A 57671-nucleotide genomic window follows, 5' to 3' on the forward strand; every position below is an offset into this window, starting at 1 on the left:
CGGCCCTCTTGGCCGGGGCCTTGGCCGCCGACGTCGTCGCCGACGCCGTCGCGGGCTTGGCCGCGGTCGGTGCGGCGGCGTTGGCGGAGGAGGTGCCCGAGGAGGTGCCCGAGGGCGCGGGGGAGGTCGTGGTGGAGGCTCGGGCGGCGGTGGGGGTCTCCTCCGGTGACGGGGGCACCGCGGGCAGCACGGCGGTCGTCAGTTTCGTCGTCGCCGTGGGCGAGGACGCGGGGGCCGTCACGGGCACGGGCGCGGTCAGTTCGGCGGTCGCGGCCACCGCGGTGTCGACCACCACGGTCTCGCTGGTCGCGCTGTCGCCGTCGACCGCGGCCGACATCGAGGTTTCGGCGGTGGTCTGCGTGCCGTCCGACCCGTCCTGGGATCGTGTGCCGGAGTCGGCGCTGCTGCTGGTCTGGTCGTCCGTCGTCGTCCCGTCGGATGTGGCGCCGTCCTGCTGGGCGGCGAGCGGGGGCTCGCCACCCTCATTGGCCACTCCGACGGCGGCCGTGCTCCGATCCGCCACCGTCGTTCCTGCCTCCCCATCCATTGCGCGATCCCACATCGAGCCGATGACAATTGTGCCCACAGTCCGGCTCTATGCACGACACACAGCGAACCGTGATGGTTGCCCGCCGCTTCGCGACGGGTTCGTTCAGCGCCCGAGCCGTCCTCGCACCATGCCGATCATGGCGGTCATCTCCTCGATCCTCATCCGCTTGGCCGCGAAGAGGAAGATTCCGAGCAGCAGGCCGCCGCCCACCACGAGTGCGGCGAGCGAGCCCACGGCGCCGCTGCCCAGCGCCCCGAGCACGGCGTAGACGGCCAGCCCCGCGATCAGCGCGGCGGGTACGCAGGCGCCGGTCAGACGGGCGTAGGTGCGTACCACCCGCTTGCCGTCCAGGTCGCCGTCGAGCCGAGAGCGCAGCCGCTTGGCGGCCACCCCGACGCCCACGGCGTACGCGAGGCCGTACGCGGCGGCCATGCCGACCACGGCCCAGCGGGCGGGCAGCACCACGAAGCAGATGGCCGCCGCCGCCGCGTTGACCGCGGCCACGATGACCGTGTTGTAGAAGGGCGTGCGCGTGTCCTCGAAGGCGTAGAACCCGCGGAGGATCACGTACTGCACGGAGAAGGGGATCAGTCCGGCGCCGAAGGCCATCAGGATGAATCCGATGTTGCGCGCGGAACCGGTGCCGGTGCTCGCGTAGAGCAGGCTGCACATCGGGACGCCCAGGGCCAGGAAGGCGAAGGCGGCGGGCACGATGGCCACCGCCGAGGTGCGCAGACCGTAGGAGATGTCGTCGCGCACCGCGGAGACGTCGTTGTCCGCCGCGGCCCGCGAGATCCGCGGCAGCACCGCGGCCATCACCGAGACGGTGATGATCGCCTGGGGCATCTGCCAGATCAGCAGCGCGTTGTTGTACGCCGTGATGCCGGTGCCCTGGTTGCCGCTCTTGTCGGCGTTGGCGCCCGCCCAGGTGGCGAGCTGGGTGACGACGATCAGGCCCGCCTGGTTCGCCAGCACGAAGAAGAACGTCCACTTGGCGAGCTTGGCGGCCTTGCCGAGGCCGTGGCCGCGCCAGTCGAAGCGCGGCCGGAACTTGAAGCCCGCGTCCCGCAGGTACGGCAGCATCGCCAGCGACTGCACGGTCAGACCGAGCAGCGTGCCGATGCCGAGCAGCCGCGCGCCCTCGGGAGTGATGGTCGTCGCGTCCATCCGGGTGGTGCTGTAGGCGCCGTACACCCAGATGAACATGCCGAAGCTGAAGATCACCACGATGTTGTTGAGGACCGGCGTCCACATCATCGCGCCGAATTTGCCGCGCGCGTTGAGCACCTGGCCCATCACCACGTGCACGCCCATGAAGAAGATGGTCGGCAGGCAGTAGCGGGCGAAGGTGATGGCGATGTCGTACGTGTCGGGGTTGTCGGCGATCTTCGCGGACATCAGCCGGATCAGCAGCGGGGCCGCGATCACGGTGACGGCCACGATGCCGCCGAGCACCACCATCACGACCGTCAGCAGCCGGTTCGCGTACGCCGTACCGCCGTCGTCGTCGTCCTTCATCGCGCGGACGAGCTGCGGGACGAAGACGGAGTTCAGACCGCCGCCGATGGTGAGGATGTAGATCATCGTCGGCAGCGTGTTGGCGACGGCGTACGAGTCGCCGAGGGTCGCCACGCCGATCGCGGCGGCGATCACCAGGGTGCGGACGAAGCCGGTGAGGCGGGACACCAGGGTGCCCGCCGCCATCAGCGCGCTGGACTTGAGGATGTTGCCCGCGCGCGTGTTGGAGGTGGCCTCCGCCGCGCGCGGCGGCCTGGCGGCCATCGGCGGCGCGGCCGGGATGATCGGGATCTGCCCGGTGGCGTCCAGCGCGGACACCGGCTCGCCGATGTACGAGGGCGTGTACGCGTACTGCACGGGCTGTTGTTGCTGGTTCGGGTACGGCAGATTCGCGTAGCCGTACCGCGGGTCGGCGTACCGCTGGTCCTGGTAGGCGGCCTGCCCGTACGCCGGATTCTCGTACGCGGGCTCGGCGTACCCCGTCTCGGCGTTGTCCGCGGGCGCGGGCGCCTGCCCGTACGCCGCCGGGTAGCCGGGCGGCTGCTGCTGGTGCTGCGGCGGATAGCCGTAGCCCTGCTGCGGCTGCTGCTGCGGGTACGCGTACCCCTGCTGGGGGTGCTGCGGCTGCTGGTACGGCTGCTGCTGTTGCCTGGGGTCCTGCGGCGGCGCGTACCCCTGCTGCGGCTGCGGGGCCTGCTGCTGGGGGTGCTGGGCCTGGGGTGCCTGCGGGGCCTGTGGCTGTTGCGGAGGCGCGCCGCCGCCGCGCTGGTCGCGGAAGAGGTGATCGAACGCGTCGTACCCCGGGTCCTGCTGGCCCTGATCGCCCTGCTGCCCCTGGGGCGACCCGCCGACCAGGTCGTCCACGCCGACGTACTGGGTCGCGGAGTTGTCGCCGTACGGCATCTGGGGGTACGCCGAAGGCTGCTGCTGCGGATACTCCTGCCCGTACGGCGGCGGCGGGTGCGCGGCGCGGTCGTACAGCGCCTCGCCCACCGGGTCCTGCGCGGTGGGGTCCTGCTGCTGGTACGGGTCGTAGGCGTAGGTGTTCTGCAGATACGGGTCAGGGGGTGAGGGACGCTGCTCGGGCGATGGAGGCATCTGGCCCGCAGAGTCGCGATCACCGTCATACGGCGCGTTCATCAGTGCCCCACCTTATTGTCCGCCGGCTATCCCTCCACCTTCTCACCCGTCGGGGACAGCTCAACGCTTTCCCGACCGGTGTCCTCGGTGTCAGTGCCAGGGTCACCCGGCTGCCCCGGATCACCGTCCTCCTGCCCGCCGCCGTTGTCCCCGTCCTCACCGTCCCCGCCGTCTCCGCCGCTGTCCGCGGCTGCCTGCCGCTTCCGCTGACGGTAGATGCGAACGCCCGCGAGCACCAGAAGGAGCAGACCGGCGGCGATGATCAGCATCACCAGATCGGTGACCTTGGTGATCTTGACGTCGAACTCGACGGCGTTGCTGTTGCGGTAGAGCACGCCCTGCGCGGTGAAGAGCGCCGCGGTGACCCTGACCTTGCCATTCGCGCTCGCCGACGTCTGGAACTTCAGGGTACGGGTGTGGCCGCCGTCGATCGCGATCGGCTGCTGCGGGTCCTTGATCTCCAGCCGGATGTCGGTGTTCGACGTGAGACGCAGCACAAGGTTGGTGATCGGCTGGTTCAGCTCGTTCTTCACCGTCACCGGAATGGTCCCGCTGCGGCCGGAGAGGGTGAGGGTGGTCTTGGGCAGGATGCGGACCGCGTTGATCAGGTCCTGGAGGTAGCCGCCGATCGAACTGCGGAACTCGGTCGCGTCGGCGGGGTCGCCGCGCCAGCCGGCCGACATGGCGCGCAGCACCGAGTTGCCGAAGGGCACCGTCACCTTGTCCTTGCGGGTGAGGATGGTGACGAAGTCGTTGAGATGGGTCTGCGTCTCGCTGAGCTGCTGGAAGGCGCCCACGGACAGCTCGTGCCCGCGCAGCGCCTTGGGGTACTTCTTCGCCGACGGCACCTTGCGGTTCGCGTCCGGGTCGGCCTTGGCCTTGGCGGCGGTGTCGAAGCCGACCGTGGCGGCCCACGGGCTCGTGCCGACCGTGCCGATCGCCTCGGCCATCGCCTGTGCCTGCGAGACCGTGGGCATGCGCTGCGGGGCGACCAGGATGGTGCGCTGCCTCTCCGGCGCCTGCATGGTGATCATCAGGGTCTGCGCGACGAAGTCCTGCACGGCGAGATCGGCGGGCTCCGCGCGCAGCATGTCGCCCGCGAACGCGGTGGACAGCGAGGCGTCGGCGACCACCGCGGTCACCCCGTGGCCGATCGGTCGGGCCGCGTTGGGCGTGTAGCTGAGCGCATCGCTCTCGCCGACGCTGTCGCTGCGGGCCACGATCCGCTTCGCGCCGCCGGTACGGGCCACCGAGACGATGGCGGGGTCGACGGCCCCGTCCACCGGCCAGGCCACGTCGGAGGTGGCCTGGACGCCGAGGACGGTGTCGAGGGTGCTCACGCCCAGTTCGGACGCGGTCTTGAGGTGGTTGAGGGTGCCGGGCACGCGCAGGCCGTTGTGCGCGACGGAGGCCAGGTCGGTGTCGGCGAACGGCAGCGCGATCACCTGGTCGCCCGCGACAGCGCTCTTGAGCGAGTTCAGCCACGCCTTGGCGACCGCGCCGCCGGTGCCCTCGGTGGTGTGGGTGACGTCGCCGCCGGGGCCGGCGACCCGGTACGGCTTGGTCATGAAGTCGATCGAGGCGAGCAGGTCGGGGTCGATGATCCAGGTCACCGGCAGCGACTTGGCCAGGTCGACCATCACCTGGAGCCGCCCGCCGGGGGACAGCTCCTTGGCGAGGTCGTCGTCGAGGAAGATCGGGCTCTGCTGGGAGTCGGTGTCGCCGCGGGCGGCCACGTGCGGCCGGTCGGTGAGCGGCCACAGGTAGGTGATCTGCGTGGCCTTCGCGGTGGTGGTGTTGGTGTCGTACCAGGGCAGGAAGGTGCGCTTGATGCCCAGGACGTGCTCGCCGGGCTCCGCGGACGTCTCGCCGTCCAGCGCCACGCCGAGCTGGTAGACGCCCGAGGCGTCGAAGCCCAGGGACTTCACCGGGACCTTGAGGGAGAAGGGCTGGCTCTGCCCGGCCGGGATCTTCGGGAGGTCGACCGTGTGGCCGTCGATCTCCGAGCCGTCCAGGTAGCTGGTGTAACCGGTACGGTCCTGGGCGCTCTTCATCGCGCTGAGGGACGTCAGGGGGCCGTCCGGGGCGACCCTGACGCCCATCCGGGCGCCGGTGATCGTCGTCTTGCCGTTGTTGGTCACCGTGCCGGACACGGTGACGGAGCCGTCCTTGGCGGGGACGCGGGGGTCCACCTTGTTCAGCGCCACCGCGGCGGTGCGCGAGCCGCTGCCGACGGCGGCCTGCGCGCCCGGCGCCTGGAGCGTCTGGACGACCTGGAGCAGCCCGGTGAGCAGCGTGCCCGCGGCGATCAGGGCGACCGCCCGCAGCAGACGCGGCGAGCGCGCCGACGGGGGTCTTCCGGGTGCCTGTGCCGCCTCGCCCACGCGTTCGCCCGTCCCTCGTGTCGGATGTCGACGGGCGGGCGACGGTGGTCGTCGGTCCGCGCCCATCTGATGTGCGTGCTGGCATGTTAACGATCGGCGCTGTGCCAAAGTGCTGCGGAGTCCGGGGAAGAGGCCCGATGCGGCCCAGTCGAGATCTGGCCGGGGTCCGGCCGATGCCCCGCCGGGGTCCGCCGAGGTCCGGAACCGGACGGTATGCCCTCGGGACGCGCGCCATATGCGCCCGCGACGCGGTCCCGCGGGGAAACCCGGCAGCCGTGGGCTCCGCGGACCCGTACCCTTTTACGTTGTGCCGAATGCCAACAATGCCGCTCAGACCCCGCGGGCCCGCCACCAGGTCGCGCCCGTCGCCGAGGAACTCGGCCACCGATTCCGCGACGCCGGATTCCGGCTCGCCCTCGTCGGCGGCTCCGTCCGGGACACCCTGCTGGGCAGGCTCGGCAACGACCTCGACTTCACCACCGACGCCCGCCCCGAGCAGGTGCTGAAGATCCTGCGGTCGTGGGCGGACTCGGTGTGGGAGGTCGGCATCGCCTTCGGCACGGTCGGCGCGATGAAGGACAGCTTCCAGATCGAGGTGACGACGTACCGCTCCGAGGCGTACGACCGGACCTCGCGCAAGCCGGAGGTGTCCTACGGCGACACCATCGAGGACGACCTGGTCCGCCGGGACTTCACGGTGAACGCGATGGCGGTCGCGCTCCCCGAGGGCGACTTCGTCGATCCGTACGGCGGCCTGGACGATCTGGCGGCGCGGCGGCTGCGTACGCCCGGCACCCCGGAGTCGTCGTTCTCCGACGACCCGCTGCGGATGCTGCGGGCCGCCCGCTTCGCCGCGCAGCTCGACTTCGAGGTCGCGCCCGAGGTGGTCGCCGCGATGTCGGCGATGGCCGACCGGATCGGCATCGTCTCCGCCGAGCGGATCAGGGACGAGCTGAACAAGCTGATCCTGTCCGACCACCCGCGCAAGGGGCTGCGGCTGCTGGTCGACACCGGGCTGGCCGATCTGGTGCTGCCCGAGCTGTCCGCGCTGCGCCTGGAGCGCGACGAGCACTTCCGGCACAAGGATGTCTACGAGCACTCGCTGACGGTGCTGGAGCAGGCGATCGACCTGGAGACCGACGGGCCGGACCTCGTCCTGCGGCTGGCCGCGCTGCTCCACGACATCGGCAAGCCGAAGACGCGCCGCTTCGAGACCGACGGCCGGGTCTCCTTCCACCACCACGAGATGGTGGGCGCGAAGCTGACCAAGGCCCGGCTGACCCAGCTCAAGTACCCCAACGATCTGGTGAAGGACGTCTCCCGGCTGGTCGAGCTGCACCTGCGCTTCCACGGATATGGCAGCGGCGAGTGGACCGACTCGGCCGTACGCCGCTACGTCCGCGACGCGGGCCCGCAGCTCTCCCGGCTGCACAAGCTGACCCGTTCGGACTGCACGACCCGCAACAAGCGCAAGGCAGCCGCCCTGTCCCGCACCTACGACGCCCTGGAAGCGCGCATCGCCGAACTCCAGGAGCGCGAGGAGCTGGACGCGATCCGGCCCGACCTCGACGGCAACCAGATCATGTCGATCCTGGGCGTCCCCCCCGGCCCCCTGGTCGGCAAGGCGTACCAGCACATGCTGGAACTCCGGCTGGAGAACGGCCCGATGACCGAGGACGAGGCGATCGCCGCGCTCAAGACGTGGTGGTCCGAGCAGCAGTGAGAACGGCGGCGTGAAACGACGGAGGGGCGATGTTCCACGTGGAACATCGCCCCTCCGTCGTCTCGCCGAACACGATGTTCCACGTGGAACATCGGCGTCAGCTCAAAGGCATCGGCATGGCGCCATCAGCTCAAGGACGTCAGCTCAAGGACGTCAGCCCACGCGCGTCAGGCAGAGCGCGTAGTCGCCGCCGCGCCCCGAGTGGTCGTACTCGGCGTCGCCGTTGGAGCAGGCGTCTCTGTAGTGCTTGCCGCCGTGCCGCTCCACGACGCGGTACGCGGCCGAGCCCGACGTGCAGTCGACGACCTTCAGGGTCGGGTCGGAGTCGGAGCCGCTCTTGCTGACGCAGTCACCGGCGGACGCCGAATTCGCGTCGTTGCCGCCCATCGCGACTCCCGCGACGATGAGGGCGAGCACCAGCAGCGGCGCCAGCATGACGTACGCGCCGCCGCGCAGGAAGATCGGCTTGCCCGGGTTCATGGGCGGTCCGAAGCCGCCGCTGGGCGCGGGCAGCTTGTTGAACTTGCCGCGCGGCCCGAGGTTGATCAGCACCGTGATCGGCGTGATGACGAACGAGGCGATGCTCCACCAGCCCTGCCACAGCGTCTTGGTGGTCATCTCCCGGTGCGTGGCTATCCCGCAGGTGCGGCAGTAGTTCGCCCGTCGCTTCAGGAAGCGCATGATGATCAGGAAGCCCTGGTGGCCGCGGACGGTGGCCTGCACGGCCGGGAAGCCCCCGCAGAAGGTGCACGCCGGGCCGCCGTCCGGCGCCGTCTGCGGCCCGGTCTGCGGGTAGCCGAACGGCTGCTGCCCCTGGCCCTGCGGCGGCCCGTACGGGTTCTGGCCCGGCTGGCCCTGCCCGTACGGATTCTGCCCGTACGGATTCTGCCCGTACGGATTCTGCCCGTACGGATTCTGGCCGTAGGGGTTCTGGCCGTACGGGTTCTGTCCCTGCTGCGGAGGCGCGGGCGGAGGCGGTGCTGTCTGCTGTGCGTACGGCTGGCCGTAGGGATTGCGGCCAGGAGGTGGCGGAGTAGCCACGGTTTCCCCCATGTGTGGTGTGCGTCCCGGCGCGACGCCGGGGTCAGGAGCGGAGTCGGGTCATCGTGGCGGCCACCCCGGCGTAGAGCAGGGCGAGGACGGTGATCAGCGCTGGGGAACGGCCGTCGGGCGGCAGCATCAGGGCGGAGACCGCCGCGGCGCCTACGAAGGCGACGTTGAAGGCGACATCGTAGAGGGAGAAGACGCGCCCGCGGTAGGAGTCCTGGACGTCGGTCTGCACCACGGTGTCGGTGGCGATCTTCGCGCCCTGCATGGTGAAGCCCAGCACGAAGGCCGCGACCATCATCGGCCCGACGGCGAACGGGAGCGCCAGCGGGAGCAGCAGCACGGCGGACGCGGCGGCGCACACGGTGATCCAGCCGCCGGTGCCGAAGCGGCCGGTGGCCCACGGGGTGAAGACCGCCGCGGTGAAGAATCCGGCCGCGGACAGGCCGACCGCCAGGCCGAGCAGGGCGAGACCGGCGTCGGTGTCCGAGGGGTCGGACCAGGTGTAGCGGCTGAGCATCAGCAAGGTGACGGTCAGGGCGCCGTAACAGAAGCGCATCGCCGTCACCGCGCCCATCGCCCGCCGCGCCGCGGGCCGTTGGCGCAGATGCCGCCACCCGTCGGCCAGGCCCTGCGCGGTGCCCGCGAGCGCCGTGCGCAGCCGCTGCCGCACCTCGGAGGGATCGGGCCCGAGCCGGTCGCGGCCCAGCGTCAGCGCGGACAGCCCCGCCACCAGATAGACGCCCGCGCCGAGCAGCACGGTCGCCGCGTTGGCCTCGGCGCCCTCGGGCAGGAAAAGGTGCACGACGAAGGCGACGCCGCCGCCCGCGGTCGCCGCGAGCGTCCCGGCCGTCGGGGACAGGGAGTTGGCGATCACCAGGCGTTCGGCGTCCACGACCCGCGGCAGCGCGGCGGACAGCCCCGCGAGCACGAAGCGGTTGACGGCGGTGACCGACAGGGCGGAGAGATAGAACAGCCAGTCCGGCACGTGCAGCAGGATCAGCGCGGCCGTCCCGCAGGACAGCACCGCCCGCAGCAGATTGCAGGAGAGCAGCACCTGCCTGCGCCGCCAGCGGTCGAGCAGCACGCCGGTGAACGGGCCGAGCAGCGAGTACGGCAGCAGCAGTACGGCCATGGCGGAGGCGATGGCGCCGGGCGAGGTCTGTTTCTCGGGCGAGAAGACGACATAGGCGGCCAGCGCGACCTGGAAGACGCCGTCGGAGAATTGGGACAGCAGGCGCACCGCGAGCAGCCGCCGGAAGCCCGACAGCCGCAGCAGCACGCGAAGATCGCGCACAACAGCCATGGTCACAGCCTCACATGACGCGGAAGGCCCCGGGCACGCGACCCGGGGCCTTTCCTTGGTACTGCGGTGGTGCCGTCCTGCGGCGGTGCGGTCCCGCGGTGACGCTGTGGCGCCGTGCCGCCGGACGCGGCGTTGTCCGGCTCAGCCGGTCAGCGCTCGACCTCGCCGCGGATGAACTTCTCCACGTTGTCGCGGGCCTCGTCGTCGAAGTACTGCACCGGCGGGGACTTCATGAAGTACGAGGACGCCGACAGGATCGGGCCGCCGATACCGCGGTCCTTGGCGATCTTCGCCGCGCGCAGCGCGTCGATGATGACACCGGCGGAGTTCGGGGAGTCCCAGACCTCCAGCTTGTACTCCAGGTTCAGCGGGACGTCGCCGAAGGCGCGGCCCTCGAGGCGGACGTACGCCCACTTGCGGTCGTCCAGCCACTGCACGTAGTCCGACGGGCCGATGTGGACGTTCTTGGCGCCCAGCTCACGGTCCACGATCTGCGAGGTGACGGCCTGCGTCTTGGAGATCTTCTTGGACTCCAGGCGCTCGCGCTCGAGCATGTTCTTGAAGTCCATGTTGCCGCCCACGTTGAGCTGCATGGTGCGCTCCAGCAGGACACCGCGGTCCTCGAAGAGCTTCGCCATCACGCGGTGCGTGATGGTGGCGCCCACCTGGGACTTGATGTCGTCACCGACGATCGGCACACCGGCCTCGGTGAACTTGTCCGCCCACTCCTTGGTGCCGGCGATGAAGACCGGGAGGGCGTTGACGAAGGCGACCTTCGCGTCGATGGCGCACTGCGCGTAGTACTTGGCGGCGACCTCGGAGCCGACGGGCAGGTAGCAGACGAGGACGTCGACCTGGCGGTCCTTGAGGATCTGGACGATGTCGACCGGGGTCTCGGTGGACTCCTCGATCGTCTCCCGGTAGTACTTGCCGAGACCGTCGTTGGTGTGGCCGCGCTGGACGGTCACACCGCTCTGCGGGACGTCGCAGATCTTGATCGTGTTGTTCTCGCTGGCCCCGATGGCGTCCGCGAGGTCGAGGCCGACCTTCTTCGCGTCGACATCGAAGGCGGCCACGAACTCGACGTCACGTACGTGGTAGTCGCCGAACTGCACGTGCATGAGACCAGGCACCTTGCTGTCCGGGTCGGCGTCCTTGTAGTACTCGACACCCTGCACCAGCGACGCGGCGCAGTTGCCTACGCCAACGATGGCTACGCGAACCGAACCCATACCGGTTGCTCCCTGTGTAATCGTCACGCGGTTCCCCGGTTTTCGGGTCGGCCGCCGTTCTCTTGGTTGTTGTCGTGTGTGTCCTGCTCGGAGTCCGGGCGCGTGGTGCTGCGTCCGGCCCGCTCGGTCTCGATCAGCTCATTGAGCCAGCGGACCTCGCGCTCCACCGATTCCATGCCGTGCCGCTGAAGCTCGAGCGTGTAGTCGTCGAGCCGTTCGCGGGTGCGCACGAGTGAGGCGCGCATCTTCTCCAGCCGTTCCTCGAGGCGGCTGCGCCGCCCCTCGAGGACCCGCATCCTGACGTCCTTCGACGTCTGCCCGAAGAAGGCGAAGCGAGCGGCGAAGTGCTCGTCCTCCCAGGCGTCCGGGCCGGAGTGGGCGAGCAGCTCCTCGAAGTGCTCCTTGCCCGCGGCCGTCAGCCGGTAGACGATCTTCGCCCGGCGGCCGGCGAGGGGTGTCGCGGGCGGATCGCTGTCCACCACCGACTCCTCGATCAGCCACCCCTGAGTGACCAGCGTCTTCAGGCAGGGATAAAGACTGCCGTAGCTGAAGGCGCGGAACACCCCGAGCGAGGTGTTGAGCCGCTTGCGCAGCTCGTAGCCGTGCATAGGGGACTCGCGCAGCAGACCGAGAACCGCGAATTCGAGGATTCCGGAGCGCTTGCTCAATCCCTCGTCCCCTCGTTCCGGCCGGTCGCCGCTGTCCCGTACTGTGTGCCGACCCGATGCCTCCGCACGATGCATCGGAGCGATGTGTCGGTGCGATGTATCGAGTCGATACATCGGGACGATAGAACGGTTCGACACATCATGCAAGGCGGTCCGCGGTGACCGCCGTCACAGCGGGTGTCACAACATGAAACCTGTGAGGCGTCAACCGTCCGTTATGTGATGAACGCTCGCATCGTGCGTCTTTTGACCGTGCGTACTCTGTTCGCCATGCAGAGCACCGGGAACCCTGGGACGTCGGCGTGCGTCTTGGTCCTGGGTGCAGTGCGGCCTGACACAGCCGCACTCAGGGGGACAGACCGGAATGTCATCGATGCCTGCAGGCGATCCCGCCTGTCGAGGAGTAGCTGTTCATGAGCGAGCACCGTCGCAAGCCGCCGCAGTCGCCCTCCGGCGGCCGTGCTGCCGCCAGGCGCGGGGGACAGCAGCCGACGCCCCCTGCGTCAGGCGGCCGACGCGCGGCCGGCGGCCCCCCCGCCGGTTCCCCTAGCGGTATGCCCAGTGGCGGTACGCCGCCCGGCGGTACCCCGGGCGCCGTACCCGGCCGTCCCCCCGGCCCTCCCGGCGGCGTGCCCAGCGGTTCCCCTTCCGGCACCGGCGGCCCCGGTGTCCCCTATGAAGGACGCGCCGCGGCCCGCCGCGCCGCCCAGGGACGCGGCGGTGGCGGCAACGGCAACGGCAGCGGTCGCCGCAGAGGCACCGGCGGCCCCGGTGAACCCGGCGGCCCCGCGGGCCGGGGAGGCCGCAGGCCCGCCAAGAAGCGCTTCATCGACTACCCGCGCTTCGGCAAGCAGGGCTGGCGGCACTGGGTGCCCTCCTGGCGCCAGGTCACCGCGCTGTGCATCGGCTTCGTCGGCACCCTGGTCGGCATCGCGGGCATCGCGTACGCCATGGTCGACATCCCCGACGAGAACAAGGCGGCCGTCGCCCAGAACAACGTCTACTACTGGGCCGACGGCACCCGCATGGTCGCCACCGGCGGTGACTTCAACCGGCAGAACATCACGTACGACCAGATCCCCAAGGCCATGCGCTACGCGGTGATCTCGGCCGAGAACAAGACCTTCGAGACCGACTCCGGTGTCGACCCGATGGGCATCACCCGCGCGCTGTTCAACATGGCCAAGGGCGGCGAGACGCAGGGCGGCTCGACCATCACCCAGCAGTACGTGAAGAACTCGATGCTCGACCAGTCGCAGACGGTCAGCCGGAAGTTCAAAGAGCTGTTCATCTCCATAAAGGTCGGCGCGAAGGTCGGCAAGAACGACATCATCACCGGCTACCTGAACACCTCGTACTTCGGCCGCGGCGCCTACGGTCTCCAGGCCGCCGCGCAGACGTACTACGGCGTGGACGCGGTCAAGCTCGACCCCAGCCAGTGCGCCTTCCTGGCGGCGTTGCTCAAGGGCCCGACGTACTACGACCCGATAGGCGCCACCAACATCGACACGTCGGCCACCGCCGAGGCCAACACCAAGCGCTCCACGCAGCGCTGGGCCTGGATCCTCGACCAGGAGGTCAAGTACGGCCACATGACGGCGACCGAGCGCGCCAAGTACACCAAGTACCCGATGCCCCAGGGGCTGAAGGTGCAGGCGGGCATGAGCGGTCAGATCAGCTACCTGGTCGACACGGTGAACAACTACGTCACCACGCACTCCTCGCCGAAGATCACCCAGAAGGACCTTGACCTGGGCGGATACCAGATCTACACGACCTTCGACAAGGCCAAGGTCAACGCCCTGAAGAAGTCCGTCGAGGCGGTCCGCAAGGCGAACATCAAGCCCGGCGGCTCGCACAAGTACCTGGGCGACGACCCCGACTACAAGGGCACGGACGCGGACAGCAACGTGCAGTTCGGCGCCGCCTCCGTGGTGCCGGGCGACGGCAAGATCGTGGCCATCTACGGCGGCGAGGGCTACGAGCACAACGAGTTCAACAACAACGCCAACACCGCCGGTGTGCCGGTCGGCTCGACCTTCAAGCCGTTCGTGCTCTCCGCGGCCATGATGTACGGCACCAACCACAGCGACGGCAAGCCCATCACGCCGGACAGCAAGTACAACGCCAACGACCTGCTGGTGATCAAGGACCACGACGGCAATGTGGTCCTCGACAAGGAGAACAAGCCGTTCCGGCAGAAGAACGAGGACTCGATCAAGCACGGCTACGTCACGCTGACCAAGGCCATGCAGAACTCGATCAACACCCCGTTCGTCCAGCTCGGCGAGGACGTCGGCCTGCCCAAGGTCAAGGCGACGGCGGAGAGCGTGGGCCTGCTCGACGAGAGCATGGCCACCATGGTGCCGTCGTTCTCGATCGGTACGTCCACGCCCAGCGCGATCCGGATGGCCGACGCGTACGCCACCTTCGCCAAATCCGGCGTGCAGGTGGACCCGTACTCGGTCACCAAGGTGATCCACAACGGTGACCAGATCGACGGCTTCTCGCGGCCCAAGCCCAAGCAGGCGCTGCCGGACAACATCGCCAACAACGTCACCAAGGTTCTCCAGAACGTGGTCGAGAACGGCACCGGCACCAAGGCCAAGGCCCTGGGCCGTACCGCGGCGGGCAAGACCGGTACCACCGACAGCCCCGGCGGCACCCGGTCCGCGTGGTTCGTCGGCTACACCCAGCAGCTCTCCACGTCCGTGGTGATGTTCCGCCAGGACACCAAGGCCAAGAAGCTGCTGCCGATGTCCGGCACCGGCGGCAACTCCTCCATCCACGGTGGTGACCTGCCGGCCACCATCTGGACCGACTACATGAAGGCCGCCCTCGGCAACTCCGAGGACCCCGGCTTCCCGGACGCCAGCAAGATCGGCGAACCGCAGAACGAGCCCGGCGCCCCGTCGCCGACGCCGTCCATGACGACGCCGCCGCCGAGCCCGACCGACACCGCGACCACCCCGCCGCCCACCACGACGACGCCGCCGACCACCCCGCCGACGACGCCGCCCACCACGCCGCCCACCACGCCGAGCGGCCCGTGCCTGCCGTGGGACCAGACCTGCAACACGCCGACGCCGAGCGACACCCCGACCACGTCGGGCAGCACCGGAGGACCGGGCGGCGGCGGAGGCAACAGCGGCGGAACATCCACCCGCAAACCCGGCGACGGAGGATGACGGACGGCGGCTGACGGGGGACGGCGACCGTCGCTGACAGCAGACAGCGACGGTTGGTGTCCCCGGGGACTCTCGCTCACACAGACCGGTACGGCAGGATGTTCGCCATGACGAGCGTGCGCGACCGCGAAGAGGCCGACCGGCGAGAGCTCCCCGTGCGACCCTCCGACGAGGACCCGGTCGCCGCGGCCGGCAGTGAGTTCCTGGGCGGGCCCACCGGGCGGTGGGCCCGCTCCGGCGGTTACCGCTGGTGGAACCCGGTCCGCGTGATGGTGCTCGTCGTCATCGGGATGTTCGCCCTCGGCATGGCGCAGAAAGCGTCCTGCTACTCCGGCGGCTGGTTCCAGGGCGGGTCCCCGCAGTACATCCACGCCTGCTACTCCGACATCCCGCACCTGTACTCGCAGCGCGGCTTCGCCACCGACCTGGTCCCGTACTTCGACCGCATCCCGGACTCGGTCTCCGGCAGCGGCTTCCACTACCTCGAGTACCCGGTGCTCACCGGCCTGTTCATGGAGGTCGCCTCCTGGCTGACCCCGCACGGCGGCGACCTCCAGCACCGCGCGCAGATCTACTGGATCGTGAACTCCGCGATGCTGATGATCTGCGCGGTCGTCCTCGTCACGTGCGTGGCGCGCACCCAGCGGCGGCGCCCCTGGGACGGCCTGCTCATCGCCCTGTCCCCCGCGCTCGCGCTCACCGCGACCATCAACTGGGACCTGTTCGCCGTCGCCCTGACCGCCGTCGGCATGCTGCTGTGGGCCCGCAGCCGACCGCTGGCCGCGGGCATCCTGATCGGCCTGGCCACCGCGGCCAAGCTCTACCCCGTCCTGCTGCTGCTCGCGCTGTTCCTGCTGTGCCTGCGCGCCGGGCGGCTACGGGCCTTCGGCACGGCGCTCGGCGGCGCCGTCCTGTCCTGGCTGGTGGTCAACGGCCCGGTGATCCTGCTCGCCCGGCACGGCTGGTCGGAGTTCTACAGCTTCAGCCGCACCCGCGGCGTCGACTACGGCTCGCTGTGGCTGATCGTCATGCAGCGCACCGGCAACCCGCTGACCGGCGTGAGCGCGTACGTGGCCGCCCTGATGCTGCTGCTGTGCGCCGGGATCGCCGCCCTCGCGCTGTACGCCCCGCGCCGCCCGCGCTTCGCACAGCTCGCCTTCCTGCTGGTGGCCGCGCTGGTGATCAGCAACAAGGTCTACTCGCCGCAGTACGTGCTGTGGCTGCTCCCGCTCGCCGTGCTCGCCCGCCCGCGCTGGCGCGACCTGCTGATCTGGCAGGGCGCCGAGGTGCTGTACTTCATCGGCATCTGGATGCAGCTCGCGTACGTCACCGGCGGCACCAAGCACCACGGTCTGTCCGCCGACGGCTACCACCTCGCCATCGCCGTGCACCTGCTCGGCACGCTCTACCTGTGCGGCATGGTCATCCGCGACATCCTCCTGCCGCAGCACGACGTACTGCGGCAGGACGGCGACGACGACCCCTCGGGCGGAATCCTGGACGGCGCGGAGGACGTGTTCGTGCTCGGCGCCGTCCACCACGAGCCGCGGCACGCGGCGCCCTTCGCCGGACAGCGGGTCGAGTGGGGCACCACGATGCCGACGGACTCCGCGCCCACGACGCCTTCGCCCGCGACGACTTCGCCCGCGGTGGACGAGAAGGACTAGACGGCTGGAGAAGAAGCCGAGGAGGGAGCGACAGGCGTCCTACGACGGGTGGCGGTCCACGACCCGGTCGAACTGGGTCGTGGTGTGCCGCAGGTGCGCCACCAGCTCGTCGCCCACCGCGGGCGGCGCCACGTCACCCGGCAGGAACAGGATCGACACCTGCATGTGCGGCGGCTCCGCGAACCAGCGCTGCTTGCCCGCCCACACGAACGGCGACAGATTGCGGTTGACGGTCGCCAGGCCCGCCCGCGCGACCCCCTTGGCCCGCGGCATCAGACCGTGCAGCGCCTTCGGCGCCTCCAGGCCCACACCGTGCGAGGTGCCGCCCGCCACGACCACCAGATGGCCGTCGGCGGCCGACTTCTCCTGCCGGTAGCCGTACCGGTCGCCCTTGACGATCCGCGTGACGTCGAGCACCGCGCCGCGGTACTCCGTCGCGTCGTGGTCGCCGAGCCACATCAGCGTGCCGATCCGCGCCCGGAACCTGGTCTGCGGGAACTGCTGCCTGAGCTGCGCCAGTTCGGTCGCCTTGAGGTGGCTGACGAACATCGTGTGCAGCGGCAGCCGGGCCGCCCGCAGCCGCTCCATCCAGGCGAAGACCTCCTCGACCGCGTCCGTACCGTCGGTGCGGTCCAGCGGCAGGTGGATCGCGAAACCCTCCAGGCGTACGTCGTCTATCGCCGTGTGCAGCTTGACCAGGTCGTCCTCGGCCACGCCGTGCCGGCGCATGCTGCTCATCACCTCGATGACCACCCGCGCGCCGACCAGACCGCGCACACCCTCCACCGAGGACACCGAGCGGATCGCCCGGTCCGGCAGCGGCACCGGCTCCTCGCCCAGCCGGTACGGGGTCAGCACCAGCAGGTCGCCGCTGAAGTAGTCCTTGATCCGGGCGGCCTCGTACGTCGTGCCGACGGCGAGCATGTCGGCGCGCAGCCGGGTCGCCTCGTCGGCGAGGCGCTCATGGCCGAAGCCGTACCCGTTCCCCTTGCATACCGGCACGATGCCGGGGAACTGGTCCACCACGGACTGGTGGTGTGCACGCCAGCGTGCGGTGTCGACGTACAGGGTGAGGGCCATGGCCTGGTCGGGACCTTTCCTTGAGCGAGCCTTCGGCGGGCCGCGCGCGGGCCTTGTCGTGGCCCATGCGCGGGCCCGGGGTCAGCGACGCGACATGTAGATGTCGAGCGCCTTGTGGAGCAGCTTGTTGAGCGGGAAATCCCACTCGCCCAAGTATTCGGCAGCCTGCCCGCCCGTGCCCACCTTGAACTGAATCAGACCGAACAAATGGTCGTTCTCGTCCAGGGAATCGCTGATTCCGCGCAGATCGTAGACGCTGGCGCCCATCGCGTACGCGTCCCGCAGCATCCGCCACTGCATCGCGTTGGACGGCCGCACCTCACGCTTGTGGTTCGCCGAGGCGCCGTAGGAGTACCAGACGTGCCGGCCGACGGTCAGCATCGTCGCCGCGGCGACCGCCTCGCCCTCGTGCACCGCCAGGTAGAGCCGCATCCGGTTGGGGTCCTCGGCGTTCAGCGAGGTCCACATCCGCTGGAAGTACGACAGCGGGCGCGGCCTGAAGTGGTCGCGCTCGGCCGTCACCTCGTAGAGCTTCTGCCAGGTCGGCAGGTCGTCGTAGCCGGCCTGGACCACCTCGACACCGGCCTTCTCGGCCTTCTTGATGTTGCGCCGCCAGAGCTGGTTGAAGCCCTTGAGGATGTCGTCCAGCGAACGGTTCTCCAGCGGGACCTGGTACACGTACCGCGGCTGTACGTCGCCGAAGCCCGCGCCGCCGTCCTCGCCCTGCTGCCAGCCCATCCGGCGCAGCTTGTCCGCGACCTCGAAGGCGCGCGGTTCGATGAAGTCGGCCTCCACGTCGCGCAGCCGCTTGACGTCCTGGTCGGCGATGCCGGTCTTGATGGTGTTCGCCTCCCACCGGCGGATGATCACCGGCGGGCCCATCTTCACGGTGAAGGCGCCCTGCTGCTTGAGGTGGGCGAGCATCGGCTTCAGCCACTCGTCCAGGTTGGGCGCGTACCAGTTGATGACCGGGCCCTCGGGCAGATACGCCAGGTACCGCTTGACCTTCGGGATCTGCCGGTAGAGCACCAGACCGGCGCCGACGATCTGGCCGGTCCTGTCGTCGATCCAGCCGAGATTCTCCGACCGCCACTCCGACTTCACATCAGCCCATGCCGGGACCTGGCAGTGGCTTGCCGAGGGCAGGCTCTGGATGTACGCCAGATGCTGCTCGCGGCTGATGGTCCTCAGGGTCAGGCTCATGCGGGGCGCTCCCCAAACTCACGACGAACTCACGACTGCGGGCTGGAATGCTCACTACTTGCTTGTGGTGGGTTTCCGGTGCTGTTTTCTGGCCCGAAGCCTACTGCGCGGGGGAAGCGCCCTCGCTACTGCTCGCCGGTGCTGTCGGCGACTGCCGGCCGCCGCTACCAGAGCCCGCCGAACAGCCCGCCGTGCGCGACACCGATGTAGAAGCCGACCGCCGCCATGCCGAGGCCGATGACGAGAGCGAACCGCTCCGCCGTGGTCGCCGAGATGAACTGGCCGTAGCCGCCGGTGAGGATGCCGACCAGACCGGTCCAGGAACTGAGCAGATGCAGGCTGTTGAAGGCCGAGGAGATGATCGCGATCGCGCCGAGGACGACGGTCACCGCGACCAGCGTGTTCTCCAGCGGGTGCGGCCGGCCGTCGGTGTTGAAGGTGAGGTGGTGGGTCCGTTCCGCGTGCTGTGCCATGGGGCACCTCCGTGACGGAGTAGATGTGTCCAGATTGGGGGCAAAAGGGGGCGGATTTCAACCCGGGGGACCTGTGCGGGTAGTCTGTACGGTCTGCACCGGTGTCTGTGCGTGGGCCGGGCCTCGCCCGACTCGGCGGAACGCTCCTCGGACCGATCCGCCGCTCGACTGTCTGTCACTCGACTGTCAGTGCCCCGCGCTACCGTTGCGACGCAGATACAAACCCTCCTGCCACGGAAACGCCGTGGCCGCCTGAGTCCAAAGGAGGTGGGTTCCCCTATGCGTCACTACGAGCTCATGCTCATTCTCGACCCCGATCTTGAGGAGCGCGCTGTCTCCCCGCTGATCGAGTCCTTCCTCGCCGTCGTCCGCAATGGTGGCGGCAGCGTGGAGAAGGTCGACACCTGGGGCCGTCGTCGCCTCTCCTACGAGATCAACAAGAAGCCCGAGGGCATCTACTCGGTCGTCGACCTCAAGGCCACGCCTGAGGTCGTCAAGGAGCTCGACCGTCAGCTCAACCTGAACGAGTCGGTTCTGCGGACCAAGGTCCTCCGCCCCGAACTGCACTGAGCTCTCCGCTCAGCGCACCGGGCAGTAACCGAGTAGTAGCCAGCAGTAGTCAGTAGCAGCAGCCAGAAGCAGTCAGCACACCGCCGAGAGGTCATCCCATGGCAGGCGAGACCGTCATCACGGTTGTCGGCAATCTTGTCGACGACCCCGAGCTGCGCTTCACCCCGTCGGGTGCGGCGGTCGCGAAGTTCCGAGTCGCGTCCACTCCGCGCACCTTCGACCGGCAGACCAACGAGTGGAAGGACGGCGAGAGCCTGTTCCTCACCTGCTCGGTCTGGCGGCAGGCGGCCGAGAACGTCGCCGAGTCGCTCCAGCGAGGCATGCGCGTCATCGTGCAGGGCCGGCTGAAGCAGCGGTCGTACGAGGACCGTGAGGGCGTCAAGCGGACGGTCTACGAACTGGACGTCGAAGAAGTCGGCGCCAGCCTGAAGAGCGCGACGGCCAAGGTCACCAAGACCAGCGGTGGCGGTCGTGGCGGTCAGCAGGGCGGCGGGTTCGGCGGAGGCGGCGGCCAGGGCGGCGGCGGCAACTGGGGCGGAAGCTCCGGTGGCGGCCAGCCCCAGGGCGGCGGCGGTGCTCCCGCCGACGACCCGTGGGCGACCAGCGCGCCGGCCGGCGGCGGCCAGGGCGGCGGCGGCGGTAACTGGGGCGGCGGCTCCGGTGCCGCTTCTTCCGGCGGCGGCTACTCGGACGAGCCGCCCTTCTAGGGCGGGCATCCTCACTTCTTGATCGCAAGATCGCATTAGGAGAATCACCATGGCGAAGCCGCCCCCGCGCAAGCCGAAGAAGAAGGTCTGCGCGTTCTGCAAGGACAAGACCGTGTACGTGGACTACAAGGACACGAACATGCTGCGGAAGTTCATTTCCGACCGCGGCAAGATCCGTGCCCGCCGCGTCACCGGCAACTGCACGCAGCACCAGCGTGACGTCGCCACGGCCGTGAAGAACAGCCGTGAGATGGCGCTGCTGCCCTACACGTCGACCGCTCGATAAGGAAAGGGTGACCTGAAGCATGTCGAAGATCATCCTTACCAACGAGGTCAGCGGCCTGGGTGCCGCGGGCGACATCGTCGACGTCAAGCCGGGCTACGCCCGCAACTACCTGATCCCGCGTGGCTTCGCCATCGCGTGGACCAAGGGTGGCGAGAAGGACGTCGAGCAGATCCGCCGCGCCCGCCGCATCCGCGAGATCCACTCGCTGGACGACGCGAACGCGGTCAAGGCGCAGCTCCAGGGCGTCAAGGTCCAGCTCAGCACCCGCGCCGGTGACACCGGCCGGCTGTTCGGCTCGATCACCCCGGCCGACATCGCCGCGGCGATCAAGACCGCCGGTGGTCCGGCCGTCGACAAGCGTCGTCTCGAGGTCGGTTCGCCGATCAAGACGCTGGGCGCGCACAAGGTGACGGTGCGGCTGCACCCCGAGGTCGAGGCCGTCCTCGACCTGGAGGTCGTGGCCGCGTAATCGCGACCGCTGTGTTCCACGTGGAACAGGGAGGGCCGGGCACCCCGATTACGGGGGTGCCCGGCCCTTCGTCGTTCCGGGGTTCCGGGGGCGGCGGGCGCTGTGAGGTCTGGCCGCTCGCGGTGAGGTGTGTCGGCGGGCGGCTCGGGCTCTCGGCGAGTGGCTTGGGCTCCTCGGCGGGCGGCTCGGGCTCCTCAGCGGGCGGCGCCCGTGACGATCCAGCGGCCGGAGCGGGCCCGGAGCCACAGGGCGGCGAGCCGGGTCAGCATCATCAGGGTCATCGCCCACCAGAGCGCGGTCAGCCCCCAGCCCAGGGCGGGCACGGCCAGCGCGGCGGGCGCGAAGACGGCCAGCGTCCCCAGCATCGACCAGGCGAGATACGGCCCGTCGCCCGCGCCCATCAGCACGCCGTCCAGGACGAAGACGATGCCGCAGACCGGCTGCGCCAGCGCGACCACCAGCAGCGCGGACGCCAGCGCGTCCCGTACGGCCGGGTCCGAGGTGAACATCGGCCCGATCAGCGGCCGGGCCAGCGTCACCAGCAGCCCCAGGACGACCCCGCAGGCCACTCCCCACTCGATCATGCGGCGGCAGGCGGCGCGGGCGCCCTCGGGGTCGTCCGCGCCCAGGTAGCGGCCGATGATCGCCTGTCCCGCGATGGCGATGGCGTCCAGGGCGAAGGCGAGCAGGGACCAGACGGTGAGGGTGATCTGGTGGGCGGCGATCTCGGCGTCGCCGAGCCCCGCGGCGACGGCGGTGGCGATGAGCAGGACGGCCCGCAGGCTGAGGGTGCGGACGAGGAGGGGGACGCCGGCTCGGGCGCAGGCGCGTATGCCGGCGGGGTCGGGGCGCAACAGGGTCCACAGGGCGGAGCGTGCACCCGTACGGGCGTCCGTCGCGGGGGCGTGTGGCGCGGGGTCGTCTCGCGGCGCGAGGTGCCGCGTCGTGTCGTCCCGCGTCGGGAGGTGCCGCGCTGTGGCGTCCCGCGCCGTGTCGTGCCGCGTCGGGAGGTGCGGCTTGGCGAGGTGCCGCTTGGCGCCGCGGATCACCACCCACACGTAGACGGCCGCCATGCCGTTCTGGGCGATGACCGTGCCCCACGCGGAGCCCGCGATGCCGAGTCCGGCGCCGTAGACCAGGCCCGCGTTGAGCCCCGCGTTGGCGGCGAATCCGCCGACCGCCACGTACAGCGGGGTGCGGGTGTCCTGGAGGCCGCGCAGCACGCCGGTCGCCGCCAGCACCATCAGCATCGCGGGGATGCCGAGCGAGCTGATCCGCAGATACGTGGTCGCGTACGGGGCGGCGGTCGGCGACGCGCCGAACAGGTCGACCACGGCCGGGGCGGACGGGAGGACGACGGCGATCACCAGCGCGCCCAGCAGCAGCGCGAGCCAGATGCCGTCCACGCCCTGGCGGATCGCGGCGGGCAGGTCGCCCGCGCCGACCCGGCGGGCGACGGCGGCGGTGGTCGCGTACGCCAGGAAGACGAAGATGTTGACGGCGGTGGTGAGGAGCGCGGCGGCGACGCCGAGGCCCGCGAGCTGGGCGGTGCCGAGATGGCCGACAACCGCGCTGTCGGCCATGACGAAGAGGGGTTCGGCGACCAGCGCGCCGAAGGCGGGGACCGCGAGGGCGAGGATCTCCCGGTCGTGGCGGCCCCGGGCGGGCGTGCGGGGGGACGAGGCCGGATCCTTCTCCACTGCGGGCTTGGCGACCGGATTCACATGCACAGGGTAATCGTCCACAAGTAAGAGGTAAAGGCCCCCCTCGACTATTACGGGTGACTGCGTAGAGTGATCTCCTCCGCGTTGTTTGTGGCGATCTTGGGCCGACCGTGAATTTTTTTCTCCTGCACAGGCTATGGATGGAGAAAGGCCAGGTCAGAGCCGTTCCCTTGAGTAGATTGTCAGCTTGTCCACAGCGTCGTCCCAAGGGCTGTACACAGGTTGGGGCCACTTCTCCACAGGTATGCCGCCGCCGTCCACACCCCCTGTGGATAACCGGGTTGGTCAGGGCCGCCGAGAGCCCTACCGTGGACCGTCCCCCGACGCGCCGCGAGCGGCCCCGGGTGACTCAAATGTCGGCGCCGTGCCGTAAGAAAGAGCCGTGCCCCACGAACGCGTGGCACGTAACGGGGTGCGGTCGAACGCGGTCGAACGGTCCGCAGGGACGGGAGGAGGTGGCGCGGATGAGCCAGCCCGAACCCGCGGACGAGCACTGGGGGGAGGCACCCCCGGAAGCCGGTCCGAGCGACCGGCCCCCCGTCACCCGCTTCCGCAAGAAGAACGGCAACGACGACAGCGACAGCAACCGCTGGTCCGAGGGCGGCGGCGGCTTCGAGCGCGTCCCCCCGCAGGACCTCGACGCCGAACAGTCCGTCCTCGGCGGCATGCTGCTCTCCAAGGACGCCATCGCCGACGTCGTCGAAGTCCTCAAGGGCGCCGACTTCTACCGCCCCGCCCACGAGACGATCTACGCGGCGATCCTCGACCTCTACGCCCGCGGCGAGCCCGCCGACCCCATCACCACCGCCGCCGAACTCACCAAGCGCGGCGAGATCGCCCGCGTCGGCGGCGCCCCCTACCTCCACACCCTCGTCAACGCCGTCCCCACCGCGGCCAACGCCGAGTACTACGCCGAGATCGTCCACGAACGCGCCGTCCTGCGCCGCCTCGTCGAAGCCGGCACCCGCATCACCCAGATGGGATACGCCGCCGACGGCGACGTCGACGAGATCGTCAACAACGCCCAGGCCGAGATCTACGCCGTCACCGAGCAGCGCACCTCCGAGGACTACCTCCCCCTCGGCGACATCATGGAGGGCGCCCTCGACGAGATCGAGGCCATCGGTTCCCGCAGCGGCCAGATGTCCGGCGTCCCCACCGGCTTCACCGACCTCGACTCCCTCACCAACGGCCTCCACCCCGGCCAGATGATCGTCATCGCCGCCCGCCCGGCGATGGGCAAGGCCCTGGCGCTCGACACCCCCCTGCCCACCCCGACCGGCTGGACGACGATGGGCGCGGTCCAGGTCGGCGACCACCTCCTCGCCGCCGACGGCACACCGACCCGAGTGGTCGCCGCCACCGACGTCATGGTCGGGCGTCCTTGCTACGAGGTCACGTTCTCCGACGGTACGAAGGTCCTGGCTGACGCGGACCATCAGTGGCTCACCTGGGACCGGAACACTCGCGAGGCATTCGACCACGCGAGGCCAGAGGCCACCTCCTACCCGGACAACTGGCCGTCCTGGTCTCCCTCACGGTCATCCGCCGGCACCAAACCCGGCAGGAGCGCGGGAGCCGTCCAGGAGCAGTGGAATCGTCCCGAATCCGAGAGCAAGGCAGTCAGGCCGCGCAGCACCAGGGAGATCGCCGCCACGGTCCGTGCGCGGCACGAGAACAATCACGCGATCCCGGCCACGAGGGCTCTCGTCGGCCCTGAAGTCGATCTGCCCGTCGATCCGTACGTGCTCGGCTACCTCCTCGGAGACGGTGATACCGCCGGAAGCGGGCGTGTCGCCTGCGATCCACAGGACCGCGACTGGCTGATCAAGGAGTTCGACGCGGCCGGGTATGACGCTCGTCGGCACAGCAGCACCGGCCACTTCGGTGTGCGTGGGCTGAGGGACGCGTGGAGCCAGCTCGGTGTGTCCGCTGGCAAGCACATCCCGGCCGGGTACCTGCGCGCGTCCTTCGACCAGCGTCTGGCGCTGGCGCAGGGCATGGTGGATTCGGACGGGACCGTCGATGGCGACGGGGCCTATCGGTTCACGAACACCCATCGCGACCTGGTCGACGGATTCTGTGAGCTTGTCGTCTCCCTCGGTTGCGTCCCGCGGGTTCACCACCGCACCGGGCGTACCAGGGCCGGCGTGATCAGCGCGGACTCCTGGGACGTCATCGTTCCGACGAATCTTCCTCTTGCCCGGATTCCGCGTAAGGCGAGTTCCGCTCGAGGGCAGTGGAAACGCGAGCAGGTCACGCGGTACATCACTTCCGTCACCCCGGTCACGAGCGTCCCGGTCCGCTGCGTGCAGGTGGACAACCCGGACCACCTGTACCTGGCCACCCGCTCCATGGTGCCCACCCACAACAGCACGCTCGCGCTGGACTTCGCCCGGACGTGTTCCATCGCCAACAAGATGCCCAGCGTCATCTTCTCGCTCGAAATGGGGCGCAACGAGATCGCGATGCGGCTGCTGTCCGCCGAGGCGCGGGTGGCGCTGCATCACATGCGGTCGGGGACCATGACGGACGACGACTGGACGAAGGTGGCCCGGCGGATGTCGGACGTCACCGAGGCGCCGCTCTACATCGACGACTCGCCGAACCTGTCGATGATGGAGATCCGCGCCAAGTGCCGTCGCCTCAAGCAGCGCAACGACCTGCGCCTGGTCGTCATCGACTACCTCCAGCTCATGCAGTCGGGCGGCTCGCGCCGCCCCGAGAGCCGTCAGCAGGAGGTCTCGGACATGTCCCGTAACCTCAAGCTCCTCGCCAAGGAGCTCGAAGTCCCGGTCATCGCGCTCTCCCAGCTCAACCGTGGCCCCGAACAGCGCACCGACAAGAAGCCCATGGTCTCCGACCTGCGCGAATCCGGCTCCATCGAGCAGGACGCCGACATGGTGATCCTCCTCCACCGCGAAGACGCCTACGAAAAGGAGTCCCCCCGCGCGGGCGAGGCCGACCTGATCGTCGCCAAGCACCGCAACGGCCCCACCGCCACCATCACGGTCGCCTTCCAGGGCCACTACTCCCGCTTCGTGGACATGGCCCAGACCTGACCGGGGACGGTCGGCTCCGACAGGAACACCTTCGGATCGACCGGCCCGTAGGCGATGTTGAACGTGTCGAGCCAGTACGACCAGTCCCGTGTTCCGGCGGCGCTACTGAACCGATGGTTCACCTGCTGACGGATCCACTGCCCCGGGGCAGACGCACCGCCGGCGGGTGCCGGGGGTGGGGTTGATTATGGGGTGGGCGGGGTGTGGTGGTAGAGGGCTACCAGGACGCCGTGGACGGGCTGGGATTCGGTGTTTTCGGGGGTCTCGTCGACGAGTTGGGTGAGGGTGTCGCCGAGGTGTTTCGCCTGGGCGGGGCTGAGGCGGAGGTGGCGGAGGGTCAGGTGGGGGGCGACGGGTGAGCGGTCCAGTTCGTGGGCGACGGCGGCGAACATCGCGGCGGTGCCTGCCGCTTGGGGTTCGGCGACGAGCATGCGGCGGGCCGTGCGCTGGTAGGAGTGCTCGGTGCCGCCGCGGACCTGGCGGGTCTCGGCGATGTGGACTAGCCCGGCCTCGCGGAGCACTTTGAGGTGGTGGGCCACGTTGCCCTTCTTCGCGTCGAGTTGGGCCGCGAGCCCGCTGACGGTGGCGGGCCGCTGGCCCAGGGCGAAGAGCAGCCGCTGGCGCAAGGGGTGGGAGAGCGCCGCGAACTGCTCGGGCGCGCTGATCTCCAGGACGTCCTCGGGAGGCGGCGGGTAGGTCGGCTGATCGGACATACCGAAAGTGTCTAAAGTCTTTGACGCTTTCGCAAGGACGGTGCTCTACTCCCTGCCATGACGATTCCGACGAACCTTCACCCGGCCCCTGTCATCGACGAGACGGCCCGGCTGCTCACCGAGCATTACGTCTTCCCCGAGACGGCCGAGCAGCTCGCCGCCCTGCTGCGACGGCGTCTCGCCGAGGGCGCGTACGGCGTCGACGACGCCGAGGAGCTGGCCCGGCTGGTCACCGCGGACCTCCAGTCCGTCAACGGCGACCGGCACTTGAGGCTGAAGCACCACGCCGACCCGGTCTCCCCGGAGCAGGGGGCGGCCGGCCTGGCCGCCATGCGCCGGGACTTCGACACCTCGCTGGGCGGTGTGCCCCGGCTGGAGCTGCTCGACGGCGGCGTCGCCGTACTGACGCTTGGGCCGATGCTGTTCCCGCTGGAGTGGGCCGCGGAGCCGCTGGGCGCCGCGCTCACCCTGGCCTCCCGCGCCCAGGCGCTGATCGTGGACCTTCGCGCCAACCGGGGCGGCGACCCGGACACGGTCGCCTTCGTGTGCAGCTACCTGCTGGACGAGCGCACCCACCTCAACACCATGTACTGGCGCGGCGATGAGCGCGGCGAGCAGTCCTGGAGCCTGCCCCACGTCCCCGGCGCCCGCTTCGGCGGCAGCGGCCCGGTGTACGTGCTGTCCAGCGAGAGCACCTTCTCCGCCGCCGAGGAGCTGGCCTACGACCTGCAACAGCTCGGCCGCGCCGTCGTCGTCGGCGAGCGCACCCGCGGCGGCGCGCACCCGTGCAACGGCTGGACCGTACACCCGCACCTGGAGGCCACCATCCCCGTGGGCCGCGCGGTCAACCCCGTCTCCGGCACGAATTGGGAGGGCACCGGTGTGCGGCCGGACGTCCCCTGCGCCGCCGCCGACGCCCTGGACCGCGCGCACGCGCTGGCCCTCGCGCGACTGGCGGGCTGAGCCCTGCCGGGCGGTCAGGCCGGTTGGAAGAACGCGAGCATTCTCCGGCCGGCGTCGGGCGACGTCAGGATGTCGTGGACGCGGGCCGACTCGCGGGCGGCGGCGCCGGTACGGGCGAACTAGCAAGGACGAACTGCTCGACCTGATGGTCGACGCGATCCACGCCGAGATCCGGCCGGTCGGGGACACCTGGCGGGAGGTTCTGCGCTCGCTCGCCGAGACCACCCGGCAGGCCGCCCACGACCACGAATGGCTCGCCGACCTGCTCGGCGGCCGGCCGCAGCTCGGCCCGCACGCGCTGGCCAGGGGCGAGGCCGTCGTCGCCGCACTGGACGGGGTCCACGTGGACGCCGTCATGCCCGTGGTCACCGCGGTCGACGCCTACGTGACCGGCGCCGTCCGCCGCGAGATCGCCGCCCGCCGCGCGGAGCGGACCACCGGCCTGGACGAGAAGCGCTGGCAGGCCGCACTGGGCCCCTACCTGGAACGCACCTTCGCCACCGGCCGCTTCCCCGCCCTGTCCACCGTGATCCACGACGCCGCCCACCTCGACGCCGACCACACCTTCCGCCTCGGCCTCGACTTCCTCCTCGACGGCATCGAGGCCCACATCTCGCGCTAGGGCTGGCGCGGGCGCCGCGTCTTGAGCGCGGTCTCGAAGCTGCGGACGCAGGCGTGGTCGCCCCCGACCGCGATGCTCACCGGGGAGGCCCCGGCCCCGGCGCCCCCGCGGGAGGGCACCGGAGCCGGAACCGAACCGGCTAGGTGGTCGTCCAGACGAACGTCACCGGTGCGGACGCCGCAGCCGAGGACGTACGGGCGGTGACCGTCACCGTGTACGTACCCCGCTCAGTGGCCGCGCCCGTGAACCGCCCCGCCGAGCTGAGCGAGATCCCCGGCGGGAGACCGGTCGCCGAGAAGGCCGTGCCGCTCGGGGCCTTCCGGTCCAGCGCCCAGTCCACCGCCGTGTGCAGCGGGCTGCTCATGCCGTGCGGATTGGGCACGGCGTACGAGGCGTCGCCGCCCCCCACCCGCGCCGCGGCGGCGTTCACCTGCGTCGGCACGCTGAGCGTGCCGCTCAGCGGGAGATTCCGCGACGAGTCCCCCACCAGAATCTGGTAGCTGCCCGCCGCCGTCGTCCACCCGTTGGTGCCGGTGTTCCAGTACGCCAGGTCGTGCGTGGACACCGTGAAGGTCAGCGTCTGCGACTGGCCCGGATTGAGCGTGACCCGCTGATAGCCGCGGAGCTGGTGGACCGGCTCGCCGGTGGAGGCCGGGTCGCCCACGTAGAGCTGCGCGACCTCGGTACCCGCCCGCGTCCCGGTGTTGGTCACCGTCGCGCGCACGGTGGCGTTCCCGCCGGACAGCGCGCCGACCTGGAGCCCGGAGAAGGAGAAGGTGGTGTACGACAGGCCGAAGCCGAACGGATACAGCGGCTCGATGTTCTGCGCGTCGTACCACTTGTAGCCGACCTTCAGCCCCTCGCTGTACTGCACCGTGCCGTTGGTCCCCGGCCACTGCGCCGGGGTGTGCGCGGGCACGTCCGCGAGCGACTTCGGGAAGGTGACGGGCAGCTTGCCCGACGGGTTGACGTCACCGAAGATCAGCGCCGCCATCGCCGTGCCGATCTGCTGGCCCGGATAGAAGCCCTCGAAGACGCCCGCGACCTGGTTCAGCCACGGCATGTTGATCGCCGAGCTGTTGTTGAGCACCACGATGGTGTGCGGATTGGCCGCCGCCACCTGGGCGATCATGTCGTTCTGGTTGGTCTGGGCGTTGCCGACCGGCGGCAGGTCGAGCGTGGTGGTGTCGTGCTCCTCGTTGCCGTAGTTGTCGCTGGCGAAGACGATCGCGACATCGGAGGACCGGGCCAGCGTGACCGCCGACGCGAGATTCGACGCGTCGTTGTACTGCACGGTGGTGCCGGTGCCCGCGACCCGGTTCTGGATGCCGGTGATCGGCCAGACCGTGCCGGAACTGGTCACCGTCGCGCTGCCGCCGCCGATGGACTGCACGCCCGCGCCGCCGTCCCAGCCGATCACCGCGATCGAGTGGGTGGTGGCGGTGGACAGCGGCAGGATGCCGTTGTTCTTGAGCAGTACGGTGCCCTCCTCCGCGCCCTGGAGCGCGGTCGCCACATGCGCCGGGGTGGTGACGACGGCGTCCCGCGAACCGCTGGGCGCCTTGTCGAAGAGACCGAAAGCGAAGAACTGCGTCAGCAGCCTGCTCACCATCGTGTCCAGCGTGGCCTGGCTGACGGTCCCGTTGGCGACCGCCTGCGCGAGGAAGTCCGCGTAGAAGTAGCCGTTCGGCATCTCCACCGTCAGACCGGCGTTGGCGGACTCGACCGTGGAGTGCGCGCCGCCCCAGTCGCTGGTGATGAAGCCGCCGAAGCCCGCCTGCTGGTAGAGCCCGACGTTCATCAGCGCCGGATTCTGGCAGGCCGGTACGGAGTTGACGACGCTGTACGCGCACATCGCCGCCGCCGGCGAGCCCTGCTGCACCGCCGCCTGGAACGCGGGCAGATACAGCTCCTGCATGGTCCGGTTGTCGACGACGACCGTCCCCGCCGGATTCTCGATGTTGTAGACGGCCACGTGCTTCATCTCGGCCATCACACCCTGGCTCTGGATGCCCCGGATGTCGGCCGCCGCCAGCCGCCCGTTGAGGTACGGGTCCTCGCTGAACGTCTCGAAGGCCCGGCCCCAGCGCGGGTCGCGCACGATGTTCAGCGTCGGGCCGAGCGCCACCTGCACACCCTTGCCCGCGAACTCCGCGCCGATCGCCGCGCCGTACTGCTGCTCCAGCGCGTCGTCCCATGTCGCCGCGGACGCGTTCGCCGACGGCATCTGCGTGACGCCGCCGAGGCCGTCACCGACACCGTGCGGCCCGTCCTGGAGGCCGATGTTCGGGATGCACAGCGACGGTACGCCGGTGATGTTGCCGATGTACGGCGTCGCGTTGTTGTTGCCGTGCAGGATCGAGACCTTCTGCGCGGTGGTCATCTGCGCCATGACCTGCTGGACGCGGGTGGCCACCGGAGCCGTGGAACCGACCCACGGGCAGTTGCCGTTGCCCCCGCTCGGCGGCGGGGAGGTCGTACTGCCACCGGGCGTCAGGATCGTGAACTCCCACAGCGAGTAGCCGTACTGCGTCGCCCGCTGCGTGCCGTACATCCGCACATAGCGGCCGGTCGCGTTGAACGACAGATTCTCGGTGCCACCAGCCCCGGTCGTCGTGGAATACGCGTTGTTCCACGTGGAACCATCGGTCGAGACCTGGATCTGATACGCCTTCGCGTACGCCGTCTCCCACGTCAACTGCGCGCCGCACAGCGTCTGCGACGAGCCGAGGTCGACCTGGACCCACTGCGGGTCGGAGGCCGCGCTGGACCAGCGGGTGCCCGCGTTGCCGTCGAAGGCGGCGGAGGCGGGGGTCCCGGCGTTCTCGGTCGAGGACGCGGTGGCGGGCCTGCCGAGCGCGGCGGTCGTGGTGCCGCAGGTCGCCGGGGGCGTACCGCCGCCGGAACCGCCGTAGACCTGGAACTCCCAGAGCGAGTAACCCCATTGGGTGGCGCGCTGGGTGCCGTACATCCGCACGTAACGGCCGGTGCCGGTGACGCTGAGCGTCTGGATGCCGCCGGTGCCGGTGGTGGTGGAGTAGACGTCGGTCCAGGCGGTCGCGTTGTCCGAGACCTGGATCTTGAAGGCTTTGCCGTACGCCGTCTCCCAGTTGAGGACGACCTGTGTGATCGGCTGCGACGAGCCCAGGTCGACCTGGAGCCACTGCGGATCGGACGCGGCGCTGGACCAGCGGGTACCGGTGTCACCGTCCACGGCGGCGCTCGCGGCGAACGCGTCCTGGACGGATGACGCGGTCGCCGGCTTGCCCTGCGAGAGCAGGGTCGGCGTCGCCGCGTGCGAGGAGGTGGGCGCCAGGGACAGATACGCCGAGGCGATCAGCACCAGCGCCATCAGCAGGACGCCCTGCGGTGACCGTGCGAGAGGGAACCGGAAACGTTTACGGTGCGCGGAGAGCCCTCGTGGGGTGACCCTCATGTGTGCTCCTACGTGTCTACGTGTCGGATGACGGCTCGCGGAAGCCCGCGAGCACGGGCGCGAGAGGGTGAGAAACCGACAACGAGGGCACGTACCGCCGTCCTTGCGGAGATCCGCGCGCGGCGAGCGCGCGGCCACGCACGTGACAGGCACGTGACAAGCACGCGGCTGGCGTGCGGCGAGGTGCGCCGCGTACGCGCGAGCCTCCGGTTGGGGGGTGGACGTCGGTGGTGCCCTGCTGCGGTGTGCGGCACCGACCCCGGTCTCGCGGCCACGATCGGCGTTCGTGCGCGGTGCGGCTGTGCGGAGGTGCGGTCGTGCGCGTGCGGTTGGTACGGCGGTGCGGTCGTGCGCGTGCGGTTGGTACGGCGGTGCGGTCGTACGCGTGCGGCTGTGCGGCGGCCCGAGGGCGCTGTCCCGCCGCCTCGCCGGACGGCTGTGAGAGCGCTCTCTGGCCGACGTGATGTCTACGCCTGGCGAAAACCGCTGTCAAGGTTCCGCGCAGCCGTGACCGGACGGCGCCGCTTTCTTCAAGCGGGCCCAACGCGGGCCGGGGGCAAGGGGGTTGTGAAGTACCGCCGTGGCGGGCACGGCCGGGCGCGGCGGCGAGTGGGATCGTAAGGGGATGGACGACAACGACGACGTCGGTGGTGGCGTGAGCGGAGACGGCCGGGACGGCGACGGGAGCGGGGCGGCCGGCGGCGACGAGGGCGGGACCGGCGGCGTCGGCCGGTTCAAGGTCGAGCTGGAGGGCGTACCGGAAACGCTGCTGTGGAATCTGTACAACCGGGCCGCCGAGGCCCGGCGGCCGGGGGCGCGGCTGCTGGACGACCCGCTCGCGGTGGAGCTGGTCGACCGTATCGACTACCCCTTCGAGCGGTTCGGCGGCTCGGGCATGGCGCAGTGGCACGCGCTGCGGGTGCGGTGCCTGGACGACGAGGTACGGCGGTTCGTCGCCGAACACCCCGACGGCACGGTGGTGGCGCTCGGCGAGGGCCTCGAAACGCAGTTCTGGCGGGTGGACAACGGCCGGGTGCGCTGGCTGACGGTGGATCTGCCGGAGACGGTCGAGGTCCGAGACGTTCTGCTTCCGGACGATCCGCCACGGCGCCGTTCGCTGGCCCGGTCGGCGCTGGACCTGGGCTGGATGGACGAGGTCGACGACTCCGAGGGCGTACTGGTCACCGCCCAGGGCCTGTTGATGTATCTGCCGCCGTCCGACGTGAAACGCCTGATCGCCGCCTGCGCGGAACGTTTCCCCGGCGGCTGGATGCTCTTCGACGCCCTCCCCCGGGGGATGGTCGCCCGCAGCCAGGCCCAGGCCGACGACCGGGCCCGGGCGGACGCCCAGGCGCGGGCCGAGGCGCGCAGGGACGCGGACGCGGGCGGGACGGGGCCGGAGGCGGGGACGGACGTGGGTACGGAGGCGGGGACGGACGTGGGTACGGAGGCGGGCGGGAGCGCGGCGCGCCCCGGCTATCGCGCGCCGCGCTGGCTGTGGGGCATGGACGGCAAGGAGTACCGCAAGGTCGCGACCGCCTCGCCGCGCATCGCCGAGGTCCGCAGCCTGCGCCTGCCGCGCGGTCGCGGCCCGTACGCCATCGCGCCCGTCTCGCATCTGATCCCGCTGCTGCGCGGGATGCGGATGTCAATTGTGTCGCTCCGCTTCGGCACCGCCGATTACCGTAACGGCGACCGTCCGTAGGGGAGTCCAGGTCGGCCGGGCGCACGGATCCGGCCACCAGGGCCGCCCCGGACCCCCGTACCGAGACAAGAGGCGCGCGCCGAGTGACGACCGATTCCCAGCACCCACCGCAGTCCCCCGACCGGCCCCGGCCCGCGGCCCCCGCCCCGTACGCGCTGCCGACGCCCGGCCCCGCGCCCGCCGCGCCGGACGGCGAACTGTTGCCCGCCACCCGCCGCGCCCTGCTGCGCCGGATCGCGGTCGGCCAGGCCGAGGGCCGTACGCCGTCGATCGTCGGCGCGGTCGTACGGGACGGGCGGATGGTCTGGTTCGGCTCGCGCAGCATGATCGACGGGCACGCGCCGGACGCCGACACGCAGTACCGGATCGGCTCGATCACGAAGACGTTCACGGCGGTGCTGGTGATGCGGCTGCGCGACGAGGGGCTGCTGGAGCTGACCGATCCGCTGGCGCGGCACCTGCCGGACCTGCCGGACGACGCGGAGGACGTGGCCGGTCTGACGATCGGCCAACTCGTCACCCACACCTCCGGCCTGGCCTCCGAGACGCCGGGCCCCTGGTGGGAGCGCACCCCCGGCGACCTGCGGCCGGAACTGGCCGACGTCCTCGGCCCGGCCCCCGTCAAACACCCGGCCGGACGGCGCTACCACTACTCCAACCCCGGATTCGCGCTGCTCGGCGCCCTGGTGGAGGCCAAACGCGGCGTGCCGTGGGCCGAGGCCCTGAAGGCCGAAGTGCTCGACCCGCTGGGCATGCCGCGTACGACGGCGCTGCCGCAGGCCCCGGCCGCGGGGGGCTTCGCCGTCCACCCGTGGGCGGACGTGATGCGGCCCGAGGTCGTACAGGACACCGGACTGATGGCGCCCGCGGGCCAACTGTGGTCGACGGCCCAGGACCTGGCGCGCTGGGCGGGCTTCCTCGCGGCCGGGCACCCGGACGTGCTGGCCGCGGCGACACTGGCCGAGATGCGCGCGCCCGCCGCGCCGCCGCCGGACGCGGCCGACCCCGACTCGGGGTACGGCCTCGGGCTCCAGCTCACCCGGCACGGGGACCGCCCGCTCGCCGGCCATACGGGCTCGATGCCGGGCTTCCTGGCCACCGTGTGGGTGAGCGTCGCGGACGGCGTGGGCGCGCTCGCGATGGCCAACTCCACCTCGGGGCCCGCGATCGGCACCATCGCCGCCGACCTGCTGGCGATCACCGCCGACGCCGAGCCCGGCCTGCCCGCGCCCTGGCGGCCCGCCGACGCGCTCGACCCGGCGCTGCTCGACCTGGCGGGCCCCTGGTACTGGGGCACGTCCGGCTACAGCCTGCGCGTCCACGCCTCCGGCGACCTCGCGCTCGCGCCGCTGACCGGCCAGGGCCGCGGCGCGCGCTTCCGCGCGGAATCCGACGGCACCTGGACCGGCCTGGAGGGGTACTACGCGGGCGAGACGCTGCGGCCGGTGCGGCGCGCCGACGGCTCGGTCGGCCATCTCGACCTGGGGTCCTTCGTGTTCACACGCGTGCCGTACGACCCTTCGGCGCCGCTGCCGGGCGGCCCTGGCCCTGGCCCTGGTCCCGGTCCTGGCTCCGGTTCCGGGCAGGGGAACTGGCCGGTGCGCTGAGGCCGTTGGCCTCGGGAGTGCGGTCGGCGCCGTCCTGAGCGCTGTCCTGAGCGCCGTTCCGCGTGCTGTCCTGCGTGCTGTCCTTCGAGCCGTCCGAGGACGGGGGCCTGAGCAGGACGGCGGCGACCGCGGAGCCGAGGGCCAGCAGTCCGGCGGCGACCACGAAGGCCAGGTGGTAGCCACTGGTCAGGGCGGCCGGTACGGAGTGGCCCGCGGCGAGCTTCCGGTCGGTGCGGGCGGCGGCCAGGGCGGCGAGTACGGAGAGGCCGAGCGCGCCGCCGATCTGCTGGGCGGTGTTGAAGACGCCGGACAGCAGCCCGGAGTCTGCGGGGGTCGCCTCCGACATGCCCAGCGTCATCAGGGAGGGCATGGCCAGGCCGAAGCCGACGCCGAAGACCAGGATCGCCGGGAGGATGTCGGCGGGGTACGAGGCGTGCGCGGAGGGGGCCCTCGCCAGGATGAGGAAGCCGCCCGCGAAGAGCAGCAGGCTGGGCAGCAGGACGGCGCGCTGGCCGAAGCGGGCGCCGAGCCGGGCGGACAGCAGCAGGGACATCACGCCGATCATCGCGCCGGTCGGCGCCAGCGCGAGCCCGATCCGCACCGGGCCGTAGCCGAGCACCTGCTGGAGGTAGAGGCTGGTCATGAACTGGAAGCCGAAGCCGCCCGCGACCATCAGCGCCAGCACCACGTTCGCGCCCGAGACGATCCGGGAGCGGAAGATCCGCAACGGCATCAACGGCTCGGCCGCCTTGGTCTGACGGATCAGGAACCCGGCCAGCAACAGGGCGGACAGCGCCGCGAGTCCTGCGGTGGCGGGGGACGTCCAGCCCCGGCCGGTGGTCCCGACGATGGTGTAGACGCCCAGCATCAGCGCGGCGGTGACCAGGACGGCACCCGGCGCGTCGACCCCGGGACGCGCGCTCCCGGCGCGGGGCTCAAGGGGTTCACCATTGGGCTCGTGGGGCTCACCATTGGGCTCTCGGGACTCGCGGGGCTCGCGTACGGCGGCCGGGCGGTCGTCGGGCAGCAGGCGCAGGCTGAGCAGGGCGGCGGCCGAGCCGATGGGGAGGTTGACGAAGAAGATCCAGTGCCAGTTGATGGCCTGGGTGAGGATGCCGCCCACGAGCAGGCCGAGGACGCCGCCCGCGGACTGCACGAAGCTGTAGACGCCCATGGCGCGGGCCCGGCCGCGGGCGTCGGGGTAGAGCGCGATGACCATGCCGAGGCTGACGGCCGAGACCATCGCACCGGCCGCGCCCTGGACGAAGCGGGCCGCGATCAGCAGCCCCGCGGAGTCCGCGAACCCGCACAGCAGCGAGGCGACGGTGAACGCCGCCAGGCCGGTGACCAGGATTCTGCGGCGGCCGAACAGGTCGCCGAGGCGCCCGGCGAGCAGCAGCAGCCCGGCGAAGGCGATGAGGTACGCGTTGACCACCCAGGCGAGGCTCGACTGCGAAAAGCCCAGGTCACGGCGGATGGACGGCAGCGCCACATTCACGATCGTGCCGTCGAGGATGATCATCAGGGTGCCCGCGCTGAGCACCGCGAGAGCCGCGCCGCGCGACGATCCGGCGGCATGGGGACGGAGTGGCATGAGGTCGCCTCCTGGCGAAAGGGATACCAGGAGCGACCGTAGCAGATGGTTTTGTTGAAGACTATCTCTTACGGGCTTACCTTGCGGGTGCGTGCCCGGCGGTGGAGCGGACCGGCGCGGTGCGGTGCGGTGCGCTGCGGTGCGGTGCGCTGCGGTGCGGGGTCGGGGGCGGACCGCGGCGGAGCGGGCTACTTGCGGGACTGGCGCGGGCGGCGCACTCCCTGGCCGCCGTCCGGTGCGCCCGCGGGGGTCGCGAGATGGCCGTTGACCAGCCGGTTCAGCGCGGAGACAAAGGCGGTGCGCTCGCTCTCCGGCAGCGCGCCGAGCACGTCCTCGTGCACGTGGTCGACGATCTCCTGGCCCTCGGCCACGACCTTCTCGCCCGCCGGGGTCACCTTGATGATCCGCGCGCGCCGGTCGGTCGCCGACGGCACCCGCTCGGCCAGCCCCGCCCGCTCCAACTGGTCGACGGTGACGACCATCGTGGTCTTGTCCAGGTCGGACAGCTCGGCGAGCTGCGCCTGGGTCCGCTCGGCCTCCAGCGCGTGCGCCAGCACGCAGTGGGCGCGCGGCGACATGCCGATCTCCGCGAGCGCCGCCGACATCTGGGTGGCCAGTACGTGGGCGGTGTGCTGGAGCAGGTACGACATGTCGGCGGTCCGCGCCGACAGGGGGACGTGCGCTGCGGTGGTCACGGCCTCTGCTGTCTCTGCGGTCATGCGTCGAGACTAGCAAAATAGGTCCGCTACGGGACGATCCCGTAGTGGACCTATCGGGGGCGGCGGGACGGGACCCCGTGGAGACCTGGAGACCTGGAGACCTGGAGACCTGGAGACACGGACTCCGGGGACGGCGCGGCGGATAGTACGCGAAACCGTTTCTCCAGTGGTGACGCTTCGCGCTATTCGTCCGGTGCCCTCACGCAGCGTGGCACGCTCACACGGCACCGCAGGCGAGCTGAGCGAAGGATCGACCACCGGGAGTTCGGGGCCACGTGATCATGGATGCCAAGACCACCGACCCGGCCTCACCGGCGTCTCCGCAGCCCAGGGGGCGGCGCCGCAAGATCGCCCAGCCCCGGCAGGAGCCCGCCGCACCCATGACGCGGCCCGCCGCCGCGCAGCGGCAGGAGCCGGGACCAGCGCCGGAACCCGAGCCGGAGCCGCGCGCTTCGGCGCCGACCGAGCCGTCCGCGTACACGCCGGCGTCGATACCGGCGTCGGCGTTCACGGCCGCACCCGCACCGGCACCGGCACCGGCACCGGCACCAACACCCGCGTTCGTACCGCCTCCCGTACCGCGGATGCCCGGACCCGAGACGCCCGCCTCCCCGATGGCCTCCCCGGCCGGGTCCCCGTCGCCCGACGCGCTCCTCATCCGCCGCACCATGGAGGAGATCGGGCCGGTCGCGGACCGGACGGTCTCGTACTTCTACGCGCTGCTCTTCATCCACCACCCCGAGCTGCGCGACCTGTTCCCCGCCGCGATGGACGCGCAGCGCGACCGGCTGGTCAAGGCGCTGCTGACGGCGGCCGAGCACATCGACGACCCGGCGGCGCTCGGCGACTACCTGTCGCACCTGGGCCGGGGGCACCGCAAGTACGGCACCCGCGCCGAGCACTACCCGGCGGTCGGCGAGGCGCTGCTCGGCGCGCTCGCCCGGTACGCGTCGGCGGTGTGGGGCCCGGAGACCGAGGCCGCGTGGGTCCGCGCGTACGCCGCGATCTCGCAGACGATGATCGACGCGGCGGCCGAGGACGAACGGCACGCGCCGCCTTGGTGGCAGGCCGAGATCGTCAGCCACGAGCTGCGGACCCCCGACGTCGCGGTGGTCACCGTACGGCCCGACCAGCCGTACGCCTTCCTCGCCGGGCAGTACACGATGGTGGAGACCCCGTGGTGGCCGCGGATCTGGCGGAACTACTCCTTCGCCGCCGCGCCCCGCGACGACGGCCTGCTGACCTTCCACATCCGCGCGGTCCCGGCGGGCTGGGTCAGCAACGCGCTGGTCGGCAGGGCCCGCCCCGGTGACGTCGTACGGCTCGGGCCGCCCTCCGGTTCGATGGTGGCCGACCACGCCTCGGACGACGGCATGCTCTGCCTCGGCGGCGGCACCGGCATAGCGCCGATCAAGGCGCTGGTGGAGGACGTCGCCCGGCACGGGCGGCGGCGCCCGGTCGAGGTCTTCTACGGCGCCCGCCGCACCAGCGACCTCTACGACCTCGACACGATGCTGCGCATGCAGCGCGAGCACTCCTGGCTGTCGGTCCGCACCGTCGTCGCCGACACCCCCAGTGACGCGCTGTCCGGGCCGCTGCCGGACGCCGTACGCGCGCACGGGCCGTGGGAGGCGTACGACGCGTATCTGTCGGGGCCGCCCGGGATGATCCGCAGCAGTGTGGACACGCTGGTGCGGATCGGGATGCCGTCGCACCGGATACGGCACGACCTCGTGCAGGAACTGGTCGCGGCGGGGGACTGACGCGACCGGCCGCCGGTCCCCTCACGGGTGTCAGCCGAGGTCGGGGCCGAGCAGGCCCAGCACCCCTTCGATGTTCGCGTCCAGGTAGTGCCGCAGGGTCAGCGGCACGATGTCGACCGAGGCCAGGCCCATGCGGCTGAAGGGCACGCGCACGATCTCGTACTCCCCGCAGGGCTCGTCGATCTCCGGGCCGTGCCGCTGGTCGAGGTCCATCGACTCCAGGCGGCAGGCGAAGAAGTACTGCACCTTCACCCCGTGCGAGCCGTCGTCCGCGATGTGCTCGACGGTGTCGACGAAGGCGGGCACCACATCGGTGACCTTGGCGCCCAGCTCCTCGTCGACCTCGCGGTGCATGGCCGCGACCACGCTCGCGTCGTCGTCCTCGACCCCGCCGCCCGGCGTGAGCCAGTACGGGGCGAGGCCGGGCTTGGTGCGCTTGATCAGTACGAGCCGGTCGCCGTCGAGAACGATGGCGCGGGCCGTGCGCTTCACCACCGGCCGGGTGGTGGGGCCGTCATGCGTGTCCGGGGGCATGGTGGACATCTGCCGCAGTGCGCGCGGCGGCAAACTTGCCGCACCGCACAATTCCCGGCGCCGCCCCGGCGAATCGGAGCGCACCCCTCCGCCGCCGTGCCACCGCCGTGCCGCCGTGCGCCCGCGCGCCCTCACCCGTACGAAGACGCGCCTGAGCGCGCGGACGACCACGCGCTCACCCGTACGAAGACGCGCTTCGGCCCCCGGCACCCACGCCGTCACCCGTACGAAGACGCGCCTCGCCCCCCGGCGACCACGCGCTCACCCTGACGAAGACGCCGCTTCGTCCAGCGCGCGCAGCACATCGGCCACGATGTCCTCGGGGTCCTCGACGCCCACCGAGAAGCGCACGAAGCCGGGCGGCACGGCGTCGCCGCCCCACCGTCCGCGGCGCTCCGCGGTGCTCTGGACGCTGCCGAAGCTGGTGGCCTCTGAGGTGAGGCGCAGTGCGGCCAGGAAGCGTTCGGCGTGGGCGCGGTCGGGGAGGGTGAAGGAGACGACGCCGCCGAAGCGCCGCATCTGGGTGGCGGCCACGGCGTGCGCGGGGTCGGACGGCAGGCCCGGGTGACGTACGTCCGTCACCTCGGCGCGGTTCAGCAGCTCACTCGCGAGGGTGAGCGCGTTCGCGGACTGCCGGTCCACGCGCAGGGCGAGCGTCGCCAGCGAACGGTGGGCGAGCCACGCCTCCATCGGTCCCGGAATGGCGCCGACCGTCTTGCGCCACTGCCTCACGCTCGCGTTCAGCCCGGCGTCGCGCGTGGTGACGTAGCCCATCAGCAGGTCACCGTGCCCGTTGAGCGCCTTCGTGCCGCTGGCCACGGAGAAGTCCGCGCCCAGGGCGAGCGGGCGCTGCCCGAGCGGCCCCGCGAGGGTGTTGTCGACGGCGACCAGCGCGCCCGCCGCGTGCGCGGCGTCCGACAGCCGGCGGATGTCGCACACGTCCAGGCCCGGATTCGACGGCGTCTCCAGCCACAGCAGCCGCGCGCCCTCCAGCGCCGCGAGCTGCCCGTCGCCGACGGTCGGCGCGAGCCGTACCGTCACGCCGTACGACTCCAGGCGCTCCCGCAGCGAGCGCGTCGCCTGGTAGCTGTCGGACGGCAGCACCACGGTGTCGCCCGCCCGCACCTGGGAGAACAGCACGGCGGCGACCGCGCCCATGCCGGAGGCGAAGGCGAGCGTCGCGGCGGCCGGGTCGCCGGGGCACTCCAGCTCCGAGACGGCCGCCTCCAGCCGCTCCCAGGTCGGATTCTCGTCCCGGCCGTACGTGTACGGGCCGCTGGCCTCGCCCGGCAGGTGGTAGTGCGAGACGAAGACCGGGCCGGGGAGCGAGGGTTCGTACGCGGTCGCCGGGGGCCGTCCCGCGTGCACGCTGCGGGTGCTGTCGCCAGCGGCCTCCGGCCGGGCGGCCTGATGCCGTTCGGCCGCCCGCTGTGCCGCTTCGTGTCCCGCGGCCCCCTGGTCGGTCCCCCGCCCGGTCTCCTGGTTGGTCCCCAGCTCGATCTCCCGCCCGGTCTCCTGGTCGGTCCCCAGCTCGGTCTCCCGCCCGGCCCCTTGTGCCGCCCCCTGCTCGGTCCCCTTCTCAGGGTGGTGACTGGTCACTCGTCGTCCGGAAGGACGACGGCCAGCGCCCAGGAGACGATGCTGATGATCAGACCGCCGAGCACCGCGGTCCAGAAGCCGTGGACGTGGAAGTCGAGGCTGAGTTTGTCGGCCAGCCAGGAGGTCAGGAGCAGCATCAGGGCGTTCACCACCAGGGTGATCAGCCCGAGGGTGAGGATGAACAGCGGGAAGGACAGAACCTTCACGACCGGCTTCACGAGCCAGTTGACGACGCCGAAGACCAGGGCGACGAGGATGAGGGTGAGGACCTTGTGCCAGGTGCTGTCCCCGGTGAGCGTGATGTCCTTGAGCAGCCAGACGGCGACCGCGAGGGCACCGGCGTTCGCCAAGGTCTTGACGATGAAATTCTTCATGGTGTGATCGTCGCAGACCTGATCACGCAAGCAAGAGACCGGACAAGTACCGGACGGAGTCCGGACAAGGGGAGTACGCGATGAAGGTGTTCCGGCTGGACGACCTGGACGCGGAGCGGGCCGCCAACGAGGGGGCGTATCTCCGTTTCCTGCGCGAACGCACCATGTCGGCCGGGCTCTACGCGCTCAAGGCCGGGGAGAACGACCCCCAGCAGCCGCACGCCCAGGACGAGATCTACCTGGTGGTCAGCGGCCGGGCGGCGATCACCGTGGGGGAGGAGACGACCACCGTGGGTCGCGGCAGCGTCGTCTACGTACCGGCCGGGACCCCGCACCGCTTCCACCACATCACCGAGGACCTCAGGGTCATGGTGGTCTTCTCACCCCCGGAGCCCTAAGGGTGCGTTCAGGGTCGTATCCGGCCTCCTGGCCCTCCGCCGCAGGCATCGGTGGCCCTACAGTCGAAGTATCGGCGGAACACCGCCAGGACCCGAGAAGGAGAAGGAGACCGAGGACATCATGGAGAAGCTGCTGAAGGGCCTGCCGTGGTGGGTGAAGTGGGTGGCCATCCCGGTCATCGCGCTGATCGTCTTCGGCTCGCTGATCGCCAGCCTGGTGAGCATCGTCTTCGGACTGCTCTTCAAGGTGATCGTGTTCGTGGTCCTGGTCGGGGCGCTGGTGCTGGTCGTCAAGCGGGTCACCGGCGGCGGTGGCTCCTCCGGGTCGGGGCGGGACTGGTAGGTCCGGCGGGGCCGGTCGCGCCCTTGCCGCCGTTGTCGTCACCGTTCTTGCCGCCGCTCCTCTCGTGCCGGTCGGCGCTGACCACCAGTGCCGCCAGGGCCGTGGTCAGCGGCACCGAGGCGACCAGGCCGATGCTGCCCACCAGGGTGCGGACGATCTCCTCCGCCACCAGTTCGCTGCTGGCCACCCGCAGGACGCCGCTGCGCGCGATCGAGAAGAGCAGCAGCAGCGGCAGCGCGGCGCCCGCGTACGCCATCACCAAGGTGTTGACCACCGAGGCGATGTGGTCGCGGCCGATCCGCATACCGGCGCCGTAGAGTTTGCGCCAATTCGCGCCGGGATCGGCGTCCTTCAGCTCCCACACCGCCGAGGTCTGGGTGACGGTGACGTCGTCGAGCACGCCGAGCGAGCCGATGATGACGCCCGCGAGCAGGACGCCCTTGATCTCGATGCCGGGAAAGAGGCTGTGGATCACGCCCGTCTCGTCCGAGGTGTTGCCGGTCAGCCGCGCCCAGTCGATGAAGACCGAGCCCAGGACGCCGATCAGCAGCAGTGAGCAGAGCGTGCCGAGGACGGCCACCGAGGTGCGGGCGTTGACGCCGTGGCACATGTACAGCGCGATGAGCATGATGGCGCTGCCGCCGACCACCGCCACCAGCAGCGGATTGTCGCCGCGGAGGATGGCCGGAAGGATGAAGAGGGTCAAGATCCCGAACGAGACGATCAGTGCGATCAGGGCCATCAGACCGCGCAGCCGTCCGACGACGATCACCGCGACCGCGAAGATCCCGGCGAGCAGCGCGAGCGGGAAGCCGCGGTCCACGTCGGTGACCGAATAGCGCAGCCCGGCGGGGGCGTTGGGCGCGTACGCGAGGACCACGCCCTCGCCCTTGGTGTAGCGGCGGGACTGGTCGGGGTGCACGATCTCGGTGAAGGTCGTCCCCTTGTCGGGCCCCGACTCGACCTCGATGGTGGCCTTCTGGCAGGTGTCGCTCGCGGCCGACGACGACTGGCCCGGGTTCTCCGCCTTGCAGGACACGTCGACCAGTTGCACCACCTTGCCCTGCCGGGTCTGCTGGTCGAAGCCGACGCCGCTGCGGGCGTGTTGGGGCGCGCCGCCGGGCCACAGCACGATCAGGCCGACGACGACGGCGGCGGCGAAGGGGACCAGGATCGCGGCGATGACCTTGCGCAGGTGCTGGGAGACCGGCGGCACGGGGCCGTGGCCGTGGCCATGACTGTGGCTGTGTCCGTGACTGTGCCCGTGGCTCGCGCCGGGGCCGGGGCCAGGGCCGTGGCCGGGTCCGGGGCCGGGACTTGGGCTCTGCGGGGGCTCTTCCACGGGCTGATCATCGCAAGATCCCTGGTGCCTGTCCTCGCCGAACCGCTACCGTGGGGGCACCTTTGCAAACGCGGGAGCTCGGAGCACCGGGCTGAGAGGGCGCTGAACCTGTTGCCGGCACGGCATGACCGCCGGGACGAACGCTGCGCCGACCGCTGAACCTGTTACCGGGTAATGCCGGCGTAGGGAGTGGGTCTCATGACCATGCAGGACGCGCACACGCCTGGATCCGACGGGGACGAATCCGCCCGTACGGAGTCGGCCGCCTCGAACCGTACGGAAGCGGTCGGCTCGAACCATACGGAGTCGGTCGGCTCGAACCGGACCGAAGTGGACGGTCCCGTACGGGACATCGGCTGGCACAAGTCGTACGTCGTCGGATCGCGGCCGGACCTGCGGGTGCCGGTCCGGCAGGTGCACCTCACCAATGGGGCCGACGTGACGCTGTACGACACGTCGGGCCCGTACACCGATCCGTCCGTGGAGACGGACGTCCGGCGCGGGCTCGCCCCGCTCCGGGAGCACTGGATCATCGCGCGCGGCGACACCGAGGAGTACCCGGGACGGCCGGTCCGCCCCGAGGACGACGGCCTCAAGCACACCTCGCCGCGCGGCGGGCTCCGCAATCTCGACGCGGTCTTCCCCGGCCGCCCCCGGCTCCCCCGCCGGGGCCGTACCGGGACGCCGGTCACCCAACTCGCCTACGCCAGGCGGGGCGAGATCACGCCGGAGATGGAGTACGTCGCGCTGCGCGAGAACGTCCCGTCCGAGATCGTTCGGGACGAGATCGCCGCGGGGAGGGCCGTACTGCCCGCCAACATCAACCACCCGGAGATCGAGCCGATGATCATCGGCAAGCGGTTCCTGGTGAAGGTCAACGCCAACATCGGCAATTCGGCGGTCACTTCCTCCATCGAGGAGGAGGTCGACAAGATGACCTGGGCCACCCGCTGGGGCGCCGACACGGTCATGGACCTGTCCACCGGCCGCAATATCCACACCACCCGCGAGTGGGTGCTGCGCAACTCCCCCGTCCCCATCGGCACCGTCCCGCTCTACCAGGCGCTGGAGAAGGTCGACGGCCGAGCGGAGGAGCTGAGTTGGGACGTCTACCGCGACACCGTCATCGAACAGGCCGAGCAGGGCGTCGACTACATGACGGTGCACGCGGGCGTGCTGCTCCGCTACGTCCCGCTGACCGCCCGCCGCAAGACCGGCATCGTCTCGCGCGGCGGCTCGATCATGGCCGCGTGGTGCCTGGCGCACCACCAGGAGAGCTTCCTCTACACGCACTTCGAGGAGCTGTGCGAGATCCTGGCCGCGTACGACGTCACGTACTCGCTCGGCGACGGCCTGCGCCCCGGCTCCATCGCGGACGCCAACGACGAGGCGCAGTTCGCCGAACTGCGCACCCTCGGCGAGCTGAACACCATCGCCAAGCGGCACCAGGTGCAGACGATGATCGAGGGCCCCGGGCACGTGCCCATGCACAAGATCAAGGAGAACATCGACCTCCAGCAGGAGATCTGCGAAGAGGCCCCGTTCTACACGCTCGGCCCGCTCACCACCGACATCGCCCCCGCCTACGACCACATCACCTCCGGCATCGGCGCCGCGATGATCGCCTGGTGGGGCACCGCGATGCTCTGCTACGTCACCCCCAAGGAACACCTCGGGCTGCCTGACCGCGACGACGTCAAGACCGGTGTGATCACCTACAAGATCGCCGCCCACGCCGCCGACCTCGCCAAGGGGCACGAGGGCGCCCAGGCGTGGGACGACGCCCTCTCCGACGCGCGCTTCGAATTCCGCTGGGAAGACCAGTTCAACCTCGCCCTCGACCCCGCCACCGCCCGCGCCTTCCACGACGAGACGCTCCCCGCCGAGCCCGCCAAGACCGCCCACTTCTGCTCCATGTGCGGCCCGAAATTCTGCTCGATGAAGATCTCCCACGACATCCGCCGCGACCACGGCGGCCCCGTCGCCCCCGCCTCCGCCTCCGAGGCCGAGTTGGGCATGGCCCAGAAGTCCCGCGAATTCGCCGCCGCCGGCAACCGCGTCTACCTGCCGCTGGCGGACTGACACCCGAGGGCCCCGGCACCCCGGTGCCGGGGCCCTCACCGGGTGGATGTGGTGTTGATCAGTCGTTGTCTTTGAGAACGGTCGCCAGCTGACGGCCCTCCTTCGCTCCTCGCCGCATGAGGACGGCGGCGGTGGTGTGGAGTTCGTTCCATGAGTGCGGGCGGCCGATGTCGGAGGCGTCCGGGACGCTCGCCAGGGCCACAGTGGCGGCGCGCGCTGATTCGCCCGATGCGGCGAGGGCGTGGGCGAGGCACGTGCGATACCAGGTCTTGTCGCGCCGATACTCGTCCGGTAGGGCGTCGAGTCCGGCTGTCAGGTGGTCAACGGCCGATTGCCAGTCGTGCAGGTGCATGGCCGCCATGCCGCGTTGCAGGGTGAACCAGGTCTCGCCGTAGAAGTACATCCAGACCGGCTCGTCCTCCGGGTGGGCGGAGGCTCGGGTGATGATGTCCTGGGCTTCGTCCAGCAGGCGGTGGGCGTCGTCGGCTTCGCCGTTGAGGGCGTGCCCGCGCGCCGCCATCTGCGTGGCCATCCCCTGTACGCCGAGCGAGGTGCCAGGAGCCGACCAGCGCGAGGCTTCGGCGAGTTTGACGCATCGCGTGCCACGGCCCCTCGACCAGGCCATGTGGGCCTTCATGTTGAGGGTCGTGGCCGCCATGTTGGCGTCCCCGGCCTCCAACGCCCATTCGTGGGAGCGGTCGTACCAGGCCAGCGCCGTGGCCGCGTCGTCCTGGTCCTGCGCCATCCACGCGAGGAACTGGGCGTGTTCGGCAGCGAGCCGTACGACACGGTCGGCCAGCGGGCCACGGGCGCCTGCGTACAAGTCGACGACTGTGCGCAGTTGGTGACGCATAACATCGACGAGCGGGCGTGATCCGATCTCGTCCTCGGCCCTGCGGTGTTCGGCCAGCAGTCGGTCGAGCCAGTCGAGGGTGGGCGCGTCCACCCGGCGCGAGGTCTCGACAACACTGGTGACCCGTACCAACAGGTCCTCGTCCGGTGCGATCCCGGGCAGGGCCAGGCCCGATACGGGCGCGTCGGGCGAATGCCGGTGTGTCGTAGGGGAGTTGAGGGAAGCGGGGATACCCAAGCCGTCCACGATGCGCTGGCGTACTTCGGCCGAGGTCACGCGGCGATTTCCGCGCTCGATGTCGGAGACATCGGGTTGGACGAGTCCGACGCGTTCGCCGAGCTTGGTCTGGCTCAGGCCGGTGAGCTTTCGGTACGTACGGAAGACGGCGCCCCAGTCCTCACCGGTGACCGCCGCCGCTAATTGCGGGTGGGACCACAAGATCCCGGGAGTATCCCCCATACCTCAAATATAGGACGACCCCATAGGGACGTGGGATGGGTTCAGCAGGCTCTCGCCGCAAGGGTTTTGAGGGTGAGATCCGCGCGACCGGGTGAACGATCCGGTGGTGTGGCCGACCTGACGAGAGCGGGCTGACATGCGCGAGTTCATCCACCGCCATTGCGGACGTACGGGGGCTGTGCGGTGAGGACGGGAGTGCTGGAGGGGCGCCCTTCGGTCGCGGTGCATCGGTGGCGCCGCGACCCCCGCAACGTGGCCAAGGCGCGGCATGCGCTGCTGGGTCACATGGGCGAGTGGGGCATGACCGGACTGGCGGACACCGCCGTACTTGTCCTGTCGGAGTTGTTCACCAATGCCGTGCGGCACGCGCGGGGGCCGCAGGACCGGCTGGTCGAGACCCGGTACGAGCGGCTGACGGACGGCGCGCTGCGGATCGAGGTGCACGACGCCAACAGCGTCCGGCCCGAAGCCCGGGAGCCGTCCGTGGACGCCGAATCCGGGCGCGGCCTGGCCCTGGTCGACGTACTGACCGCCGGACGCTGGGGAGTGAGTGAACGCTTAGGCGTCGGGAAACTCGTCTGGGCCGTGTGCGCCGACGACACCGCTGACGAGGTGCCCCGGTGAGCCTGCGGGAAGCACTGCGGCTACGGGCACGGGAACCGTCGTACGAGGCGGGCCACCCGTGCGAGGACTGCGGCAACGCCCTCGTGCTGTGCGTTCAGTGCGGTGAGGACGTGCGCTGTCCGAACTGCGTTCCGTACGAACGGCCCTCGGCACGGGACGAGGCCCTGCGCGCCACGGTTCGGCTGGTGCGGGACCGTCCCGAGGCGGGACTGCTGGCCGGGGCGCTGGCCTGTTCGCCGCCCGCCATGCTCGGCTGGGTCGGTATGACGTTCGTCGCACCCGGCCTGCTGCGCACCGGGGGCGCTCTGGCAGGGGCCGTCGCGTGCGGTGCCTTTCTCGCCATGGGCGCGACGGCGGGCAGGTTGCCGCTTGCCGGGGAGGCTCCCACCTGCCGGATCAACCGCACGACAGCGCCGTACGACCGCTGGTCGTGGACCGGAGCCGGGGCGGTGGCGGTCCAGATCGTCCTGGTGTCCCTCGGCGTCGCGGCCGCCTGAGCCCGCCCCCGATGCCTGACCGCCGCTTCGGGCACCGGCCACGCACTAGCCTGAAGCCGAAGGCCCCGGCGCGATATGTCGGGGCCCTCGGCTTGTGTACGGCCGCTTCCGCGTGCGTACGGGAGGCCGGCGGAGGCGGCTCCGGCCTTGCGGCGCAGCTTGCGGCGGGCTGGCTGGCGCTGCTCGGCGAACAGCACGAGGGGCACCTCGGTGAAGACCTGGTGGACGGGCTGTTGGGGGAAAAGGGGGGTGGGGGAGAATCGGGCGGGTCGGGTGGTGGGTGGGGAAGAGGGCAGGGGATGGGGCAGGCGAGGGGTGAGGGGCGGGATATCGAGTCCGCCGTCGTGATCTATACGGCGGTGGCGAACGGCGGTGGGGCTCCGTACGCGGGGCTGGCGGGGCTGGTGGGGCTGGACGAGGGGCGGCTGGAGTCGGGGCTGCGGACCTTGAAGGGCATGGGGCTGGTCCGGCTGGTGGAGGGGCGGGTCGAGACCGTCGACCCGGACGCCGCGCTGGCGGTGGCGATGGACACGTATCTGGGCACGGCCGCGGCGCAGTTGCGGAACGCGGCGGAGCTCAGCGAGACGACGCAGGCGCTGCTGACGGTGTTCCGGCCTGCGGCGGCGCGGCTCCAGGAGCAGGTGGTCGTCCAGAACTTCGAGGACCTGGAGACCCGGCTGAGCGCGCTGGCCGACATCGACGCCACCGCGCGGGAGTCCGTGGACTCGCTGCACCCGGGCCCGATGCCGCAGGACATGGCGGTGCTGGAGCACTCCCTGGCCGGGGACGCGGCGATGGTACGGCGCGGGGTGCGGGTCCGCGCCCTGTACCCGCGCTCGCTGCTCCAGATCCCGAAGTACAGCAAGTATCTGAACGACCTGACCGACGTGGGCGTCGGCGTCCGGCTGATCGACCACGGCCCGCACGACCTGCTGGTGGTGGACCGGCACACCGTCGTCCTGCCGGGCGTCCCGCACGTACGGTCGTCGATGACGCTGGTGCGCGGCGCGGTGCTGGCCCGCTCGTACGTCTCGGTCTACGAGGACTACTGGCTACGGGCGAAGCCGATGCCGCACATCGCGCGCGGCGGTCAAGCCACCCCCGCCCCCGACAGCGACGACGACCCCGGCGCCGCCACGGACTTCACCGACCAGGAGCGGACCATCATCCGGCTGATGGCCAACGGCTACAGTGACGACCGCATCGCCAGGACGCTGGGCGTCGCCCGGCGCACCGTGCAGCGCGTGATGACCAAGCTGATGGAACGGCTCCAGGTCTCCAGCCGCTTCGAGGTCGGCCTGAAGCTGGCCCGGCTGCTCGACCCGGACGACCTCTGACCGGCCGCACCGTCCTCCCGCGGGCCGCACCGTACGGCCGTGCGCCGCCACCGTCCATCCACCGCATCCGGGACGCCCACCGCACCCGGGACACCCACCGCACCCGGGACACCCACCGCACCCGCGTGACCACCGCATCCGCGTGACCACCCCGCGTGACCACCCCACCGTACTGGTGAACCACCCCACCACCCCACCACCGAAGTGTGTCGCACTTGGGACAGTGCCCGATGTGGACAAGGCGATTCCGGCGGCTCGCGAGCATCCCCGCTTAGCATGAGCGGGGGCGCGAAATCGCAGGCCGCGGACGCCGGGTGACCCCTCACCCCCAAGGACGCGGCAGCCGAGAAGATCCGGGGGACAAGCCATGGACCGTCGTTCCGACGAGGACCCACCGCTGATCCAGGAGTTCCTGCGCGAGGCCCGCAGAAATTTCGTGGGCGAACCCGAGCCCATCACGGGCCACAACGGTTACCGCCCGCCGGGCCTGAGCCAGCACGCGGTGGCCCAGCGCCTGGGCATATCACCGCGCCTCTACCAGGACTGGGAGGGCTGCGGACGCCCCATCCCCGCCCACCGCCTCGACAGCCTCGCCAACGCGCTGCGGCTGGACTCGCGCAAGCGCGACGAGCTGTGGTTCATCGTCACCGGCGGCTACCCGCCGCGCGGCCCGGCGGAACCCGACCCCGAGGCCGTCACCGGCTGGACGTCGTACCTCCACGCGCTCCAGGTCCCCGCCCTCACTGTGGACGGCGCCTGGCGGATTCTGGAGACCAACCAGGCGTGGCGCCAGCTCTTCGAGCCCGCGGGCCAGCCGCCGCCCGCGAATCTGCTGCGCTTCGTGCTCTTCGCGCCGTACGCGCGGCAGTTGTGCGCCGAGTGGCGGACCGGCTGGGCGACGGCGTTCCTGCGCCAGCTCCGGCTCCAGGCGCAGACCGCGCACCACCAGCCGCAGACCGGGCCCGACCAGGAACTGCTCCGCGTCATCGCCGAACTGCGCGAGGACCCCGAACTGGCCCGGCTGTGGCAGGCGGAGAGCGAGTCCACCCGGGTCGCGCTGCACCATGACGGCCAGGTACGGCTGCTGCGGCCACCGGCAGGCGGTTACGTCCAGCGGGTGCGCATGCTCGTGTCGTCCCCGGCGCACGATCCCCGGCGCCGAGTGCTGATGTTCATGCCCGCCGTGACGGCGCCCGGCCTGGCGGGGCCCGCCGGGACAGCACCCGGTACGGCGGCGTCCGTGACGACGGCGCCCGGCACGGCGGGCCCCGCCGTCCCGACGCTGCGCAGGACCGGCCCCTACTCGGGCGTGTTGTCGGGGCCGCCGAAGTCCGGGCTGGTGAAGTCGGGACTGCTGTAGCGCGGACCGGAGAAGCGCGGCGCGGCGGGCGGCAGCGGCGCGGCCGGGTCGGGCGCCGGACTGCTGAAGTCCGGGCGGGAGTAGCCCAGTCGCGGCATGCGGCTGAGGTCCTGCCCGGTGGCCGGGCCGGGCACCGGGCTCACCGCCGGGCCGTGCGGCGGCTCGTGGGCGCTGGTCGGGGCGAGCGCCGCGCCGGCCGCCGCGTCCTCCAGGAAGGGCAGCATCCCGCGCTCCAGCAGCGCCCGGTACCAGGCGTCGCGCGCGTCGGCGACCTCGGGCGGCAGCGCGTCGGGCGAGTCGTGTATGGCGGAGGAGCCGTCGCGCAGCGCCGTGAGCAGCAGTCCGACCGCGCCGAGCAGTATCGACGCGGCGGTGACGGCGGCGAACAGCCAGCCCGCGGTGCGCAGCGGCGACGCGATGGCGGGCTCGGGGGCCATCGCGCGCAGCGCGTAACCGATCAGCAGGAAGATCACGGCGGCGGCGCCCGCGAGCAGCGGCGTCAGGACGGCGAGGACGGCGATCAGGCCCGCGCCGGAGCCCGCGCCCTCCGCGACGCCCATCGCCGCGTAGCCGAAGGACCGGTTGTCGCGGGCGCGCGCCGACTCGCGGGCGGCCTCCCGCGACGCCTCCCGGACGCCGCGGTACGTCTCGTACTCGGCGGCCGCCGCGTCGGCGATGAGTTCGGCCGCGCCGAGCGCCAGGGTGCGCAACTGCTCGCTGTTCAGGGCGGAGTGACCGTTGGAGTGGTTCGTCCGTCGCGAGGCGGGGCGGCTCTCCGCCACGTCCCCGCCGTCCGGCCCGAGGGCCCGCTCACGGTCGGGTCCGTGATCCCGCAGGACCGTGCGCAGCGCCTCGTCCAGCGCGCGTTCAAAGTCCGGGCGGTCTTCGGTGAGCAGGTGTGGAGCGCTGGTCATGTGCATCCCCCGATGCTCCGACTCCCCGAGCGCGGCCGGTGTTCCCCGAGGGGAACCGGCCCGGTCGGCCGAGTACGCGGAGAGCGGCGTGCCTACGGATACAGCGATGGTAGAGCGGGGAGGCGAGACCGTGACAGGGTGCAACCAGGAAATCTGACGGCGCGAAATGTGCCGGACACCGACACGCCACCCCAAAGACGCCGCGCGGGAAGCCCCGGCGCGCTCCCCGCCCGTGCCTTCCGGAGCGGGCCGGTCCGCGAAACGCCGGGCCGGCACGGCGACGTGCCTGACCCGCCGGGCGACATGCCCGGCCCGCCGCGCGGAGCGCGACGGACCCGCTAACCCACCAGCGGCAGTTGGGCGACCAGCAGCCGTCCGTCCATCGTGACGCCGCCGTCCATCGCCACCGCCAGATTCTCCGCGTAGACCATCGGTCCGTTGACGGTGTGCACCCGCTCCTCGCCGTCGGCCGGATATTCGCCGCCGACCTCGCCGAGCAGGTACGGGATCGGGCTGTGCCCGTGCACGACGCGGTTGCCCCCGTAGGTGCCGAGCAGTTCGCGGGCGGCCCGCGGGCCGCCGTCGCCGCGGAAGGCGAACCGCTTGGTGAGCTTGCGGAACAGGTCCCAGCACTCGTCGGCGTCGCCCCGTTGGAGCACGCCGGTGACCGTGTCGTTCATCTCCTCGACGCTGCTGCCGTAGTCCAGATACGCGGTGGTGTCGGAGTGCACCAGCAGGTGGCCGTCGGTGACGTGGGCCGCGTCCAGCCGGGACATCCAGGTCAGATGGCGGTCCTCGAGACGGTCCATGTCGGTCGGCTGGCCGCCGTTGAGCCGCCAGGCGGCGAGGAAGGAGGCGGTGCCGCCGGTGGAGTTGACGGGGGTGTCGCCGAACCGGTGCGCGCCGAGCAGCAGCAGTTCGTGATTGCCCATCAGGGCACGGCAGTAGCCGCCCGCCGCCGCGGCCTCCGCCGAGAGCTGCATGACCAGTTCGATGACGCCGATGCCGTCGGGGCCGCGGTCGGTGAAGTCGCCGAGGAACCACAGCCGGGCGCTGCCCGCCGCCCAGTGGCCCTCCTCGTCGACCAGGCCGCACTCGCCGAGCGCCGCCAGCAACTCGTCCAGATAGCCGTGCACATCGCCGACCACGTACAGCGGTCCCGGCCGGTCGCCCGCCGCGCCGTCCGCGGTGATCACCGGCAGGTCGTGGGCGGTCGGCGTGTACTCCGCGGGGACCAGGGGCGCGTCGGGTCGCGTCGGCTCGTACGCGGCGGGCCGCTGTGCGGGCGGCGCGCTGTCGTACGCGGGCGGCACCGGTGGTACGGCGGCGCGGGCCGGTTCGTACGCCGGTGCCACACCCGCCCCGCCGGTGGTCGCCGACGGCACGGGCGGTACGGGCGCGGCGGCCGGGACCGCCGGTGCCGTGCCGGCCGGAGCCGGAGCCGAATCGATCAGCATGGGAGCCGGTTCCGTCGGAGCCGGAGCCGCGGCCCCGCCGTACCCGCCGGACGTCTCCCCGTAGCCGCCGCGCGGCTCGAATCCGACCGTCGGCTCAAACGCCGGAGCCGTGCCGAAACCGGCCGTCGGCTCGTGCCCGGACACGTACGCGGACGCCTCGGGACGCCAGCCTTCCGAAGTCCCGGGCTCGGGTCCCTGACCTGCCCCCTGAGTCATCGACCCCTCCACGATCGCGCCGCCATCCGCCCATCATAGGAATGACGCTGTCGCGTTGTGACATACCCAGGCACCTGGTTTTCGCAGGGCGCAGACAAACCATCCCTTAGCTCCCTCGTACGCCCGCACGATTCGTCTTCCGGCCGTCGGCGGGGGCTCGGTCACCCGTTCGGCCGATCACTCGCGGGGGTGCCCGGCGGAGCCCTCCGGCCGGACGGCCGCTCTTCCTCAGCCGCCCGCGGGCCCCCGCGGATGACTGACCGTCGTGCGGTGCGCGCGCCGCTGCGAAGAGGTGCGGACGATCAACTCGGTCGGCATCACCTGCTGTACGGGATGCGCGCCGCCGACGCCCTCGATGGCGTCGATGAGCAACTGCACGACCGCCGTGCCGATCCGGCGCGGTTTCAGCGACAGCGTGGTGATCGGCGGTTCGGTGCTGGCGTAGACGGTGCTCTCGCTGCAGCAGACCAGCAGCAGGTCGTCGGGCACGCGCAGGCCGTAACGGCGGGCGGCGGCCAGCAGATCGGTGCCGTTGGGGTCGAAGAGCCCGTAGACGGCGTCGGGGCGGTCGGGCCGCGCCAGTAAGCGGTCGGCGGCGACCGCGCCCGCCCGCGGGTCGTGCGCGGGATACGACTCGTAGACCGGCTCCTGGCCGACCCGCTCGCACCACTCCAGATACGCGGTGGTGGACAGCCGGGTGTACGTGTCGGTGGTGGTGCCGGTGAGCAGGCCGATCCGGCGGGCGCCCGCGGCGGCGAGGTGGTCGAGGATGCCGAGGACGGCGGCCTCGTGGTCGTTGTCGACCCAGGCGTGCACGGGCACGCTGCCCGCCGGGCGGCCGTCGCTGACCACCGGGACGCCCTGTCGGACCAGTTCGGCGACCAGCGGGTCGTGGTCGGAGGGGTCGATGACGACGGTGCCGTCCAGCGCCACGTTCCCCCACACGTCGTGCCGGGAGGAGGCGGGCAGGATGACCAGGGCGTAGCCGCGGGCCAGGGCGGCGGAGGTGGCGGCCCTGGCCATCTCCGCGAAGTACGCGAATTCGGTGAAGGTGAACGGTTCTTCGCCGTAGGTCGTCACGGTCAGGCCGATCAGGCCCGATCTGCCGGTGCGCAGTGTGCGGGCGGCGGCGGACGGGCGGTAGCCCAGCCGGTCGGCGACCTCGCGCACATGGCGGCGGGTGGCGTCGGGCAGTCGGCCCTTGCCGTTGAGTGCGTCGGAGACAGTCGTGATCGAGACTCCGGCGGCGGCGGCGACGTCCCTGATGCCCGCCCGCTCAAGCCGGCGTCCGATGGGCCGGCTCGCCTGGTGGTTCCCTGCTGCTGTCATGGCCTGCCGATATTAGGACGGCGCTGGTCCGGTCGGCGCCTGCCGTTTCTACCCCCCAGAAGATAGGTTTCTGCAAGATCGAACCCCGTATGCAAGGTGGAATATGCAGGCGGCAGGGCGTGCCTTGTGGGTGATACCGGCGCGGGTGCGGCCGATGCCCGTCCATTGGTCCACCGACAGGAGTGACGTCAACTCACTCCTACGAGGGACGCGGGGTGCCTTTTTTTGGCCGCCTTCTCGCCTCCGGCGGCTTAGACCCGGTATCGACGCTTCTCTTCGACGGTCGCTCGTTCCTCGCTCCCTGCTCATCGTCGCTTTCGATACCGGCGCCGCCTTTGGCTCGCCGGCTACCGGCGAACCCACCTACGCGATCGCACCCCGGCGGCGCGGCCCTTCGCGCGGGCGTGTCCGGCGGGGAACGGCCCCCCAGCCGGACCCCGGCGGGGGTGTGGGGTACCGCACCTCCACAGGGGGCGCGGGCGCTCGTAGGGTGTGGCCATGACCCCCAAGCTGCGCGCGGAACTGGACGGCATCCCCACGTACAAGCCCGGGCGACCCCCGGCCGTGGACGAGAGCGGTGCCCAGGCCGGGCCCGCCTTCAAGCTGTCCTCCAACGAGAACCCGTACCCTCCGCTGCCCGGTGTGCTGGAGGCGGCCACCGCCGCCGCGGCCACGTTCAACCGCTATCCCGACCTGGCCTGCTCGGCGCTGACCGCCGAGCTGGCGGGACGTTTCGGCGTGCCCGAGGCACACGTGGCGACCGGCACCGGCTCGGTCGGCGTGGCCCAGCAGTTGCTCCAGTCGACCTCGGGCCCCGGCGACGAGGTGATCTACGCCTGGCGGTCCTTCGAGGCGTATCCGATCATCACCCGGATCAGCGGCGCGCTGCCGGTGCAGGTGCCGCTGGACGCGGACGAGGTGCACGACCTGGACGCGATGGCGGCGGCGGTCACCGACCGCACGCGGCTGATCTTCGTCTGCAATCCCAACAATCCGACCGGCACGGTGGTGCGCCGGGCCGAGCTGGAACGATTCCTCGACCGGGTGCCGTCCGACATCCTGGTGGTGCTGGACGAGGCGTACCGCGAATTCATCACCGACCCCGATGTTCCCGATGGAATCGATCTGTACCGGGACCGTCCGAATGTGGCGGTGCTGCGGACCTTCTCCAAGGCGTACGGCCTGGCGGGCCTGCGGATCGGCTTCGCGGTGGCGCACGAGCCGGTGGCGGCTGCGCTGCGCAAGACGGCGGTGCCCTTCGGCGTGAGCCAGCTCGCGCAGGACGCGGCGGTCGCCAGCCTGCGCGCGGAGCCAGCGCTGCTGGAGCGGGTCGCGGGCCTGGTCACCGAGCGGACCCGGGTGGTCGAGGCGCTGACCGCGCAGGGCTGGACGGTGCCCGAGACGCAGGCCAACTTCGTCTGGCTGCGGCTGGGGGAGCGCACCACGGACTTCGCGGCGGCGGCCGAGCGGGCCGGCACCACCGTCCGCCCCTTCGCCGGCGAGGGCGTACGGATCACCATCGGCGAGACCGAGGCCAACGATCTGCTGCTGCGGACCGCCGAAAGCTTCCGCAAGGAGCTGTGACGGCGGCGGCGCGCCCGTCGGCACGATCCCCCGAAACCCACTCCCACCTGCGCTTTCGCCCCTTGCGACCCCCCGGTTGCAGGGGGCGAACTGCTGTGCGTAATACTGAGCTTGTGAATGTATTCACGTTCACAAGCTGATCGGGTTGTAGGAGAAGAGGAGACGGATCGTGCAACTCGCAATGGGTCCACTGGACGTCGCCCGATGGCAGTTCGGCATCACGACCGTCTACCACTTCCTCTTCGTACCGCTGACGATCTCGCTGTCCGCGCTCACGGCCGGACTCCAGACCGCGTGGGTGCGCAGCGGCGACGAGAAGTACCTGAGGGCCACCAAGTTCTGGGGCAAGCTCTTCCTGATCAACATCGCCATGGGCGTGGTGACGGGCATCGTCCAGGAGTTCCAGTTCGGCATGAACTGGTCGGACTACTCGCGCTTCGTCGGCGACATCTTCGGCGCCCCGCTCGCCTTCGAGGCACTGATCGCCTTCTTCTTCGAGTCCACCTTCATCGGCCTGTGGATCTTCGGCTGGGACAAGCTGCCGAAGAAGATCCACCTCGCCTGCATCTGGATGGTCTCGATCGGGACGATCCTGTCCGCGTACTTCATCCTGGCCGCCAACTCCTGGATGCAGCACCCGGTCGGCTACCGCTACAACCCGACGACCAAGCGCGCGGAACTCACCGACTTCTGGGCGGTGCTCACCCAGGACACCGCGCTGGCGCAGTTCTTCCACACCATGTCCGCCGCCTTCCTCACCGGCGCCGCGTTCATGATCGGGATCGCCGCTTACCACCTGGCCCGTAAGCAGCACATCTCCGTGATGCGCTCCTCGCTGCGCCTCGCCCTGGTCGTCGCCGTCGTCGCGGGCGCGCTCACCGCGATCAGCGGCGACACCCTCGGCAAGGTCATGTTCAAGCAGCAGCCGATGAAGATGGCCGCCGCCGAGGCGCTGTGGGACGGCCAGAAGGGCGCGCCCTTCTCGATCTTCGCGGTCGGCGACGTCAACAAGGGCCACAACAAGGTGGCCATAGACATTCCGAACCTGCTGTCGTTCCTGGCCACCGACAACTTCAACGCCTACGTGGGCGGCATCAACGACGTCAACAAGGAAGAGCAGGCGAAGTACGGCCCCGGCGACTACCGGCCCAACATCCCCGTCGCCTACTGGGGCTTCCGCTGGATGATCGGCTTCGGCGTCGTCTCGATCGGCGTCGGCGCGGCCGGCCTGTGGCTCACCCGCCGCAAGT

44 protein-coding genes and 1 pseudogene (1 of these 45 only partly in view) are annotated in these 57671 nt (G+C 70.9%); 22 read left to right on the forward strand and 23 right to left on the reverse strand.

Features of this window, described 5'->3' with window-relative positions; genetic code table 11:
- Positions 1-652: 652 nt before the first annotated feature.
- Entirely contained in the window at positions 653-3166 is a 2514-nt protein-coding gene (murJ, locus tag ACZ4EF_RS17680) for a murein biosynthesis integral membrane protein MurJ (protein ID WP_467505197.1), read from the reverse strand.
- Between the two features lie 68 nt (positions 3167-3234).
- Positions 3235-5592: a DUF6049 family protein gene (locus ACZ4EF_RS17685; protein ID WP_467505199.1), complete on the reverse strand. Its 2358-nt coding sequence runs from the start codon at positions 5590-5592 to the stop codon at positions 3235-3237.
- Between the two features lie 307 nt (positions 5593-5899).
- Here ACZ4EF_RS17685 and ACZ4EF_RS17690 point away from each other — a divergent pair, with 307 nt between their 5' ends.
- Complete coding sequence (locus ACZ4EF_RS17690) at positions 5900-7315, forward strand: CCA tRNA nucleotidyltransferase (RefSeq protein WP_391158848.1); 1416 nt, start codon at positions 5900-5902, stop codon at positions 7313-7315.
- 153 nt (positions 7316-7468) lie between these two features.
- On the opposite strand, the gene ACZ4EF_RS17695 is transcribed toward ACZ4EF_RS17690, so the two are convergent.
- The 4 genes from ACZ4EF_RS17695 to ACZ4EF_RS17710 all read right to left on the reverse strand — a co-directional run bounded on the left by ACZ4EF_RS17695 (position 7469) and on the right by ACZ4EF_RS17710 (position 11568).
- A complete protein-coding gene (locus ACZ4EF_RS17695; RefSeq protein WP_467505201.1) occupies positions 7469-8356 on the reverse strand; it encodes an LppU/SCO3897 family protein in 888 nt (295 codons plus the stop codon).
- Positions 8357-8399: 43 nt separating this feature from the next.
- On the reverse strand, positions 8400-9668 hold the full coding sequence (locus ACZ4EF_RS17700) for an MFS transporter (RefSeq protein WP_467505203.1): 1269 nt from the start codon (positions 9666-9668) through the stop codon (positions 8400-8402).
- 149 nt (positions 9669-9817) lie between these two features.
- A complete protein-coding gene (locus tag ACZ4EF_RS17705; protein ID WP_467505205.1) occupies positions 9818-10900 on the reverse strand; it encodes an inositol-3-phosphate synthase in 1083 nt (360 codons plus the stop codon).
- 23 nt (positions 10901-10923) lie between these two features.
- Positions 10924-11568 carry a PadR family transcriptional regulator gene (locus ACZ4EF_RS17710; protein ID WP_355336653.1) on the reverse strand — a complete coding sequence of 215 codons (645 nt, stop codon included), beginning with the start codon at positions 11566-11568 and terminating at the stop codon, positions 10924-10926.
- Between the two features lie 413 nt (positions 11569-11981).
- Between ACZ4EF_RS17710 and ACZ4EF_RS17715 the strand changes: the two genes are divergently transcribed.
- Complete coding sequence (locus ACZ4EF_RS17715) at positions 11982-14756, forward strand: transglycosylase domain-containing protein (protein ID WP_467505207.1); 2775 nt, start codon at positions 11982-11984, stop codon at positions 14754-14756.
- A gap of 107 nt (positions 14757-14863) precedes the next feature.
- Entirely contained in the window at positions 14864-16423 is a 1560-nt protein-coding gene (locus tag ACZ4EF_RS17720) for a glycosyltransferase family 87 protein (protein ID WP_401851316.1), read from the forward strand.
- 39 nt (positions 16424-16462) lie between these two features.
- On the opposite strand, the gene ACZ4EF_RS17725 is transcribed toward ACZ4EF_RS17720, so the two are convergent.
- From ACZ4EF_RS17725 to ACZ4EF_RS17735, 3 genes are all read right to left on the reverse strand, one after another.
- A complete protein-coding gene (locus ACZ4EF_RS17725; RefSeq protein ID WP_355336651.1) occupies positions 16463-17503 on the reverse strand; it encodes an alanine racemase in 1041 nt (346 codons plus the stop codon).
- Positions 17504-17584: 81 nt separating this feature from the next.
- Positions 17585-18706: a lipid II:glycine glycyltransferase FemX gene (locus ACZ4EF_RS17730; protein WP_355336650.1), complete on the reverse strand. Its 1122-nt coding sequence runs from the start codon at positions 18704-18706 to the stop codon at positions 17585-17587.
- A 164-nt stretch (positions 18707-18870) separates the two neighbouring features.
- Positions 18871-19179 carry a hypothetical protein gene (locus ACZ4EF_RS17735; protein ID WP_355336649.1) on the reverse strand — a complete coding sequence of 103 codons (309 nt, stop codon included), beginning with the start codon at positions 19177-19179 and terminating at the stop codon, positions 18871-18873.
- A 279-nt stretch (positions 19180-19458) separates the two neighbouring features.
- Between ACZ4EF_RS17735 and rpsF the strand changes: the two genes are divergently transcribed.
- The 4 genes from rpsF (at position 19459) to rplI (ending at position 21211) form a co-directional block, all read left to right on the forward strand.
- Complete coding sequence (gene rpsF, locus ACZ4EF_RS17740; RefSeq protein WP_093711983.1) at positions 19459-19749, forward strand: 30S ribosomal protein S6; 291 nt, start codon at positions 19459-19461, stop codon at positions 19747-19749.
- A gap of 98 nt (positions 19750-19847) precedes the next feature.
- A complete protein-coding gene (locus ACZ4EF_RS17745; RefSeq protein WP_355336648.1) occupies positions 19848-20456 on the forward strand; it encodes a single-stranded DNA-binding protein in 609 nt (202 codons plus the stop codon).
- Positions 20457-20505: 49 nt separating this feature from the next.
- Positions 20506-20742 (forward strand): 30S ribosomal protein S18, encoded by a 237-nt coding sequence (gene rpsR, locus ACZ4EF_RS17750; RefSeq protein WP_031512678.1) that lies wholly within the window; start codon positions 20506-20508, stop codon positions 20740-20742.
- Between the two features lie 19 nt (positions 20743-20761).
- Positions 20762-21211, forward strand: coding sequence for a 50S ribosomal protein L9 (gene rplI, locus ACZ4EF_RS17755; protein ID WP_355336647.1), 450 nt, complete (start codon positions 20762-20764; stop codon positions 21209-21211).
- A gap of 194 nt (positions 21212-21405) precedes the next feature.
- Here rplI and ACZ4EF_RS17760 read toward each other — a convergent pair whose 3' ends face one another.
- Positions 21406-22911, reverse strand: coding sequence for an MATE family efflux transporter (locus tag ACZ4EF_RS17760; protein ID WP_467505374.1), 1506 nt, complete (start codon positions 22909-22911; stop codon positions 21406-21408).
- Between the two features lie 689 nt (positions 22912-23600).
- On the opposite strand from ACZ4EF_RS17760, the gene dnaB reads away from it, so the two are divergent.
- Positions 23601-25997 (forward strand): replicative DNA helicase, encoded by a 2397-nt coding sequence (gene dnaB, locus ACZ4EF_RS17765; RefSeq protein WP_467505376.1) that lies wholly within the window; start codon positions 23601-23603, stop codon positions 25995-25997.
- Here dnaB and ACZ4EF_RS17770 read toward each other — a convergent pair.
- Positions 25964-26178 (reverse strand): annotated as a pseudogene (locus ACZ4EF_RS17770) (hypothetical protein); the annotation flags it as partial. The gene dnaB and the pseudogene ACZ4EF_RS17770 overlap by 34 nt on opposite strands.
- A gap of 4 nt (positions 26179-26182) precedes the next feature.
- Complete coding sequence (locus tag ACZ4EF_RS17775) at positions 26183-26710, reverse strand: ArsR/SmtB family transcription factor (protein WP_391042058.1); 528 nt, start codon at positions 26708-26710, stop codon at positions 26183-26185.
- A gap of 57 nt (positions 26711-26767) precedes the next feature.
- Between ACZ4EF_RS17775 and ACZ4EF_RS17780 the strand changes: the two genes are divergently transcribed.
- Both ACZ4EF_RS17780 and ACZ4EF_RS17785 read left to right on the forward strand, forming a co-directional pair.
- Complete coding sequence (locus ACZ4EF_RS17780) at positions 26768-27673, forward strand: S41 family peptidase (protein ID WP_467505211.1); 906 nt, start codon at positions 26768-26770, stop codon at positions 27671-27673.
- 145 nt (positions 27674-27818) lie between these two features.
- Complete coding sequence (locus tag ACZ4EF_RS17785; protein ID WP_467505213.1) at positions 27819-28295, forward strand: TetR/AcrR family transcriptional regulator C-terminal domain-containing protein; 477 nt, start codon at positions 27819-27821, stop codon at positions 28293-28295.
- A 139-nt stretch (positions 28296-28434) separates the two neighbouring features.
- Here ACZ4EF_RS17785 and ACZ4EF_RS17790 read toward each other — a convergent pair whose 3' ends face one another.
- Complete coding sequence (locus tag ACZ4EF_RS17790) at positions 28435-31647, reverse strand: discoidin domain-containing protein (RefSeq protein WP_401851300.1); 3213 nt, start codon at positions 31645-31647, stop codon at positions 28435-28437.
- Positions 31648-32356: 709 nt separating this feature from the next.
- Between ACZ4EF_RS17790 and ACZ4EF_RS17795 the strand changes: the two genes are divergently transcribed.
- Both ACZ4EF_RS17795 and ACZ4EF_RS17800 read left to right on the forward strand, forming a co-directional pair.
- Positions 32357-33436, forward strand: a complete 1080-nt coding sequence (locus ACZ4EF_RS17795) for a class I SAM-dependent methyltransferase (protein WP_467505215.1) — start codon at positions 32357-32359, stop codon at positions 33434-33436.
- Between the two features lie 197 nt (positions 33437-33633).
- Positions 33634-35043, forward strand: a complete 1410-nt coding sequence (locus ACZ4EF_RS17800) for a serine hydrolase domain-containing protein (RefSeq protein ID WP_467505378.1) — start codon at positions 33634-33636, stop codon at positions 35041-35043.
- Here ACZ4EF_RS17800 and ACZ4EF_RS17805 read toward each other — a convergent pair.
- Positions 34934-36637 carry an MFS transporter gene (locus ACZ4EF_RS17805; protein WP_467505217.1) on the reverse strand — a complete coding sequence of 568 codons (1704 nt, stop codon included), beginning with the start codon at positions 36635-36637 and terminating at the stop codon, positions 34934-34936. The two genes, ACZ4EF_RS17800 and ACZ4EF_RS17805, sit on opposite strands and share 110 nt — an antisense overlap.
- A 188-nt stretch (positions 36638-36825) precedes the next feature.
- Positions 36826-37287: a MarR family winged helix-turn-helix transcriptional regulator gene (locus ACZ4EF_RS17810; RefSeq protein WP_355336767.1), complete on the reverse strand. Its 462-nt coding sequence runs from the start codon at positions 37285-37287 to the stop codon at positions 36826-36828.
- 653 nt (positions 37288-37940) lie between these two features.
- Here ACZ4EF_RS17810 and ACZ4EF_RS17815 point away from each other — a divergent pair.
- Positions 37941-39119, forward strand: coding sequence for a globin domain-containing protein (locus tag ACZ4EF_RS17815; RefSeq protein ID WP_467505218.1), 1179 nt, complete (start codon positions 37941-37943; stop codon positions 39117-39119).
- Between the two features lie 30 nt (positions 39120-39149).
- On the opposite strand, the gene ACZ4EF_RS17820 is transcribed toward ACZ4EF_RS17815, so the two are convergent.
- The 3 genes from ACZ4EF_RS17820 to ACZ4EF_RS17830 all read right to left on the reverse strand — a co-directional run bounded on the left by ACZ4EF_RS17820 (position 39150) and on the right by ACZ4EF_RS17830 (position 41626).
- Positions 39150-39653 (reverse strand): NUDIX hydrolase, encoded by a 504-nt coding sequence (locus ACZ4EF_RS17820; RefSeq protein ID WP_355336765.1) that lies wholly within the window; start codon positions 39651-39653, stop codon positions 39150-39152.
- A 261-nt stretch (positions 39654-39914) separates the two neighbouring features.
- Positions 39915-41021 (reverse strand): cystathionine gamma-lyase, encoded by a 1107-nt coding sequence (locus ACZ4EF_RS17825; protein WP_401306006.1) that lies wholly within the window; start codon positions 41019-41021, stop codon positions 39915-39917.
- Between the two features lie 227 nt (positions 41022-41248).
- A complete protein-coding gene (locus ACZ4EF_RS17830; RefSeq protein WP_355336636.1) occupies positions 41249-41626 on the reverse strand; it encodes a phage holin family protein in 378 nt (125 codons plus the stop codon).
- 80 nt (positions 41627-41706) lie between these two features.
- Here ACZ4EF_RS17830 and ACZ4EF_RS17835 point away from each other — a divergent pair, with 80 nt between their 5' ends.
- Positions 41707-42024, forward strand: a complete 318-nt coding sequence (locus tag ACZ4EF_RS17835; protein WP_355336635.1) for a cupin domain-containing protein — start codon at positions 41707-41709, stop codon at positions 42022-42024.
- 121 nt (positions 42025-42145) lie between these two features.
- Positions 42146-42367 carry a DUF5326 family protein gene (locus ACZ4EF_RS17840; protein WP_355336634.1) on the forward strand — a complete coding sequence of 74 codons (222 nt, stop codon included), beginning with the start codon at positions 42146-42148 and terminating at the stop codon, positions 42365-42367.
- On the opposite strand, the gene ACZ4EF_RS17845 is transcribed toward ACZ4EF_RS17840, so the two are convergent.
- Entirely contained in the window at positions 42324-43709 is a 1386-nt protein-coding gene (locus tag ACZ4EF_RS17845) for a YibE/F family protein (RefSeq protein WP_467505220.1), read from the reverse strand. The two genes, ACZ4EF_RS17840 and ACZ4EF_RS17845, sit on opposite strands and share 44 nt — an antisense overlap.
- Before the next feature lie 198 nt (positions 43710-43907).
- On the opposite strand from ACZ4EF_RS17845, the gene thiC reads away from it, so the two are divergent.
- Positions 43908-45791, forward strand: a complete 1884-nt coding sequence (thiC, locus tag ACZ4EF_RS17850) for a phosphomethylpyrimidine synthase ThiC (protein ID WP_467505222.1) — start codon at positions 43908-43910, stop codon at positions 45789-45791.
- 58 nt (positions 45792-45849) lie between these two features.
- On the opposite strand, the gene ACZ4EF_RS17855 is transcribed toward thiC, so the two are convergent.
- Positions 45850-47103: a helix-turn-helix domain-containing protein gene (locus tag ACZ4EF_RS17855; RefSeq protein ID WP_467505224.1), complete on the reverse strand. Its 1254-nt coding sequence runs from the start codon at positions 47101-47103 to the stop codon at positions 45850-45852.
- Between the two features lie 252 nt (positions 47104-47355).
- On the opposite strand from ACZ4EF_RS17855, the gene ACZ4EF_RS17860 reads away from it, so the two are divergent.
- The 4 genes from ACZ4EF_RS17860 (at position 47356) to ACZ4EF_RS17875 (ending at position 50921) form a co-directional block, all read left to right on the forward strand.
- Positions 47356-47727 carry an ATP-binding protein gene (locus ACZ4EF_RS17860; protein ID WP_467505226.1) on the forward strand — a complete coding sequence of 124 codons (372 nt, stop codon included), beginning with the start codon at positions 47356-47358 and terminating at the stop codon, positions 47725-47727.
- The gene (locus ACZ4EF_RS17865) at positions 47724-48224 is read left to right on the forward strand and encodes a hypothetical protein (protein ID WP_467505228.1); all 501 of its coding nucleotides are present in this window, start codon (positions 47724-47726) and stop codon (positions 48222-48224) included. The genes ACZ4EF_RS17860 and ACZ4EF_RS17865 overlap by 4 nt, the downstream gene beginning before the upstream one ends.
- Before the next feature lie 299 nt (positions 48225-48523).
- On the forward strand, positions 48524-49561 hold the full coding sequence (locus tag ACZ4EF_RS17870; protein ID WP_467505230.1) for a helix-turn-helix transcriptional regulator: 1038 nt from the start codon (positions 48524-48526) through the stop codon (positions 49559-49561).
- Positions 49562-49928: 367 nt separating this feature from the next.
- Positions 49929-50921: a helix-turn-helix domain-containing protein gene (locus ACZ4EF_RS17875; RefSeq protein ID WP_355336627.1), complete on the forward strand. Its 993-nt coding sequence runs from the start codon at positions 49929-49931 to the stop codon at positions 50919-50921.
- On the opposite strand, the gene ACZ4EF_RS17880 is transcribed toward ACZ4EF_RS17875, so the two are convergent.
- The 3 genes from ACZ4EF_RS17880 to ACZ4EF_RS17890 form a co-directional block, all read right to left on the reverse strand.
- Positions 50861-51841 (reverse strand): serine/threonine-protein kinase, encoded by a 981-nt coding sequence (locus tag ACZ4EF_RS17880; protein WP_467348243.1) that lies wholly within the window; start codon positions 51839-51841, stop codon positions 50861-50863. The genes ACZ4EF_RS17875 and ACZ4EF_RS17880 overlap by 61 nt on opposite strands.
- 332 nt (positions 51842-52173) lie before the next feature.
- Positions 52174-53292 carry a metallophosphoesterase gene (locus ACZ4EF_RS17885; protein WP_355336625.1) on the reverse strand — a complete coding sequence of 373 codons (1119 nt, stop codon included), beginning with the start codon at positions 53290-53292 and terminating at the stop codon, positions 52174-52176.
- 444 nt (positions 53293-53736) lie between these two features.
- Positions 53737-54837, reverse strand: coding sequence for a LacI family DNA-binding transcriptional regulator (locus tag ACZ4EF_RS17890; protein ID WP_355336624.1), 1101 nt, complete (start codon positions 54835-54837; stop codon positions 53737-53739).
- Positions 54838-55335: 498 nt separating this feature from the next.
- On the opposite strand from ACZ4EF_RS17890, the gene hisC reads away from it, so the two are divergent.
- A complete protein-coding gene (gene hisC, locus ACZ4EF_RS17895; protein WP_355336623.1) occupies positions 55336-56421 on the forward strand; it encodes a histidinol-phosphate transaminase in 1086 nt (361 codons plus the stop codon).
- 181 nt (positions 56422-56602) lie between these two features.
- Positions 56603-57671 carry the 5' portion of a cytochrome ubiquinol oxidase subunit I gene (locus ACZ4EF_RS17900; RefSeq protein WP_401306004.1) on the forward strand. 434 nt of this gene lie beyond the right edge of the window, so 1069 of the gene's 1503 nt are visible here — the first part of the coding sequence; the start codon lies at positions 56603-56605; its stop codon lies off the right edge, out of view.

The sequence above is a fragment of the Streptomyces sp. NPDC025721 genome (genome assembly GCF_055558595.1).

What these genes read in the sequence shown, in the direction of transcription:
- ACZ4EF_RS17705 (WP_467505205.1), bottom strand. Translation starts at nt 10,900, where the DNA reads ATGGGTTCGGTTCGCGTAGCCATCGTTGGCGTAGGCAACTGCGCCGCG.
- ACZ4EF_RS17830 (WP_355336636.1), bottom strand. Translation starts at nt 41,626, where the DNA reads ATGAAGAATTTCATCGTCAAGACCTTGGCGAACGCCGGTGCCCTCGCG.
- rpsF (WP_093711983.1), top strand. Translation starts at nt 19,459, where the DNA reads ATGCGTCACTACGAGCTCATGCTCATTCTCGACCCCGATCTTGAGGAG.
- ACZ4EF_RS17725 (WP_355336651.1), bottom strand. Translation starts at nt 17,503, where the DNA reads ATGGCCCTCACCCTGTACGTCGACACCGCACGCTGGCGTGCACACCAC.
- rpsR (WP_031512678.1), top strand. Translation starts at nt 20,506, where the DNA reads ATGGCGAAGCCGCCCCCGCGCAAGCCGAAGAAGAAGGTCTGCGCGTTC.
- ACZ4EF_RS17835 (WP_355336635.1), top strand. Translation starts at nt 41,707, where the DNA reads ATGAAGGTGTTCCGGCTGGACGACCTGGACGCGGAGCGGGCCGCCAAC.
- ACZ4EF_RS17775 (WP_391042058.1), bottom strand. Translation starts at nt 26,710, where the DNA reads ATGTCCGATCAGCCGACCTACCCGCCGCCTCCCGAGGACGTCCTGGAG.
- ACZ4EF_RS17840 (WP_355336634.1), top strand. Translation starts at nt 42,146, where the DNA reads ATGGAGAAGCTGCTGAAGGGCCTGCCGTGGTGGGTGAAGTGGGTGGCC.
- ACZ4EF_RS17785 (WP_467505213.1), top strand. Translation starts at nt 27,819, where the DNA reads ATGGTCGACGCGATCCACGCCGAGATCCGGCCGGTCGGGGACACCTGG.
- ACZ4EF_RS17745 (WP_355336648.1), top strand. Translation starts at nt 19,848, where the DNA reads ATGGCAGGCGAGACCGTCATCACGGTTGTCGGCAATCTTGTCGACGAC.
- rplI (WP_355336647.1), top strand. Translation starts at nt 20,762, where the DNA reads ATGTCGAAGATCATCCTTACCAACGAGGTCAGCGGCCTGGGTGCCGCG.
- murJ (WP_467505197.1), bottom strand. Translation starts at nt 3,166, where the DNA reads ATGCCTCCATCGCCCGAGCAGCGTCCCTCACCCCCTGACCCGTATCTG.
- ACZ4EF_RS17815 (WP_467505218.1), top strand. Translation starts at nt 37,941, where the DNA reads ATGCCCGGACCCGAGACGCCCGCCTCCCCGATGGCCTCCCCGGCCGGG.
- ACZ4EF_RS17790 (WP_401851300.1), bottom strand. Translation starts at nt 31,647, where the DNA reads ATGGCGCTGGTGCTGATCGCCTCGGCGTATCTGTCCCTGGCGCCCACC.
- ACZ4EF_RS17805 (WP_467505217.1), bottom strand. Translation starts at nt 36,637, where the DNA reads ATGCCACTCCGTCCCCATGCCGCCGGATCGTCGCGCGGCGCGGCTCTC.
- ACZ4EF_RS17855 (WP_467505224.1), bottom strand. Translation starts at nt 47,103, where the DNA reads ATGGGGGATACTCCCGGGATCTTGTGGTCCCACCCGCAATTAGCGGCG.
- ACZ4EF_RS17730 (WP_355336650.1), bottom strand. Translation starts at nt 18,706, where the DNA reads ATGAGCCTGACCCTGAGGACCATCAGCCGCGAGCAGCATCTGGCGTAC.
- ACZ4EF_RS17880 (WP_467348243.1), bottom strand. Translation starts at nt 51,841, where the DNA reads ATGCACATGACCAGCGCTCCACACCTGCTCACCGAAGACCGCCCGGAC.
- ACZ4EF_RS17795 (WP_467505215.1), top strand. Translation starts at nt 32,357, where the DNA reads ATGGACGACAACGACGACGTCGGTGGTGGCGTGAGCGGAGACGGCCGG.
- ACZ4EF_RS17735 (WP_355336649.1), bottom strand. Translation starts at nt 19,179, where the DNA reads ATGGCACAGCACGCGGAACGGACCCACCACCTCACCTTCAACACCGAC.
- ACZ4EF_RS17810 (WP_355336767.1), bottom strand. Translation starts at nt 37,287, where the DNA reads ATGTCGTACCTGCTCCAGCACACCGCCCACGTACTGGCCACCCAGATG.
- ACZ4EF_RS17715 (WP_467505207.1), top strand. Translation starts at nt 11,982, where the DNA reads ATGAGCGAGCACCGTCGCAAGCCGCCGCAGTCGCCCTCCGGCGGCCGT.
- thiC (WP_467505222.1), top strand. Translation starts at nt 43,908, where the DNA reads ATGACCATGCAGGACGCGCACACGCCTGGATCCGACGGGGACGAATCC.
- ACZ4EF_RS17780 (WP_467505211.1), top strand. Translation starts at nt 26,768, where the DNA reads ATGACGATTCCGACGAACCTTCACCCGGCCCCTGTCATCGACGAGACG.
- ACZ4EF_RS17890 (WP_355336624.1), bottom strand. Translation starts at nt 54,837, where the DNA reads ATGACAGCAGCAGGGAACCACCAGGCGAGCCGGCCCATCGGACGCCGG.
- hisC (WP_355336623.1), top strand. Translation starts at nt 55,336, where the DNA reads ATGACCCCCAAGCTGCGCGCGGAACTGGACGGCATCCCCACGTACAAG.
- ACZ4EF_RS17870 (WP_467505230.1), top strand. Translation starts at nt 48,524, where the DNA reads ATGGGGCAGGCGAGGGGTGAGGGGCGGGATATCGAGTCCGCCGTCGTG.
- ACZ4EF_RS17885 (WP_355336625.1), bottom strand. Translation starts at nt 53,292, where the DNA reads ATGCTGATCGATTCGGCTCCGGCTCCGGCCGGCACGGCACCGGCGGTC.
- dnaB (WP_467505376.1), top strand. Translation starts at nt 23,601, where the DNA reads ATGCTGCTCTCCAAGGACGCCATCGCCGACGTCGTCGAAGTCCTCAAG.
- ACZ4EF_RS17875 (WP_355336627.1), top strand. Translation starts at nt 49,929, where the DNA reads ATGGACCGTCGTTCCGACGAGGACCCACCGCTGATCCAGGAGTTCCTG.
- ACZ4EF_RS17700 (WP_467505203.1), bottom strand. Translation starts at nt 9,668, where the DNA reads ATGGCTGTTGTGCGCGATCTTCGCGTGCTGCTGCGGCTGTCGGGCTTC.
- ACZ4EF_RS17720 (WP_401851316.1), top strand. Translation starts at nt 14,864, where the DNA reads ATGACGAGCGTGCGCGACCGCGAAGAGGCCGACCGGCGAGAGCTCCCC.
- ACZ4EF_RS17820 (WP_355336765.1), bottom strand. Translation starts at nt 39,653, where the DNA reads ATGCCCCCGGACACGCATGACGGCCCCACCACCCGGCCGGTGGTGAAG.